Annotated in this window: 58 protein-coding genes (1 of these 58 running past the window's edge); 37 read left to right on the plus strand and 21 right to left on the minus strand. The window is 45.1% G+C overall.

Annotated features, from left to right (window positions below):
- Positions 1–172: 172 nt before the first annotated feature.
- The 6 genes from NIES593_RS25275 to NIES593_RS16320 all read right to left on the minus strand — a co-directional run bounded on the left by NIES593_RS25275 (position 173) and on the right by NIES593_RS16320 (position 5,462).
- Positions 173–304, minus strand: coding sequence for a hypothetical protein (locus NIES593_RS25275; protein WP_281250756.1), 132 nt, complete (start codon positions 302–304; stop codon positions 173–175).
- Positions 305–495: 191 nt separating this feature from the next.
- A complete protein-coding gene (locus tag NIES593_RS16300) occupies positions 496–2,118 on the minus strand; it encodes a CocE/NonD family hydrolase (protein ID WP_073600588.1) in 1,623 nt (540 codons plus the stop codon).
- 223 nt (positions 2,119–2,341) lie between these two features.
- Positions 2,342–2,794, minus strand: a complete 453-nt coding sequence (locus NIES593_RS16305; RefSeq protein WP_073600589.1) for a cupin domain-containing protein — start codon at positions 2,792–2,794, stop codon at positions 2,342–2,344.
- A gap of 98 nt (positions 2,795–2,892) precedes the next feature.
- Positions 2,893–3,735, minus strand: a complete 843-nt coding sequence (folP, locus tag NIES593_RS16310) for a dihydropteroate synthase (RefSeq protein ID WP_073600590.1) — start codon at positions 3,733–3,735, stop codon at positions 2,893–2,895.
- 81 nt (positions 3,736–3,816) lie between these two features.
- A complete protein-coding gene (tpiA, locus tag NIES593_RS16315; RefSeq protein WP_073600591.1) occupies positions 3,817–4,542 on the minus strand; it encodes a triose-phosphate isomerase in 726 nt (241 codons plus the stop codon).
- 101 nt (positions 4,543–4,643) lie between these two features.
- Complete coding sequence (locus tag NIES593_RS16320) at positions 4,644–5,462, minus strand: DUF3598 family protein (RefSeq protein WP_073600592.1); 819 nt, start codon at positions 5,460–5,462, stop codon at positions 4,644–4,646.
- 104 nt (positions 5,463–5,566) lie between these two features.
- Here NIES593_RS16320 and panD point away from each other — a divergent pair, with 104 nt between their 5' ends.
- The 3 genes from panD to NIES593_RS25640 all read left to right on the plus strand — a co-directional run bounded on the left by panD (position 5,567) and on the right by NIES593_RS25640 (position 7,751).
- Positions 5,567–6,031: an aspartate 1-decarboxylase gene (panD, locus tag NIES593_RS16325; RefSeq protein WP_073600593.1), complete on the plus strand. Its 465-nt coding sequence runs from the start codon at positions 5,567–5,569 to the stop codon at positions 6,029–6,031.
- A gap of 88 nt (positions 6,032–6,119) precedes the next feature.
- A complete protein-coding gene (locus tag NIES593_RS16330) occupies positions 6,120–6,992 on the plus strand; it encodes a class I SAM-dependent methyltransferase (RefSeq protein ID WP_073600594.1) in 873 nt (290 codons plus the stop codon).
- A 45-nt stretch (positions 6,993–7,037) separates the two neighbouring features.
- On the plus strand, positions 7,038–7,751 hold the full coding sequence (locus tag NIES593_RS25640) for a rubrerythrin family protein (RefSeq protein ID WP_073600595.1): 714 nt from the start codon (positions 7,038–7,040) through the stop codon (positions 7,749–7,751).
- 107 nt (positions 7,752–7,858) lie between these two features.
- Here the strand turns inward: NIES593_RS25640 and map are convergent, their stop codons facing one another.
- The 3 genes from map to NIES593_RS16350 all read right to left on the minus strand — a co-directional run bounded on the left by map (position 7,859) and on the right by NIES593_RS16350 (position 11,900).
- Positions 7,859–8,719 carry a type I methionyl aminopeptidase gene (gene map, locus NIES593_RS16340; protein WP_073600596.1) on the minus strand — a complete coding sequence of 287 codons (861 nt, stop codon included), beginning with the start codon at positions 8,717–8,719 and terminating at the stop codon, positions 7,859–7,861.
- 275 nt (positions 8,720–8,994) lie between these two features.
- The gene (locus NIES593_RS16345; protein WP_073600597.1) at positions 8,995–9,552 is read right to left on the minus strand and encodes a cupredoxin domain-containing protein; all 558 of its coding nucleotides are present in this window, start codon (positions 9,550–9,552) and stop codon (positions 8,995–8,997) included.
- 89 nt (positions 9,553–9,641) lie between these two features.
- On the minus strand, positions 9,642–11,900 hold the full coding sequence (locus NIES593_RS16350; protein WP_073600598.1) for a heavy metal translocating P-type ATPase: 2,259 nt from the start codon (positions 11,898–11,900) through the stop codon (positions 9,642–9,644).
- A 349-nt stretch (positions 11,901–12,249) separates the two neighbouring features.
- On the opposite strand from NIES593_RS16350, the gene NIES593_RS16355 reads away from it, so the two are divergent.
- Entirely contained in the window at positions 12,250–12,939 is a 690-nt protein-coding gene (locus NIES593_RS16355; protein ID WP_073600599.1) for a DUF305 domain-containing protein, read from the plus strand.
- Positions 12,940–13,409: 470 nt separating this feature from the next.
- Here NIES593_RS16355 and NIES593_RS16360 read toward each other — a convergent pair whose 3' ends face one another.
- Positions 13,410–13,628 carry a hypothetical protein gene (locus NIES593_RS16360; RefSeq protein WP_073600600.1) on the minus strand — a complete coding sequence of 73 codons (219 nt, stop codon included), beginning with the start codon at positions 13,626–13,628 and terminating at the stop codon, positions 13,410–13,412.
- A gap of 439 nt (positions 13,629–14,067) precedes the next feature.
- Here NIES593_RS16360 and NIES593_RS16365 point away from each other — a divergent pair, with 439 nt between their 5' ends.
- The 3 genes from NIES593_RS16365 (at position 14,068) to NIES593_RS16370 (ending at position 18,193) form a co-directional block, all read left to right on the plus strand.
- Positions 14,068–15,543, plus strand: coding sequence for a multicopper oxidase family protein (locus tag NIES593_RS16365; RefSeq protein ID WP_073600601.1), 1,476 nt, complete (start codon positions 14,068–14,070; stop codon positions 15,541–15,543).
- A gap of 252 nt (positions 15,544–15,795) precedes the next feature.
- On the plus strand, positions 15,796–16,056 hold the full coding sequence (locus NIES593_RS24940; protein ID WP_245817565.1) for a hypothetical protein: 261 nt from the start codon (positions 15,796–15,798) through the stop codon (positions 16,054–16,056).
- A 22-nt stretch (positions 16,057–16,078) separates the two neighbouring features.
- On the plus strand, positions 16,079–18,193 hold the full coding sequence (locus NIES593_RS16370; protein WP_245817566.1) for an NACHT domain-containing protein: 2,115 nt from the start codon (positions 16,079–16,081) through the stop codon (positions 18,191–18,193).
- Between the two features lie 165 nt (positions 18,194–18,358).
- On the opposite strand, the gene NIES593_RS16375 is transcribed toward NIES593_RS16370, so the two are convergent.
- The 3 genes from NIES593_RS16375 to NIES593_RS16385 form a co-directional block, all read right to left on the minus strand.
- Complete coding sequence (locus tag NIES593_RS16375; RefSeq protein ID WP_073600603.1) at positions 18,359–19,033, minus strand: ATP-dependent Zn protease; 675 nt, start codon at positions 19,031–19,033, stop codon at positions 18,359–18,361.
- 124 nt (positions 19,034–19,157) lie between these two features.
- Positions 19,158–20,786: a glutamine-hydrolyzing GMP synthase gene (gene guaA / locus NIES593_RS16380; protein WP_073600604.1), complete on the minus strand. Its 1,629-nt coding sequence runs from the start codon at positions 20,784–20,786 to the stop codon at positions 19,158–19,160.
- Positions 20,787–21,209: 423 nt separating this feature from the next.
- The gene (locus tag NIES593_RS16385) at positions 21,210–21,623 is read right to left on the minus strand and encodes a universal stress protein (RefSeq protein ID WP_073600605.1); all 414 of its coding nucleotides are present in this window, start codon (positions 21,621–21,623) and stop codon (positions 21,210–21,212) included.
- 165 nt (positions 21,624–21,788) lie between these two features.
- Between NIES593_RS16385 and NIES593_RS16390 the strand changes: the two genes are divergently transcribed.
- Positions 21,789–22,994, plus strand: coding sequence for a phosphoglycerate kinase (locus tag NIES593_RS16390; protein ID WP_073600606.1), 1,206 nt, complete (start codon positions 21,789–21,791; stop codon positions 22,992–22,994).
- A gap of 74 nt (positions 22,995–23,068) precedes the next feature.
- Here the strand turns inward: NIES593_RS16390 and NIES593_RS16395 are convergent, their stop codons facing one another.
- The gene (locus tag NIES593_RS16395; RefSeq protein ID WP_245817568.1) at positions 23,069–24,883 is read right to left on the minus strand and encodes an alkaline phosphatase D family protein; all 1,815 of its coding nucleotides are present in this window, start codon (positions 24,881–24,883) and stop codon (positions 23,069–23,071) included.
- Positions 24,884–25,432: 549 nt separating this feature from the next.
- Here NIES593_RS16395 and NIES593_RS16400 point away from each other — a divergent pair.
- The 3 genes from NIES593_RS16400 (at position 25,433) to NIES593_RS16410 (ending at position 27,010) form a co-directional block, all read left to right on the plus strand.
- Positions 25,433–26,020 carry a sigma-70 family RNA polymerase sigma factor gene (locus tag NIES593_RS16400; protein WP_073600608.1) on the plus strand — a complete coding sequence of 196 codons (588 nt, stop codon included), beginning with the start codon at positions 25,433–25,435 and terminating at the stop codon, positions 26,018–26,020.
- Positions 26,017–26,415, plus strand: coding sequence for a hypothetical protein (locus NIES593_RS16405; protein ID WP_139253726.1), 399 nt, complete (start codon positions 26,017–26,019; stop codon positions 26,413–26,415). The genes NIES593_RS16400 and NIES593_RS16405 overlap by 4 nt, the downstream gene beginning before the upstream one ends.
- A 67-nt stretch (positions 26,416–26,482) precedes the next feature.
- Positions 26,483–27,010, plus strand: a complete 528-nt coding sequence (locus NIES593_RS16410) for a Spy/CpxP family protein refolding chaperone (RefSeq protein WP_073600610.1) — start codon at positions 26,483–26,485, stop codon at positions 27,008–27,010.
- 13 nt (positions 27,011–27,023) lie between these two features.
- Here NIES593_RS16410 and ccmS read toward each other — a convergent pair whose 3' ends face one another.
- From ccmS to NIES593_RS24650, 3 genes are all read right to left on the minus strand, one after another.
- The gene (gene ccmS / locus NIES593_RS16415) at positions 27,024–27,449 is read right to left on the minus strand and encodes a beta-carboxysome assembly chaperone CcmS (protein WP_073600611.1); all 426 of its coding nucleotides are present in this window, start codon (positions 27,447–27,449) and stop codon (positions 27,024–27,026) included.
- Positions 27,450–27,483: 34 nt separating this feature from the next.
- Positions 27,484–28,503, minus strand: a complete 1,020-nt coding sequence (locus NIES593_RS16420; RefSeq protein ID WP_073600612.1) for an aldo/keto reductase — start codon at positions 28,501–28,503, stop codon at positions 27,484–27,486.
- A gap of 233 nt (positions 28,504–28,736) precedes the next feature.
- Positions 28,737–28,916 carry a hypothetical protein gene (locus tag NIES593_RS24650; protein WP_139253727.1) on the minus strand — a complete coding sequence of 60 codons (180 nt, stop codon included), beginning with the start codon at positions 28,914–28,916 and terminating at the stop codon, positions 28,737–28,739.
- A 467-nt stretch (positions 28,917–29,383) separates the two neighbouring features.
- Here NIES593_RS24650 and NIES593_RS16425 point away from each other — a divergent pair, with 467 nt between their 5' ends.
- The 4 genes from NIES593_RS16425 (at position 29,384) to NIES593_RS16440 (ending at position 31,635) form a co-directional block, all read left to right on the plus strand.
- Positions 29,384–30,052, plus strand: a complete 669-nt coding sequence (locus NIES593_RS16425; RefSeq protein ID WP_073600613.1) for a YdcF family protein — start codon at positions 29,384–29,386, stop codon at positions 30,050–30,052.
- Positions 30,053–30,127: 75 nt separating this feature from the next.
- Positions 30,128–30,487 carry a DUF2605 domain-containing protein gene (locus NIES593_RS16430; protein WP_073600614.1) on the plus strand — a complete coding sequence of 120 codons (360 nt, stop codon included), beginning with the start codon at positions 30,128–30,130 and terminating at the stop codon, positions 30,485–30,487.
- Positions 30,488–30,610: 123 nt separating this feature from the next.
- Positions 30,611–30,934 carry a DUF2973 domain-containing protein gene (locus NIES593_RS16435; protein ID WP_073600615.1) on the plus strand — a complete coding sequence of 108 codons (324 nt, stop codon included), beginning with the start codon at positions 30,611–30,613 and terminating at the stop codon, positions 30,932–30,934.
- Between the two features lie 59 nt (positions 30,935–30,993).
- Positions 30,994–31,635 (plus strand): YqiA/YcfP family alpha/beta fold hydrolase, encoded by a 642-nt coding sequence (locus NIES593_RS16440; protein WP_175561162.1) that lies wholly within the window; start codon positions 30,994–30,996, stop codon positions 31,633–31,635.
- 488 nt (positions 31,636–32,123) lie between these two features.
- Here NIES593_RS16440 and NIES593_RS16445 read toward each other — a convergent pair whose 3' ends face one another.
- A complete protein-coding gene (locus tag NIES593_RS16445; protein ID WP_073600616.1) occupies positions 32,124–33,518 on the minus strand; it encodes a helix-turn-helix domain-containing protein in 1,395 nt (464 codons plus the stop codon).
- 1,066 nt (positions 33,519–34,584) lie between these two features.
- Here NIES593_RS16445 and NIES593_RS16450 point away from each other — a divergent pair.
- The 13 genes from NIES593_RS16450 to NIES593_RS16510 all read left to right on the plus strand — a co-directional run bounded on the left by NIES593_RS16450 (position 34,585) and on the right by NIES593_RS16510 (position 45,290).
- Positions 34,585–35,487 carry a pentapeptide repeat-containing protein gene (locus NIES593_RS16450; RefSeq protein ID WP_175561163.1) on the plus strand — a complete coding sequence of 301 codons (903 nt, stop codon included), beginning with the start codon at positions 34,585–34,587 and terminating at the stop codon, positions 35,485–35,487.
- A 338-nt stretch (positions 35,488–35,825) separates the two neighbouring features.
- A complete protein-coding gene (locus NIES593_RS16455) occupies positions 35,826–36,095 on the plus strand; it encodes a CTB family bacteriocin (RefSeq protein ID WP_073600618.1) in 270 nt (89 codons plus the stop codon).
- A 194-nt stretch (positions 36,096–36,289) separates the two neighbouring features.
- Positions 36,290–36,559: a CTB family bacteriocin gene (locus NIES593_RS16460; protein ID WP_073600619.1), complete on the plus strand. Its 270-nt coding sequence runs from the start codon at positions 36,290–36,292 to the stop codon at positions 36,557–36,559.
- Between the two features lie 325 nt (positions 36,560–36,884).
- Positions 36,885–37,160: a CTB family bacteriocin gene (locus NIES593_RS16465; RefSeq protein ID WP_073600620.1), complete on the plus strand. Its 276-nt coding sequence runs from the start codon at positions 36,885–36,887 to the stop codon at positions 37,158–37,160.
- A gap of 112 nt (positions 37,161–37,272) precedes the next feature.
- Positions 37,273–37,473 carry a CTB family bacteriocin gene (locus NIES593_RS16470; protein WP_073600621.1) on the plus strand — a complete coding sequence of 67 codons (201 nt, stop codon included), beginning with the start codon at positions 37,273–37,275 and terminating at the stop codon, positions 37,471–37,473.
- Between the two features lie 45 nt (positions 37,474–37,518).
- The gene (locus tag NIES593_RS16475) at positions 37,519–37,785 is read left to right on the plus strand and encodes a hypothetical protein (RefSeq protein WP_073600622.1); all 267 of its coding nucleotides are present in this window, start codon (positions 37,519–37,521) and stop codon (positions 37,783–37,785) included.
- Positions 37,786–38,016: 231 nt separating this feature from the next.
- Positions 38,017–38,802, plus strand: a complete 786-nt coding sequence (locus NIES593_RS16480; RefSeq protein WP_073600623.1) for a peptidylprolyl isomerase — start codon at positions 38,017–38,019, stop codon at positions 38,800–38,802.
- 48 nt (positions 38,803–38,850) lie between these two features.
- Positions 38,851–40,182, plus strand: a complete 1,332-nt coding sequence (locus NIES593_RS16485) for an HlyD family secretion protein (RefSeq protein ID WP_217651938.1) — start codon at positions 38,851–38,853, stop codon at positions 40,180–40,182.
- A 24-nt stretch (positions 40,183–40,206) separates the two neighbouring features.
- Entirely contained in the window at positions 40,207–42,384 is a 2,178-nt protein-coding gene (locus tag NIES593_RS16490; RefSeq protein WP_083602472.1) for a peptidase domain-containing ABC transporter, read from the plus strand.
- A 21-nt stretch (positions 42,385–42,405) separates the two neighbouring features.
- Entirely contained in the window at positions 42,406–42,723 is a 318-nt protein-coding gene (locus NIES593_RS16495) for a hypothetical protein (protein ID WP_073600624.1), read from the plus strand.
- Positions 42,724–42,964: 241 nt separating this feature from the next.
- Positions 42,965–43,675: a bifunctional demethylmenaquinone methyltransferase/2-methoxy-6-polyprenyl-1,4-benzoquinol methylase UbiE gene (gene ubiE, locus NIES593_RS16500; protein WP_073600625.1), complete on the plus strand. Its 711-nt coding sequence runs from the start codon at positions 42,965–42,967 to the stop codon at positions 43,673–43,675.
- A gap of 30 nt (positions 43,676–43,705) precedes the next feature.
- A complete protein-coding gene (locus NIES593_RS16505; RefSeq protein ID WP_073600626.1) occupies positions 43,706–44,935 on the plus strand; it encodes a DUF445 domain-containing protein in 1,230 nt (409 codons plus the stop codon).
- Between the two features lie 109 nt (positions 44,936–45,044).
- On the plus strand, positions 45,045–45,290 hold the full coding sequence (locus tag NIES593_RS16510; protein ID WP_015145159.1) for a hypothetical protein: 246 nt from the start codon (positions 45,045–45,047) through the stop codon (positions 45,288–45,290).
- Between the two features lie 271 nt (positions 45,291–45,561).
- Here NIES593_RS16510 and menD read toward each other — a convergent pair whose 3' ends face one another.
- Together menD and NIES593_RS16520 are read right to left on the minus strand one after the other, a co-directional pair.
- Positions 45,562–47,307, minus strand: coding sequence for a 2-succinyl-5-enolpyruvyl-6-hydroxy-3-cyclohexene-1-carboxylic-acid synthase (menD, locus tag NIES593_RS16515; RefSeq protein ID WP_073600627.1), 1,746 nt, complete (start codon positions 47,305–47,307; stop codon positions 45,562–45,564).
- Between the two features lie 43 nt (positions 47,308–47,350).
- On the minus strand, positions 47,351–47,680 hold the full coding sequence (locus NIES593_RS16520) for a hypothetical protein (RefSeq protein ID WP_073600628.1): 330 nt from the start codon (positions 47,678–47,680) through the stop codon (positions 47,351–47,353).
- Positions 47,681–48,132: 452 nt separating this feature from the next.
- On the opposite strand from NIES593_RS16520, the gene NIES593_RS16530 reads away from it, so the two are divergent.
- The 7 genes from NIES593_RS16530 (at position 48,133) to NIES593_RS16560 (ending at position 54,171) form a co-directional block, all read left to right on the plus strand.
- A complete protein-coding gene (locus NIES593_RS16530) occupies positions 48,133–48,699 on the plus strand; it encodes a glutathione S-transferase family protein (RefSeq protein WP_073600629.1) in 567 nt (188 codons plus the stop codon).
- 188 nt (positions 48,700–48,887) lie between these two features.
- Entirely contained in the window at positions 48,888–49,967 is a 1,080-nt protein-coding gene (bchI, locus tag NIES593_RS16535; protein ID WP_073600630.1) for a magnesium chelatase ATPase subunit I, read from the plus strand.
- Between the two features lie 68 nt (positions 49,968–50,035).
- Positions 50,036–50,821 carry an ABC transporter ATP-binding protein gene (locus tag NIES593_RS16540; protein WP_073600631.1) on the plus strand — a complete coding sequence of 262 codons (786 nt, stop codon included), beginning with the start codon at positions 50,036–50,038 and terminating at the stop codon, positions 50,819–50,821.
- Between the two features lie 50 nt (positions 50,822–50,871).
- Positions 50,872–52,278: an MlaD family protein gene (locus tag NIES593_RS16545; RefSeq protein WP_073600632.1), complete on the plus strand. Its 1,407-nt coding sequence runs from the start codon at positions 50,872–50,874 to the stop codon at positions 52,276–52,278.
- A 145-nt stretch (positions 52,279–52,423) separates the two neighbouring features.
- Positions 52,424–52,786 (plus strand): photosynthetic/respiratory NAD(P)H-quinone oxidoreductase subunit C, encoded by a 363-nt coding sequence (ndhC, locus tag NIES593_RS16550; protein WP_015142886.1) that lies wholly within the window; start codon positions 52,424–52,426, stop codon positions 52,784–52,786.
- A 97-nt stretch (positions 52,787–52,883) separates the two neighbouring features.
- Complete coding sequence (gene ndhK / locus NIES593_RS16555; protein WP_073600633.1) at positions 52,884–53,639, plus strand: photosynthetic/respiratory NAD(P)H-quinone oxidoreductase subunit K; 756 nt, start codon at positions 52,884–52,886, stop codon at positions 53,637–53,639.
- Positions 53,632–54,171 carry an NAD(P)H-quinone oxidoreductase subunit J gene (locus tag NIES593_RS16560; RefSeq protein WP_073600634.1) on the plus strand — a complete coding sequence of 180 codons (540 nt, stop codon included), beginning with the start codon at positions 53,632–53,634 and terminating at the stop codon, positions 54,169–54,171. The genes ndhK and NIES593_RS16560 overlap by 8 nt, the downstream gene beginning before the upstream one ends.
- 103 nt (positions 54,172–54,274) lie before the next feature.
- On the opposite strand, the gene NIES593_RS16565 is transcribed toward NIES593_RS16560, so the two are convergent.
- A complete protein-coding gene (locus tag NIES593_RS16565) occupies positions 54,275–56,572 on the minus strand; it encodes a RelA/SpoT family protein (protein WP_073600635.1) in 2,298 nt (765 codons plus the stop codon).
- A 285-nt stretch (positions 56,573–56,857) separates the two neighbouring features.
- Here NIES593_RS16565 and patD point away from each other — a divergent pair, with 285 nt between their 5' ends.
- On the plus strand, positions 56,858–57,226 hold the full coding sequence (patD, locus tag NIES593_RS16570) for a heterocyst frequency control protein PatD (RefSeq protein WP_073600636.1): 369 nt from the start codon (positions 56,858–56,860) through the stop codon (positions 57,224–57,226).
- Positions 57,227–57,448: 222 nt separating this feature from the next.
- Positions 57,449–57,671, plus strand: partial view of a dipeptide ABC transporter ATP-binding protein gene (locus NIES593_RS16575; RefSeq protein ID WP_073600637.1) — the 5' portion only. Its footprint extends 1,463 nt past the window's final position; 223 of the gene's 1,686 nt are visible here — the first part of the coding sequence; its start codon is at positions 57,449–57,451; its stop codon lies off the right edge, out of view.

The raw sequence follows: 57,671 nt of genomic DNA on the forward strand, positions 1-57,671 counted from the left end.
GTTTCATATTCTTATATTAACATAGAAGATTATGTCTGACTATATATGACTATACTTTAATAGTTTGGATTATATACCTTAAGTCCGTTTAAACGGACTTAAATTTTGAGCCAAGAAATTCATTTTTTGGTTAACTGCAATCATATTAAATCCGGTTAAACAACCGCAATACCTAGTAGTGCGTTCGCGTAGCGGGTGCGGAGCACCTTATACCAATTTTCAGGTTTTCGCGATCGACATCCTTCTCCCCTCTCCCAATTTGGGAGAGGGGTTGGGGGTGAGGGCAATCGACTATCTCTGTCATTAATGAATGAAAAATGGTATTATACCCTGCTTGCGAGCGGGACGTATGCGCTTACGCGCACGCTACGATGAGCGCACTATATATTATGGCTAATTAAACGTATTTGATATCAGAATGAAATAACCCTGTCTTGGACTTTCTAAACATCCTCTAAGAATCTCTGACTATCTTTTTCATCTCATCTAGCACAATTAGACCACAGACAACAAAATTCGAGAAGGGTTATTTTCTCCACAATTTACTTTTAAAGTAATAATTCTAGCCTCGATCGCCCTCTCTTCATGAGGGAATTTACCCGTCCCAGAATTAACAGGATAAGCAGGAAAACAAGCACCACTTAAACTAAGTCGCCAGCAATTCCCTTTCGCAATTTTCATGCAAATTGCTTGCAAAGGAATTCTGACGGGCAATTGCTTGGAATTAACTCTAATATATCCCTGAGTAAAGTTATAAACTCTACCATCGGAATAGACTTCTGATAACACCGCACAGAGATCGAAACTAGGTGCATCTGCTTGGCAATAAATTTCTACTACAATATCTCCTGCTATGCTCAAATCTTCTTCTAAAGGAGCAGATGTATAAGTTAAAATATCGCTACGAATATCGAGACTAGAGCGCTCAAAAGACCCTCCAGGAATTGAAGCATGACCTCCTAATGCGGGGACGGGTCGCCAAGGGTCGTGAACTAATGTATCTTCTGAAGATTGGGGATGCGCTTCTACTAATTTCCCATCATCATCTCGAATACTCGCTAAACCATTACTTGTTAAATAATAGGATTTTTGATGATAACTTGGAAAGGCATCGAAATAACGCCATTTATTGCTTCCCATTTCAAATAAGCACACAGGAGGCGCATTCAAAATTTCTGAATCGATTCCTTTAAGAAATTTATCAAACCATGCAATTTGTAATTTATCTATCGAACTGATTGCTGCTTGACCATAATCTAATGCACCAACTTTACGCCCCCAAGGTAAATGCACCCAAGGACCAATAACTAAGTATTGAATAAATTGGGAACGGCTTGCCATTTCTTTATAAAAATTCAATGTTCCTCGCAAATAAGGATCGAACCATCCCCCAATATGCAACATTGGTAAATCTACATCCTGCATCATGTTTTTTGGAGAGAGGTTTTCCCAATATTCATCGGGATAGGGATGATTTAACCAAGTATGATAAAAAGAGTCGGGTGCTAATTCTTTTAAAAGGGAAGGATTGGCAGGAATAAGATCGTATAAAGGTAAATTTCGAGAAGCTGTATAGAGTTTTTGAAAAGAGATTTCATCGCTTTGCAATCGTGCAGTTTCTGCAGCAATTTGAATTGCCCAACCAAGATTTGCTTGTAAACAAAATGCCCCATTTTCATATGCCCAATCGCTATATAAATCGTAGGCAACCATCGACGGACAAATAGTTTTTAAGGCACTGTGAGAATTGATTGCGGCATATAATTGGGTCATTCCCTGATAAGAAAAGCCATACATTCCGACTTTTCCCGTACTGCCTGGGAGTTGAGATGTCCAATTAATAGTATCAAATCCATCGTCTATTTCATGAGCAAAAAGATCGAAGTTTCCTTCAGACGATCCTCTGCCTCGAACGTCTTGAATGACAACGATATATCCTTGGGCAGCATACCAACTTGGATGGGCATAAACAACCGTAGAAGCAATTGCTCTCCCATAGGGTTGTCGCATTAATAAAACGGGAAATTTTTCGGAACTATCGGGACGATAAACGTCAGCATCTAGTCTTACTCCATCGCGAGTATACATAGATGCTGTTTCTTTTTTAACTTTGAGCATGAGCTAATTGTATTTTTCTAGCTTTTTAGAAGTATCAAAAGCCTTTCTCCTTTTCCCTTTCCCTCTTCCCCCAATCGATCGATTTAGTCTCTCATCTAACTGAAAACTGCTATAAGATGTTTCGTTTCGCTTCGCGATCGCTACGCTCAACATGACATTCTAATACTTTTGAGACAACCTGTAAGTCAGACATTTAAAATTTTAGTCAGTTTTAAGTTAGCTTTTAACAAGATACTAGAGCATCAAGTCGTTGAAGTACGCTCAAATCTTCCTCGTCTAATTTTTCTGGAATGCCGCTGCGAATCAGTTCTGAAAAATCCTCATTAGGCACCATAAAACATAGAGCATACAATCGTTCTGAACTCGGATTTCTAATTTCATGAATTCCCGTTGGTCGAACTAATAAACTATCGCCGGGACGAAGAGGAATTTGTTTGCCATCGCAGATTGCCATGCCTTCGCCTTTGAGAATAAAAAACATTTCTACGGCAAAGTGATGACGATGGGTAGGAGTTCTACCGCCCGGATCGAAAATTTCTACGCAAACCGTTAGAGAATCATCAGCAATGGTTGAATCAAAAACGATCGCTAGACGATTACTATCCTGCGGACTAATGCGAAAGACTAGATAGTCTTTGGGGGACTTGACCACAGGAATCATGCAACGCTCTTTCATAGCCAGTTACCCATTATTCCTATTCCCGATCGCTGACTACTACGATAAAACCTGTTTCCTCAAATCTGACTAGATAAAGTGTAAAAAATTATGAAATTTTATGAGCGCCAGATGGCATCAGCAACTCGGCAAACGTCGCACATCTCGGCAACGTCGTGAACGCGCAATAGATCGGCAGAACCCGCGATCGCAGCGCAACAAGCGGCAGCAGTTCCCCAAACGCGCAATTTAGGGTCGTTGCGATCGAGAATGCGACCGATAAAACTTTTGCGCGAGGGTCCGACTAAGATGGGTACTTCTAGAGAACGGAATTCGCTCAAGCGTCTCAGCAATTCTAAACTCTGTTCGTAAGTCTTGGCAAAACCGATACCGGGGTCGATAATGAGGCGAGAGCGATCGATTCCTACTTGAATAGCTCGATCGATCCGATCTTCAAAAAACTGGTAGACTTCACCCACCAAATCCTCATAATCCGTTAACTGTTGCATGGTTTTAGGAGTGCCGCGAATGTGCATTAATACAATGGGGACTCCTAACTCGACAACGACAGGCAGCATATCAGCATCATACGTTCCCCCAGAAATGTCATTAACCAGATCTGCCCCTGCTTCTACCGCTGCTTGAGCGACAGATGCCCTCGTCGTATCGATAGAAATCGGCACGGAAACCTCTTCCCGCAGTGCCTTGATGGCGGGAATGACGCGATTTAATTCTTCTTCTAGGGAGATTTGTTCTGCACCCGGTCGCGTGGACTGACCGCCAATATCGATAATATCTGCCCCATCTGCGACCAGTTTCTTTGCCTGTGCCAAAGCAGCATCGATAGTATCGAACTCGCCCCCATCGCTAAAACTATCGGGAGTGACATTCAAAATTCCCATCAGGTAAGTGCGTTCTCCCCAATGAAAAGTATGTTCTCGGATAGTTAAAGGGGTAGTCATTGTTTGTTTGTCCCTTGTCATTGGTCATTTGTCCTTTGTGGTTTAACGGACGACCAATAACCAATGACTAATAACTACTCACTACTGATAATTGACAATCCGAGCAAAACTAGTCGGATCTAAACTCGCACCTCCGACTAAAGCGCCATCAATTTCTGGTTGCGCCATAATTTCGTCGATGTTATCGGGTTTAACCGAACCGCCATATTGAATAGTGACATTGGGATTGGTCAATTGAGCGCGAATCAAACCAATGACGCGATTGGCTTCTAGGGCTTCGCAGGTATCCCCCGTGCCGATTGCCCAGATAGGTTCGTAAGCGATGACCAAATTATTTTGGTCTACATCTACTAAGTCTTTTTTCAACTGATTGATGATGATATTTTCGGTTTCGCCTGCATCCCGTTGTGCCTTCGATTCGCCCACGCAGAGAATCGGGGTCAGACCATGACGTTGAGCTGCTTTTAGGCGTAGATTTACTGTTTCGTCCGTTTCTCCAAAATATTGTCGGCGTTCGCTGTGACCGATAATGACGTAACTCACGCCTATTTCTGCGAGCATCGGTGCTGCAATTTCGCCCGTGTAAGCACCTTCATCCGCCCAATGGACATTTTGCGCTCCCAGCTCGATCCGACTGCCGTGTAGACCTTTGGACAGCACTCCCAAAGCTGTAAAGGGAGCGCACAGAATAACTTTTCTCGCTTCGTCTGTATCTTCTATCTTCGATTTAAAGGCTTGTACGAACTCCAAGGTTTCTTCTTGGGTTTTGTACATTTTCCAGTTACCAGCAATGATAATTTTTCGCACAGCTTTAACTTAGGTCAACTTCTACACATATTGCTCCATTAAGTTTAAAGCCTTAAGGGACTCTATTAAAATTATTTGGCAGGAAATTTTGATACTCAGTCTTAGCGTTTTTCTTCTCTAACCAAAGTCAGACTCACCCATTCTCCTTTATCGCCATAGCTGCGAATAATTCGCTGCCGTTGGGTAGGAGAGACTAACCAACCCACTTCTAGAACGAAACGCTGACGCGGTTTGATTTCCACGGGACAGTTACACGATGCGCCATCCGGTAAGAGTAGAATTTGTACGGGTGGATCGCTGCGATCGAAATGCAGAATTGAGCCTGTTATGGTTGCCGTCGATGCGATCGCGCGATCGCCGAACGTCAGTCTTTGCTCCAATCGGTTACGATCGAGAAGGGAGACTTGAAGGCGGGTAGAATAAGTATCGGAGGGTCGAAAGTCGGGATAGATCGTGACTGCTTCTCCCTGCCATTCTCCCAAGAGCTGGTCTACAGTTAGAAGCGGTCGTTCTGGTGCATTCGATCCAGCTAATTTTTCGCGAATTAGGGTGAGTTTGTCGAATTGGCTGTCAGCATTAAATACCATTACCAGACGCAGACGGCGATCGCCCTCGATAAGTCCAAACTCTGCCCCAAATTCAGAAAAAGGTCCCCATTGCATTGACCCTTGAGAAAAAGCCCCATTCTCAAAGAATAAAATGCTTCGACTCAAGGAACTGTAATCTAGAACTAAATCCTGGGGCGGTTGACCGGGAGGAAGACGACGAACGACTTGATGAATTTTTGTATTATTATCTTGTCCTTCCAAAGAAACTATCGTGGGCGTGTCTTCTATAAATTTTCCTTTGGGCGAGAGGCGAGTAAACGATCCGTGCCATTCGCCGAGATTCTTGAGTAAATATTCCCATTGAGAGGGCATAGTTGTGCCTATTGCATCAGTTCGATCGGAAATTTTGAGGTTATTCTGTTCGCAGAACCCAATAACAAAATCTTAAGATATAAAAAGTACCGCAGGGAGAAATAATGGGAACAATCAGACTAATGCATGCCAAGTTACATCGGGTGCGAGTCACGGAAGCCAATGTTAATTATGTCGGGAGCATCACCATCGATGAGGAGTTATTAGATCGGGTTGGTATTCTTCCCCTTGAAGAAGTCGATGTCATCAACCTCAATAACGGCAAACGATGGTCAACCTATGCGCTTCCAGGAGAGGCAGGCAGTGGTGAGATTTGTCCCAATGGCGGTGCGGCATTGCTTTGCCAGCCTGGAGATATTCTAATTATTTATGCTTATGAAGAACGCGATCGCGCAGAAGTTTTACGTAACGGACATGAAGCGCGTGTTATCGTGGCAGACGAGCAAAATCGCACTCAGCAATTTTTTTACCAAACTTTAAACCCGTCTGAGAGTGGAGATAAAGTTAAATTTCAGTCTTGGGATCTGACTGAGAGTAACGGTCACGAACTGATTCCTTCCCAAATCTAGGTGTAGCGTCAACAGAAGCGGGCATCTTGCCCGCACTATAATTAAACTTGCTTTTAGAATCGAGCATTTAAAATTTAGGATCTAAATTATGGCTGTTCGTCGAGATACGATCTGGGAAAGATTTTTAAAACCGATTTTTCAACTTTTTCTAATCGATGAAGATAAGCTATTACAGTTATATAAATCGATCGATTGGGAAAAAGAAAGCGATCGCTTTCGCCAACCGAACTTAACTTATCCCGAATATTACAGTTCTCAAAATTTTCACGGCATCCAAGGCGGTTACTTAAATGGAGATGCCCCAGTAACCTACGATCCCATTACCCAGTACGTACTGCCTCCCAACGAAACTTGGGTGCGTCAAGGAGTCATTGAAGCGATCGAAGGACAGCCGCGCAGAATTCTGGACTTGGGTTGCGGTACGGGTTCGACAACGCTGATGCTCAAACAAGCTTTTCCCGAAGCAGAAGTTATCGGAATCGATTTGTCACCTTATATGCTAATTATGGCAGATCGTAAAGCTAGGCAAGCCGGACTGGAAATTCAATGGCAGCACGGCAAGGCTGAGGATACAAAATTTCTAAATGCTTCGTTTGATGTCGTGAGTGCTTCTTTGCTATTCCATGAAACGCCGCCAAAGGTTGCGCGAGCGATTTTGCGAGAAGCGTTTCGTCTCCTAGTACCTGGAGGACAGGTTATTATCCTCGATGGCAATCAAAAAACCCTTTTACATACAGATTGGCTGACCGATATTTTTGAAGAACCTTATATCAAAGACTATGCAGCGGGAAGCGTTGATGCTTGGATGGGTGCGGCAGGATTTGAAGCCGTGCGAACCCAAGAAATTTGGTGGGTGCATCAGGTAACGCGAGGAATAAAACCCACGCCAGTTGAAGATTCTTCGATCGCAACGCCTCAGATAGAAGAAACTAGCGATACTATTTTGGTTCCTGTGGGATAGAATTCATTGGCAAGAAATCACAGTTGCATATTCTCTAATTTAACTATGGATCTTTCAAACTCAAACACTGCCAAGAATTTGTCTGAAGCTTTTGCTGGAGAGTCGATGGCTAACCGCAAGTATCTGTTTTTTGCAGAAGTGACTCGTCAGCTTGGCATGACAGAACTCTCCAAACTGTTTCGAGAGACGGCAAATCAGGAAACCGAACACGCCTTTGCTCATTTTCGATTGATGCATCCCGAACTAGCAGTAGAAAATGCCGCTTCCTTGAGGGAAGAACAAAAAAAAGCGATCGCGGCTCGCTGTTTGGAACTGGCAATTGAGGGAGAAACCTACGAATACACCACTATGTATCCTAACTTTGCGGCAGAGGCTCGCGGCGATCGCGATCGCTCGGCGGTAGCAGAATTTGAACAACAAGAGACGGAGTCTCGCGAACATGCCCGTATTTTTCGCAAAGCTGCCCACAACTTCGGGTTGTTGACTCATATCGAAGATCATCACGCACGTCAGTATAGCGAAGCACTCCAAGCGCTCGCTGGCTCGGCTCCTTTGGCCAAAGCCGCTAGCGGCGATCCCGCCACTCAAAAATGGATTTGTCGGCAGTGTTCGATGATTTACGATCCGGTTGCAGGCGATCCTGATTCTGGAATTGCTCCGGGAACGCCTTTTGAAGCAATTCCCAACGATTGGCATTGTCCCATCTGCAAAGCTGCTAAAAACTTGTTTGTCCCTTACGAAGAGGTGGCTGCCGCATAAATTCTAAGGGTTTTTTATAGGGTTGAATTGAGTTGGAACGCGCTCTCTCGTGCGATCGCGCAAGCCAACTCAGTTTCATAATGTTTCTTAGAAAAAAATATTATTATTTAAATATTAGTGCGATCGGTTAGGATTTCATATCCGGTTTCTGTCACTAAAACTGTATGCTCAAATTGAGCGGATAGGGAATTATCAACAGTTACAACCGTCCAGCGATCGCGCAAGGTTCGAGTATGTTTTGACCCGGCATTAACAATTGGTTCGATCGCCAATGTCATGCCCGCTCGCAATTTTATATTTGGTAATTGATTTGTCCGAAAATTGAAAACTGAAGGTTCTTCATGAAGATTTCTTCCCACGCCATGACCGACGTAATCTTCTACAACACTAAATTTATTAGCTTTGATATGGTCTTCGATCGCACCTGCAATATCTAATAAATAATTTCCCGCCTTGACTTGTTCGATTCCTTTATATAAAGCTTCCTCAGCAACGCGAATCAATTTGGCAACTTTGGGGGAAACTTTGCCAACGGCAATAGTAATGCAAGAATCGCCATGATAGCCCTGGTAATAAGCTCCTGTATCAACCTTTAAAACGTCGCCAGCACGAATCACTTTTTTGGGATTGGGAATCCCGTGAACGACTTCATGATTGATGCACGAACAAATCGAAGCTGGAAAGCCGTAATATCCTTTAAAACTTGGAGTAGCGCCCATTTCTCGAATGCGCTGTTCGGCATAAGCATCTAAGTCAGCCGTTGTCATGCCAGGTTGCACCATTTGCGAGATTTCTTTGAGAACCGTTGCGACAATCCTAGCTGAGGCGCGCATGATTTCTATTTCTTGCGGCGACTTGATTTCTATACCGCGACGACTTCTTTTGGCGCGAGGCTGTCCGCTTTGCTGTTGTTTTGGCTGACTCTTAGAGGAGGGTTTGGGCGAAAAGATATTGGTGAGGATATTCATTGAATCTATACAAATAAATGCGATCGCTATCGAATCTATATCTTAGATTAATTTAAGCGGCGATCGGATTTATTCATATCTCCATTGGGAAGTATCGTTCTTCGTGCTAGATACTGGAGGTGCGATCGCGTCCTGGTTGAGTGACCCAACTCAAATAGCCCTCACCCCAATCCCTCTCCCAGAGCGGGAGAGTGGCTCTCAACTTAAAACTTCTGCCTGAAGTTCCTTCGCCCTTTGTGGGAGAAGAGATTTAGGGATGAGGGGACAAAGATTTGTCAGTCAACCAGAATCGCGGCTGTATCCGCCGACTGGACTTCAACGACTCCTCGGAACATATTCATCCCACAGGTAAATTCGTATCTGCCGGGTTTTTCTGGGGTAAATTCAATCGCTGTAACTCGATTAAGCGGTAGTGCTTGAGCTATCCCAAAGTCGGGAAAACGGACTTCTTCTAGACAACTGCTAGTATCTTTGCGAACGAAGTTTAGCCGCACTTTTTGACCCGCTTGTACTAAGATTAGGCTGGGTTCGTAACCACCATCTACCGTAACGGTTACTTCTTGGATTCCCAATCGCGCGATCGCTTTTGTAGACTTAGGCTTACTGAGTAAGAACCACCATAGTTCTAAACCAATCAGTCCCAATCCGCCTAACGTCACGGCAATTTTATTGACTATCGGTTGTTCGATCCTCTGCAACTGTTCGGTTGGCTGGTTTTGAGATGGTTGAATTCGATCCTGGTGAGGCATTTGGGCGACAACTTTACTCGAAGCTATTCCTAACACCAGTCCTAAACTCGCGATCGTACTTACAAGCGCGGTTTTGTTAACCATTGTCCAACCTCCTATACAATTGCCTCCAGCAGAAATCCCAATCCTGCTAATATTCCAAAAAAGATTATTTGTTTCATCTTCGCGTTCCTCTAACCAAGTGTTTTCGGTTGAAAGTTCCGCAACCGCAGCGCATTGGTTACTACCGACACCGAACTAAACGCCATCGCCGCACCTGCAATAATGGGACTGAGCAGCCAACCAAAGAAGGGAAATAGAACTCCAGCGGCAATGGGAATGCCTGCCACGTTGTAGATGAAGGCAAAGAAGAGATTCTGACGAATATTGCGAATTGTGGCACGACTTAGTTGAATGGCAGTAACAATTCCTTGCAAGTCGCCAGAAATGAGCGTGATATTGCTAGCTGCGATCGCGACATCCGTTCCCGTACCAATCGCTATTCCTACGTCTGCTTGCGCTAAAGCAGGTGCGTCGTTGATCCCATCTCCTACCATTGCTACAATCTTATCTTCCGATTGAATTTGCTCTACAACAGTAGCTTTTTGGTCGGGGCGAACTTCAGCCTCTACTCGCTTAATCCCTACTTCGCGGGCGATGACTTCAGCAGTGCGACGATTATCTCCCGTCAACATTACCACTTCTAGCCCCATTTTCTGCAAGGAGCGAATGGCTTGGGCTGACGAGGGTTTTACTGCATCAGAAATGCCCATAATCCCTTCAATTTTGCCATCTACAGCCATCCAAATGACGGTTTTACCGAGATACTCCAGTCTCTCCCAATCCTTGTGTAGGGCGCTAGTATCGATGCCTAACTCGTTCATCCAACGGTGCGTTCCGATTTGCACCCATCGATCCGAGACATAACCTTGTACGCCGCTACCCGCAAGCGCTTCAAATTCTTTAGAATCTGCTAGTTCTACCCCTTGAGATTGGGCATATTGCACCACGGCTTCCGCTAGAGGATGTTCGGAATTTCGTTCGACGGATGCCGCCAGACGCAGTAAATTTAACTCGTTACCGTTAGCTATTCCCTTGACGCTTACAAAATCAGTTACAGTAGGTTTACCTTGGGTTATTGTACCCGTTTTATCCAGGACGATCGCGCTCAGTTTATGCGCCATTTCCAGACTTTCTGCATCTTTGATGAGGATACCGTTTTCTGCCCCTTTTCCCGTTGCGACCATAATTGAAGTTGGGGTGGCTAAACCCAAGGCACAAGGACAGGCGATAATCAACACGCTGACTGTGGGAATCAACGCTATTGTCACATTGCCCATGGCATTATACCAGATGATAAACGTCGCGATCGCAATGGCAATGACCGCAGGCACAAACCATCCCGTCACGCGATCTGCCAATCGCTGAATCGGTGCTTTGGAACCTTGCGCTTGCTGCACCAGCTTGACAATTTGCGCTAAAAATGTATCTTTCCCAACTCGCGTGGCGCGAAATTTAAAGCTGCCCGTTTTGTTAATCGTCGCGCCAATCACTTCATCGCCGGGATGTTTCTTTACGGGGACGCTTTCACCCGTCACCATCCCTTCATCAATGGTCGAGAAACCTTCTACTATCTCGCCATCGACAGGAATTTTTTCTCCTGGGCGTACTAAAATGATATCTCCCAAAACTACTTCGGCGATTGGCACATCTACTTCTGTACCGTTGCGAATTACCCGTGCCGTTTTCGCTTGTAAACCTATTAACTTGCGAATTGCTTCTGAAGTTTGTCCCTTGGCACGGTTTTCTAATAGCCGTCCGAGCAAAATTAAGGCAATAATTACCGATGCCACTTCAAAGTATACATCGGGTCTAAGTCCCCGATCGAGAAACCACTGGGGGAAAAGGGGAGGAAATAGGGAATAGAGGTAAGCTGCACCCGTACCAATCACCACTAGCGTATCCATCGTCGCTGTATGGCGTTTAAAAGCTTTCCGTGCGTTGATAAAGAAAGACGAACCACACCAAAACAGTACGGGCGCACTCAGCACTAATTGTACCCAGGAGTTATGCAGCCACAGGGGAATGAAGGGAATGTTTAATCCCGTCATGGCAGGCAGCGAACCAATGACTAAAATAGCACTGATAACACCACTAACCCAGACCTTGCGAGTCAGTTTTCGATTTTCGGCAAGTCGTTCTCGTTGTTCCGTATCGTCTTCTGGGGCAAGTATGTCATCTTGCATGGGTACAGCAGAATATCCCGCCGCATCCACGGCATTCTGAATGGCTGCTATATTAGTTTTATTGGGGTTATAAGTAACGGTGGCAAGTTCTGCGCCAAAATTGACGCTGCTCGTCTCAACGCCTTCTACTGAGAGGATTGCATCTTCGATGTTTTTAGCACAAGAGGCACAACTCATCCCTGTGAGTTTTAAACTGGTATTTTCCATCGACCACCTCCAAACATAAATATTTAGGCAATCGGATAACCTGCTGCTGCGATCGCTCGTGCAACTTGCTTTCTGAGATTTGCGTTCTCTGTGCTGGCGACTACCTTTATTGTGAAATCTCCAGCACACTGGAGAGTCAAGAGGCAAAAGAAAATTGTCTTAACATTTAGGCGATCGCTTGTAAGTGGGCAGGCAAAATTATATACACGCAGTGCGATAGCGAGCTAGAAGCTGGCATTACTTCGATACTGGAAATTAATTCTGTTTATCAACTCAATTAGGGTTGACTCTCCAGTTAACTAGAGATTTCAGAATAGAAACAGGAAATTTTTAGAGAGACTGAACGTTTATGCAACTCCTGTACATGAAAAAAGACTTTTTAGCATTGACTCTGGTAGCAAGCGCTGCTCTTAGCGGAATGCTAACAGCCTGTTCGAGTTCTAACCAAAATGCCAGCACGGCTCAAAATTTACCTGCTACTGAAGCTGACAATAAACAAATGGAACATAATGGTTCCATGAATCATAGTATGGAAATGGATTTGGGACCTGCTGATGCCGACTACGATTTACGATTTATTGATGCGATGCTCCTGCACCATCAAGGCGCAGTAGTGATGGCAAAAGAAATACAGCAGAAATCAAAGCGCCCCGAATTGAAACAGCTAGCAGACGAGATTATCGAAGCCCAAGAAAAAGAAATCGCTCAGATGCAACAGTGGCGAAATACTTGGTATCCAAAAGCTGGAGAGCAACCAATGGCTTGGTACTCCCAGATGGGTCACATGATGGCAATGTCTCCCGAACAGATGAAAGTCATGCGCATGGATAGGGATTTAGGAAAAGCCGATGATGAGTTGGATTTGCGCTTTCTCAATGCGATGATTCCTCATCATGAAGGTGCATTGACTATGGCACGGGATGCTTTAAGTAAGTCTCAACGTCTTGAAATGAAGCAGCTTACTGAAAATATCATCACTTCACAGCAACAAGAGATCGACCAAATGAAACAGTGGCGACAAGCTTGGTATGGGCAATAAGATCGAGTTCGGATAATTAGTTGTCATTCCCAACGAAGTGAAGAATCTACCAGATACTTCGCTTCACTGCGTTACGTTTGGTATGAGACAACGATTTTTTGATAAGTATTCAACCCAACCTGCATATAATACCAATCTCCTAAATCCTTGCTACAGATAGGGGAAAGATAGGTGTGTGGGAAGTGTGAGAGGAGATCTAGAGCGATTTTTCGCAAGATTTTAGGGAATTCATATTACGAATAATCGAGCTATTATCATTCATCAATCAATAATATTTTTTATTAGCCTTACCCTAGAGAGTAAACTCTTGAGATCTTCCACTGTTGTATCGCAGTCACACTTAGTATAAATTGTTAAAATTTTTTCTATGCCTGGAATCTCTCCCATAAAGACGACACCATTGAAAGCCGGACTGTTGGTTGTGAAGGCTATATAGCCAGAAAAATCGCCCTGTTCGTAATCTAATACATTTACATTGTCTGAACTGGGGTTGGATTCCCCTGTGGGTCATAGTAATACCTTATCGTCTGTATAGCTTGTTCTCTTAAACTCATCGAGTTGTCCCTATCGACTAATTCAATCACTTCAGAATAGTAGCCACCTCCTCCGGTACCCCCTCTAGCAACGCACTGAAAAAGCTCAAAGTCATCGGGATGAAGAATTTCTACAGACCCATCATTTCGTTTCATAGTTCTGTAGTTGTTGGGAGTATCGACTTCTATACCGAATTCAGGTAACTTTATGGTTTTGTAAGTAGAAGAAGCGAGTTCGTAGTTTTCATCACCAGAACACGGTCCTAGTTGAGCTTAGATTTTTTCTGGATAGATAGAATTAACTAACAACAAAAGCGAACTTGTTGCGAGTATTGCCAAGGAAAACTGCCTTATTTCCATAAATTATCCTAAATAAACGATTAATTAGGTTTTTAAGCTATCTTATCGCAATGAGAAAAAAATTTAGGATGCGATCGCCTGACTTTTCCTTTACATCTAGCTCACTCCTTCAAATCATTATCTTTAATACACTCAACAGCTTAAGCAGCCATCCTCTTGACTCTCCACTTAAGAGGAGAGTCTACTCTGAAATAACAGACCTATCTTTTAGGTTGTAGTTGCCAAAGGAGTAACTATGCCAAAAATTAACCGCAGACAGTTTCTTGTCCTCAGTGTTGCTAGTGCGGTGACGGCATCAGTCACTAACTGGACAATCGCACAGGGCAATAAAACACCTGCTGCTTCCTCTAAACTCTACAAAAGCGCTAATGGCTTACTAGAACTGAATCTCGAAGCAGGAATTCGCCCTGTAACTTTAGCAGGCAGACAAGCTTATTTAATGAGTTATAACGGACAAATCCCTGCACCGCGTCTAGAAGCAAAAGCAGGCGATACCGCCCGCATCCACTTCACAAATAACCTCTCTCAATCAACTAACTTGCATTATCATGGACTGCATGTTCCTCCCACTGGCAATGCAGATAATCCCTTCCTGAGCATTGAGCCAGGAGAAAGTTTAACTTATGAATTTATTATTCCTAAAAACCATCCCTCCGGCACCTTCTGGTATCATCCTCACCATCACGGTTATGTTGCCGAACAGTTATTTGCTGGATTAGCAGGTCTATTTATCGTTCGGGGTGAATTGGATGAAATTCCTGAAATCCAAGCGGCAAAAGAAGAGTTTCTGGTGTTAAAAGATTTTGATTTAGATGAAAGCGGACGCATCATATCGCCAAACCACATGGCTATGATGTTGGGACGCGAGGGGCAATTGCTGACGGTTAACGGGCAAGTCAATTCCAATTTATCTATCGCCAAGGGCGGCTTGCTACGCTTGCGAATTCTCAATGCTTCTCCCTCTCGATTTTACCGTCTCTCTCTGGAAAATCATCCCCTTTATTTAATCGCTACGGATGGAGGAGGCATAAACGCACCTGTAGAATTAGAAGAATTGTTACTTGCACCTGGAGAACGGGCAGAAGTGTTGGTGCGCGGAGAAAAAGAACCAGGACAGTATCGTCTATTAACTTTACCCTACGATCGCGGCGGAATGGGAATGATGGGCGGTCATATGATGGGAAATAGTACTCAATCCCGACCTCAAGTTTTGGCAACCCTGACTTACCAAGGTTCTGTTGCTACCCTGCCTTTACCCAAACAACTGATTTCTGTAGAAACGTTACCAGAACCAGAAACCGTAAGGCGTTTTGAATTGTCGATGGCAATGGGTTCCGGCATGGGAATGGGTATGATGGGTTCTGGTAGGGGAATGAGTTTTACCTTCAACGGACAAACATTTGATATGGATCGAATTGATACCCAGGTTAAACTGAATACGATTGAAGATTGGGAGTTAATTAACGTCGATCCAGACCGCATGGCTCATCCTTTCCATCTGCATATCAATCGCTTTCAAATCGTATCGCGCAATGGGCAGCCAGAACCTTATCGCGTTTGGAAAGATACGGTTTTGGTACGTGGCGGCGAAAGCGTCCGCATTCGCATTCCTTTTCGGGATTTCGCCGGGAAAACAGTTTATCACTGCCACATTCTCGACCATGAGGATTTGGGCATGATGGGAATTGTTGAGATTAAATCTGCTGCATAAATCTAATTTTTCTAAACCTATCCCTCAACATTAGTGACAAGTTAAGGTGAAAAGCAAGATTTCAAGAAGCTTTTGGGCAGAGGGAAAAGGTAGTCACTTCATGGCAAAATAAGCAATAAAGAGTAACTAAACAGCCAAGTGTCTCAAAAAAAAACAACCGCGACCATGCAAAAAAGACCCAACGCTCAATGGTACAGGATGCAGCGATCGCTTCTCAATTAGAACATAGCTTATATCATTTTTCATTCATTAATGACAGAGATGGTCGATCGCCTTCACCCCCAACCCCTCTCCCAATTTGGGAGAGGGGAGAAGAATGTCTATCGTGAAAACATGAAAATTAGTATTATCTCTAAATTGACAAACAATGCTCAAGCGATCGCTCAAAGCCTCACCTGTTGGAATCATCAAAGCCAAACAAGCATTTGCGCGCAAGCAATGGTCGCAGGAGTACCTAGCGGCCCAGGTAGGTTTATCCACTCGCAACTCGGTTTGGAAATTTTTTGCAGGTAGACCAATCGAACGCCATATTTTTTTGGAAATCTGCTTTCAGTTAGACCTCGATTGGCAAGAGATCGCTGACTTGCCTGATGAAAATCCTCAGCCTTTAAGCCAATCTCCCAGTGCCCAGGAAAGCTTGACTTCCCAAGACTGGATGCAACAACTAAAAGGACAAATCCAAGCCCAGTGTGGTATTGTCCAGTCTTTTTTTGATGTCAACCTGCCTCTCCAACTCGATCGCGTTTATACCGATGTTAACGTCCTGACCTCTTTAAGCAATCAGCGATGGTTAGAAGTATCCGATTTACAAACCTCCTCATCAGTATCTAGACGTTTCGATCTATTTGAGCCAAATCGCACTATTTCGGCACTGGATGCGATTACCAGCAATTCCAGGCTAGTCATTTTAGGAAAACCAGGTTCTGGTAAGACGACTTTTTTACAGCACCTAGCTTTACTGTGCATTGAAGACAAATTTAAAGCCGATTGCCTTCCTATCTTTATTTCTCTGAGAATTTTTGCCACCCAGGTAAAAGAGACGCGCGATTTTAGTCTAGCGAACTACATCAGTCGAACTTGGGGTAGCTATGGAATCTCTAGCGAACAAGTTGAAACCTTAATCCGTCAAGGAAAGGTACTGATTTTATTAGATGGACTGGAGGAAATTTCCCCAGAAGATAGCGAACCAATCCTCGCGCAGATACAACAATTTGCTGAAGTTTACTACCAAAACGCGATCGCGATTACCTGTCGTATTGGTATTCAAGCTTATCCTCTGCGCGGGTTTACTTATGTTGAGTTAGCAGACTGGAATCTCAGCCAAGTCGAAGCTTTTGTGCAAAAGTGGTTTGTGGCGACTAATCAAGAGTCTGAAACGGAAGGACTCGCTAAAGCTTCCCAATTTTTAGAATTATTGAAGCGTCCAGAAAATTTGCCAATTTTAGAATTAACCGTCACCCCAATCTTGTTGAGTTTATTGTGTTCGGTTTTTCAAGCGCGATCGAGCTTTCCTGCTAAACGTTCCAAACTCTACCAAGAAGCTTTAGAAATTTTACTCGGTCGTTGGGATCGCTCTAGAGGTATTCAAAAGGAGCAAATCTACTACAATTTATCCTTACCCGACAAAATTAAACTCTTGAGCCAGATTGCGGCAACAACATTCGAGCAGGGAAATTATTTTTTTGAAGGAAGTGACGTTCAACATATTATCGCTGACTATTTGCTCGCCTTACCTCAAGTCAATACCGATCCAGAAATATTATGGTCTCATTGTGAAGAACTTCTCCACACCATTGAGAAACAACATGGGTTGCTAGTAGAGAGGGCTAAGGGAATTTATTCTTTTTCCCATCTAACCTTTCAAGAATACCTGACCGCCCGGAAAATCGTCGCTAGTCCCAATTCTCAAACCCTACAAGAATCCTTGCAGCGTTTAGCTATTCATGTCGCTGAACCGCAATGGCGAGAAGTTATTTTCTTGACAGTAGGAATGCTACCGAGTGCCGATTTTTTACTCGAACAGATGAAAGTGCAAGTCGATTCTTTACTAGCGGCAGAACCTCGATTAGAACAGTTTATTCGTTCTATTGATGAAAAAGCGCGCTCTCTAAACGTACCTTATCAAAACGCCGCTGTCAGAGCTTTTTATTTCGGTTTGTTACAAAGTCGAGATTTAAATTTAGCGGCATCCCTTGATGTAAAATTGGCAAGCGATCTCGCTCCCGAACTAGCTTTGGATGTCGCTCTGATGCGTGCTTTTACCCTGAGTTTAACTTTGTTAGATCGTCCCGAATTGGAGCAGATTTTAGAATTGAGCTTTGCGCTAGATTTAGAGCGACGTTTCCCGATGGACAAAGGACTTAAGCAAGCACTACAAGAGCTCAAGGAGAGACTGCCAAATTCAGCACAAGGATTAGATCGTTTACAAACTTGGTGGAAAACTAACGGTCAAAGTTGGTGCGATCGCTTTAGGAATTTAATCGTCGAACATCGCCATATCGGTCAAGATTGGCACTTTAACTTACAACAGCAGAACTTATTGCAGCAATATTACGCAGCAAATCAGTTTTTGGTAGATTGTCTCAACAGTCAATGCCAGGTTAATTCCGTTCGGCGATCGGCTATTTTAGAGACGTTGTTACTACTCTGAGCGATCTCAGCCGTCAAAAAAATTTGCGAGCGATTGGAAACTATCTCTAAGCTTTTCTTCATTAAGAAGCTTCATTTTTTCCGTCAGTTTTGCCAATATCATAGAACTACGCCTCAAGCTTGGCGCAACAGCCAGCGAGCTTACCTATGAACTATGATGGCATACTCAGCCCTGAGCATTCTGTCCTATCGCCTGCAAACATTCTTCGACTGAAGCTCGTTTTTCCATTGCCCGAACTAAAGCTTCATAGGATTTCTGATGCTTTTCTAGGAGACTTTTAGCCTGGAGATATGCCCAACGTTCTTTTTGGGGATAAACGCTTTCGGGAAGACCGACGAATCTCAAAACTTCTCGGAGATTCTCGCGATCGCTCTCTCCCCCTTCAACATTGCCGTATACAAGGGTTTCTGCGGCAATTCCTGCCATCCAAACCGTACAAAACCGTTCTAGGATTACGGGGGCTTCCTTAAAATTCATCCTTTTTTCTAATAAATTTGTGTCAAAAACGACTCCTCCCAATCCTGGCTGTCCTTCCTTGAAAGCTTCCCAAGCACTAAGTGTATAACCTACAACGGGAATGCCTAAAAAGTAAGCAACGAGAAAATGACCTGCTTCGTGATGAACGACGCGCTGACGCTGTTGGGGCGAGGAAAAAAGATCTAGGAACAGAGTAGTTGCTTTGCCGTTCCAAGTGAGGTTATCTAGAGTGGCAAGTCCCATAATCCCTAAAGTCGTCACCGCTGGAATTACAGGTGAAATGTTCAAAATGGGACCCAATAACGAAGAAAGGGTTATGATAAAAACGCCGATCGCAATTAGATTGAGAGCAGTTTGCTGCATCTGGAAACATCTCGATAGCCTTCTAACTTCATATTACTTTACATTTCAATGACCATAAAACGTATAAGGGAAGGTTTGAAAACCTTCCCTTACGAATATTACTGACGTTCGACCAGATTTAATCTTACTCCCACTCGATAGTGCCGGGAGGTTTAGAAGTAATATCGTACACGACGCGATTGACTCCCTTGACCTCGTTGACTATTCGATTGGAGATGGTTTCTAGTAAATCGTAAGGGACTCGTGCCCAATCAGCCGTCATGCCATCCTCGCTGGTAATTAGGCGCAGGACAACAGGATGAGCATAAGTCCGTTTATCTCCCATTACGCCAACGCTACGAATGGGAAGCAGAACGGCAAATGCTTGCCAAAAATCATGATACATGTCGTGCTTGCTAATTTCGTCGCGGACGATATAATCGGCATCGCGGAGAATGTTTAAGCGTTCGGCGGTGACTTCTCCAATAATCCGAATAGCTAAACCGGGTCCCGGGAAGGGATGGCGGCGGACGATTTCTTCGGGCAAGCCAATAGCACGGGCAACGTTGCGGACCTCATCTTTGAAGAGTTTGCGCAACGGTTCGATTAGTTTAAAGCGAAGGTTTTTCGGCAGTCCGCCGACGTTATGATGGCTTTTGATTTTGACGGCTATTCGTTCTCCGGTTTTGGGATCGACGTTGCTGTCGGCAGACTCGATTACGTCAGGATAAAGTGTGCCTTGAGCTAAATAATCAAAGGGACCTAGACGCTGAGATTCTTCTTCAAAGACTTTGATAAATTCGTGACCGATGCGGCGGCGCTTTTCTTCGGGATCGGTTATGCCTTGAAGTTGGGCAAGGAAGCGATCGCGAGCGTTAACGTATTCGACGGGAATATGGAACTGTTCGTTGAAAATCTGCATCAATCGTTCTGGCTCGCCTTTACGCATGAAACCCTGATCGATAAACATGCAAGTAAGGCGATCGCCGATGGCGCGATGAAGCAAAAAGGCTAGGGTAGATGAATCTACGCCGCCAGATAGCGCAAGCAATACCCGCTTGTCTCCAACTTTGGCTCGGATCTCCCGAATTGATTCTTCGACAAAGACTTCTGTCGTCCAAGTCGGTTCGCATTCGCAGATGTGATAAACAAAATTGCGGATCAAGGCAATACCGCCGACGGAATGCACCACTTCCGGGTGGAATTGCACGCCGAAGAGTTTCTTTTCGTGGTGAGCGATCGCGGCGCGGGGGGTATTCTCAGTATGCGCCAGAATTTCAAATCCTTCTGGCAACATCGTGCAGGAATCTCCGTGGCTCATCCACATCGTCGAACCATCTTCGACATTGGTCAGCAAGTCGGTCGGATCGTCGATATACAGAGAAGCCTTTCCGTATTCTCCTCGCTTGGCTCGTTCTACCTTCCCGCCTAACTGTTGCACCATTAGTTGCATTCCGTAGCAAACGCCCAAAATAGGAATGCCTAGATGCCAGATTTGCGGATCGCACTGAGGTGCGCCCTCATCATATACCGAATTAGGACCCCCAGAGAGAATGATTCCTTTAGGACTCAAGTTTCTCAGTTGTTCGGCACTGGTACGATAGGATAGAACTTCCGAATAGACGTTGGTTTCGCGAATCCGACGGGCTATTAACTCAGAATATTGAGAGCCAAAGTCGAGAATCGCTATCATTTGGCGATTGATAGCGGGATCGAGAGGCTTTGTCGGCAAAGACTCTAGGGTTTGGGGGGTCAAGGATGTTTGTGCAGTCACTATTGTTGCGGTTCGATCGATAAGAGTTAAGGGTTAAATCTTCATTAGGAAAGCTGGCTTTTAGGACAAATTCCATTTCTTCTGGAATAGAGTTAAAAAGCCATCTTTGAGGTATTAGTTAGTAAGAAAATATTCATACAAATATAACATAAGTCAAACAATAAATCGGTTACAAATAAACGTCGAGCCAATCTAGCAGTTCTAATCGATCTCAGACGCGAGCATCTAGCTCTCGTGTAACTTTGAATCGCAGGTATAAGCTCGAATGACATAACGATGCTTATAAGTCAATTAAGATTGCCCCAGCGATCGAGATAGCCAGGAAAAGCGCTTCCTTCTAACTCTTGCATAGACAAGATCTGCCTTTTGAAGGGGAATGTAGAGGGATGGAAGCGTCTCTACCTGACTCCTAGTCAATGATATTTATGGAACGATCAAAACCGGACAGGGAGATAAATTAATGACCCGATTGGTAACGCTTTCTGCCATCCCTTCTGCCGTTAATCCCAGTCCCCGACATCCCATCACGATTAAATCTGCGTTAATCTCATCGGCAACGTCGCAAATCGTAAAAGATGGCATGCCTTCCCGTTCGATGACTTCTGCTTCAATGCCTTGGTCGGCAAAAAGTTTCTGTGCCGCTTGTAGCAATTTGGCAACTTCTTCAGGCGAAGCCATCGTGCCGCCATGGGGTGGGGCTTCTCCTGCCGGGGTTGTTTCTACGACAGAGAGTAACACCAAGCGGCTGTTGTAAGTTTTGACGATATTGGCAACGGTTTCGGCTGCCTCGCGAGCTTCTCGACTTCGATCGACGGGAAACAAAACAGTTTTAAACATAGATATCTATCCCCTGTACGCGCACTCCTGTAAAATCGGCATGTAAACTACCGCGCTGATTATTGAACCTATTTCAATTTTCATGGCGGCAGACAATTGTCGTAAGTAACGAAACGCTGATTTAATCATTTGTAAAATAAAAAAGCGATTAAGGAGGAACTGGCTGTGCCCAAAAAAACTGTAGCAAATTTATCAGAAGCTGAATTAGCTGGAAAAAGAGTTTTAGTCCGCGTCGATTTTAACGTTCCTCTCGATGAAGCAGGCAATATTACTGACGATACTCGGATTCGGGCGGCACTGCCAACCATTCGGGAATTGATAAACAAAGGCGCTAAAGTTATCCTGGCGAGCCATTTTGGTCGTCCCAAAGGGAAAGTGGTTGACAGCATGCGTTTGACTCCGACGGCGAAGCGCCTGGGCGAATTGCTGGGGCAGGAAGTCGTGATGTGCGACGACTGTATTGGGGATTCCGTAGCAGCCGCGATCGCAAACCTGCAAAATGGTCAAGTAGCCTTGCTGGAAAATGTCCGTTTCCATGCCGAAGAAGAAAAAAATGACCCAGAATTTGCTAAACAGCTAGCTGCTAATGCAGATTTGTACGTCAATGACGCTTTTGGAACGGCACACCGCGCCCACGCTTCTACTGAAGGGGTAACTCACTATCTAAGTCCCTGCGTAGCTGGCTATTTAATCGAAAAAGAACTCAATTACCTACAAGCAGCAATTGAAAATCCTCAGCGTCCTCTAGCTGCTATTATTGGCGGTTCTAAGGTTTCTAGCAAAATTGGGGTCATTGAAACCCTGCTCGAGAAGTGCGATAAGCTACTCATCGGCGGCGGGATGATTTTTACTTTCTACAAAGCTCGCGGTTTGAGCGTTGGTAAGTCTTTGGTGGAAGAGGATAAGCTAGAGCTAGCCAAGTCTCTAGAAGCTAAAGCGAAAGAAAAAGGCGTTCAATTCCTCCTGCCAACCGATGTTGTCGTTGCAGATAATTTTGCAGCGGATGCGAATTCTCAAACCGTCAGCATTGAAAACATCCCCGATGGCTGGATGGGATTGGATATCGGTCCCGATTCGGTCAAATTGTTCCAAGAAGCTTTATCTGATTGTAAAACGGTTATCTGGAACGGTCCGATGGGCGTGTTTGAATTTGATAAATTTGCTGTTGGAACGGAAGCGATCGCGCGTACTCTAGCCGATTTGACCAAAAAAGGCGCGACTACCATTATCGGCGGCGGCGACTCGGTAGCGGCAGTCGAAAAAGTCGGCGTAGCCGAACAAATGAGCCACATTTCTACAGGTGGCGGCGCTAGTTTGGAGTTGCTAGAAGGTAAAGTTTTACCCGGAATTGCTGCGCTAGACGACGCTTAAACCCGCAATTAATTGGCGCAGATATTTTGTTTGATGTTTTTGGTAGAGGGCGCAGAAACTCGCCCTCTATTAATTTAGAAACTCGTGCCTAAGAGGGATTCGGGAGTAAGCGCGATCGCTGCCTTGAATGTGTCATCGTTGGGGATTCCGAAGATAGTTTGTGGTTCGGGTGCGGATGCTCCTAAATCGGTGACGGGATTGACAACGAATTCGCTGACAATGGTTGGGGTTCGACTTGTAATTTCAGAAGGATTGGCGAGTAATTCTGCCTCTGAGTAGGGTTCGATGCCGTAGGTCGTGACTTTTAGTTGTTGGGTTTGGGGATCGACATCGAACTCCGTCCAGCCAAAGGTGTGGGCAGCAACATAATCTCCTTGCAACAGCGTCGCATTGATTAAACCATCGGCGTTGGGGAGATTATCATTCAACCCAATCGGATCGTAACCGAGGGGCTGTAGTTGTTCGTTGATTATCTGCTTGATGAAATCGTCTTTGTCATTAACGATGCTGTCTGGGTCGTTGGCAACGGGTAGGGAGTCGTAAAGCGCCCTGGCTTCGGGGTCGATGGCAGTCGTTATGTCTGCTAAAACGAAACCCAGAGGCTGATTAAAGGCAACCGACCCCGTGGAAATTTCAAAAGCACCAGTAGCAATTTGTTCTTCACCAGGAGCTTCTTGATAGGTAAGATTGTTGACAACGGTGCCGTGAATGTCAGCCGCCACAAAAACGACGTTATCGATGTTGTTTTCTTGAATGAAGCGGAGAATTTCCGATCGCTCTTTAGCGTATCCCTCGAAGCGATCTGCCGCCAAGGCAGGACCAAAGTTTTGGATCGGTTCCGGCACCATAACGAATTTCCAGGTGATGCCGTTGTTTTCGGCTGCTAATAAATCCCGCTTCAAGTCGGCAAGCTGCGGTGCCCCCAACATGGTGCGATCGCGAGTCAGAGATTCGCTCAGGAATCGCGTCACATCTTCTGAATCTAACAGGTTAGCCTCTTCTAGAGGCGCATCGCGGAAAGAACGGTTATCCAGAACGATAACGGCGGCATCGCTGCCATAGGTGTTATAGCGATAGAGTTTGCGTTCTTCTGAGGTGCGTTCCTCTCCCGTTTGCCCATAAAATTCATCGCGGATGGGGTTGTATTCTTGGAATGCCTGCAAGCCGTTTTCAAACAGTTGAGTATCGTTGATTAAACCCGTCGTTTCTCCAAAACGCGGATCGGTATTGGCAGGCGCACCGCCAGAAAAGTCGTTGATAACCTCGTGGTCGTCGATGGTGGCGAGAATAGAGGTAGAAGAACGCAGATCGCCCCATGTATTAAACCCTAAACGATCGCCATAGACTTCAGCATGTTTTGCCCGATATTCATCTAGAGTTTCTGCTTGTTCCTTGCGGGTGCCGTCGGGATTTTTGACAGCATCGGAAGGGATGTCGGCATAGATAGTATCGCCGTGTTCGACAAACAGGTCGAGATCCCGTTGCGGGGCATTGCTAATCGAGGGATAGGGAGAGAGTTCGCCTCTCCAGTCTCCTGCTGCCCCAAAACGAAAGCCTGCTTGGGTACCTAGTTCGGCTGCGGTTTTAAACTGTCCTGTTGCCGTTGTCCCAGCCGCATCAGTGACGCGATAGTAATATTTAGTTCCCGGTTGCAGTCCGTTAATTTGTACCTTCGCGGGAAGGTTAGTATCGGTGACGGTTGCTGTTGTTGTCCCCGCAACAGTGCTGAAGTTGGGGTCTGTAGAATATTCAAATGTTACGTCTCCATCAGCAGTACTGCGCGCCCAGAGAACGGTGGAAGTCTGAGTCGTATCGCCGCTAGCAACGTCGTTAATAAGAGTATTAGAATCCGTATTGCGCTGAGCGGAAGTAGATTGGGATCCGAACATAGAAATTGCCTCAGTTAACTTATTCAAACCGACATATTTGGAGTTGGTGTTATAGTTCCGAATTTCGCTCGCCATACCGAAGATGGTCTCTCAGAGAGCGAAGGAATTAATATTCCTAAGCTGGCGAGTCGCCGGGTGTCATTTGATTAAAATTAAGTAAAAAAATGAGTGCTAAAATGCAGCTGACAGGCTTTGATTTTATCTCAAATAATTGCAATTACTATCAATAATTTTTCAGGTTTAGTTTAAGGAAGCATTATTGAATATTTAAGAAAATAAATTAAGAAATTTCAACTTTTTGAAAGAGCTAACTTTTATTAAAATTTAATTATCAAAATGCGATCGCGCCGAATATTCATCGTTCGTCCATAATTTTTTGGCGCTTGACAGCTTGTCCGGAGATTAAATGATGTTCCGTCAAGCTTTCTATTTCGCGATCGCACAATTAACACTTTATCGAGAGCTGCGATCGATAATTGAATTCTGGTTGAACCTTGGTCCTCCTGATGGGGTCTAAAATAAAAACACTGGTGAGGTCAAGTGATAAAGGTGTTAGCTGATAACCAAGCTGGTACGACAGACACAGAACTGGTTATACAGTGCCAGCGAGGCGATCGCGCGGCTTTTCGTCAATTGTACCGACGTTATCAGCAGCGAGTCAGATCGACGCTATATCAACTGTGTGGAAGCGAGATGCTAGACGATCTAGTTCAAGAAGTCTTCCTCAGAGTCTGGAAAGGACTACCTAACTTGCAAAAGCCATCCTATTTCTCCACTTGGCTTTACCGAATTAGCTGGAATGTAGCAACCGATCGACGACGACAACTAGCAAGAGGCAAACCAGAACGAGAACGCTATGAAGATAACTCCGAAGACGATTCGCTACTCGGTAAAATGCCCTCGCGCCCCCAAGATACGCCCGATTTAATGAAATTGCACTATCAAGATTTAGTTCAGCGAGGCTTGCAGGTTCTCAGCTTAGAGCATCGAGTTGTATTAGTCTTACACGATCTAGAAGATATTGCGCAAAAAGAAGTGGCAAAAATCTTAAATTTGCCACTAGGAACGGTAAAATCTCGACTATTTTATGCTCGTAACGAAATGCGAAAATTTCTTCAGCAACAAGGAGTTATATGATGAATCAATTTCCCGACGATGACGAACAATTAGTGTCTTTTCTGAAGCAATATCGTCCCGTCCCTCCACAAGCAAGGGCAGATATGGAAGCTCAGTTGATGGAACTCGTCACCAGAGAACCCCCGCCACCTCCCAGACACCCCCATCAATTTTTCTGGCTCGTTTCCAGCGCCATGGCAGGAAGCCTTCTTTTAGCAGTAGGGAGTTATCGTTGGCTCAATCCTTCTCCACAGGTAGCTACTAATCAACAAGAGCTAGAAGCTTTCTTGGTCGATAGCTGGAATAGTGCGATAGAAGAGACATCCGTCACTTCCCCGACAACAACCCATACTAGCGAAGCCGACTGGCTTCTGATGACCGAACCGAAGGCGAGATATGCAGTTTCTTATCCTTAACAGAGGAGGAAAAGACAGTGAGACTTACCAATGACCAATTCCTAATCACCCAAAGGAGGTAAGAACGATGTTACTGCGTCGAAAGTCGATTACTGTTGCGATCGCGATTTTTTTATTGGCAGCCCTCGCTGCGATCGCCAATCCCAATCTACATTCAAAACCGCTTGCTAGCAGTTCTTGGCAGCTACCCATAGCGCAAATGTCGAGGCAAGTGCCAGTCAAAGACGAGAATAAAGGCAGATTGTTAGAGCAATTGAACCTCACTAACGACCAAAAGCAGCAGATTGCCTCAATTCGTCAAAAATATCGCGGGCAAATCGAACCCCTCCAGGACAATGCGCAGGCAGCCCAAGAAGAGTTATTTAACATGATGGTAGGTACCGAGTCAGAAAAGGCTATCCGTACCAAGCGACAAGAAGTTGTCCAGCTGCGGCAAAAACTGGGGGACTTGCGCTTTGAGAGCATGATGGAGATGCGAGAGGTTTTGACCCCCGAACAACGAACTCAGTTACTGCAAATGCTGCAAGCACGTCGAGACGATTGGCGCAATCGTTTTGGCGATGACGATCGCCTTAACAAAAATAATTGGTTTTAGTTAATAAAAAATCTCAGAATTTATCTCGCATGCGCTCTTCAAGCTGCTGGATTAAGGTATCTAAATCCCCTTCAATTTGTTCGAAACAGACCGGAGGTGACGGTTCTGGTTGAAAATAGATTAATTTTAGCTGTCCTTCGCCAATCGCGATCGCTACGACTTCTGCTTCGGGATCGTAGCCGTCCAAAACGCCTAAAATTTCTTGAATTTTGCGATTGACTTGGCGATTCAATCGTTCGATCGCCACCCTGGAACAACGGACAAAATGAGGGGTGGGTTTGAGATCGATTCCCAGCGCATCTTGGCTATCTCCCCACTCCTGCAATAATCCCCAAGCCAAAGCTGCCAAAGCTTGCTCGTTTTCTGCGACGAATTCATCTAACGCAGAGCGCCATCGATTCGCTTCATCAATTGGCGGATTATTTCCAAAATTAATCATTATCCATCTCTTTAACAAAATTATTATAAACGATTTATCGCCGATATTCATCTCCGCAATCGCCGATTAATCGATATAAATCTCGCGACTGGCTAAAAACGGTTTCTAATTGTCGATAATCTTCTTCATATAAACTAAAATTGAATACCTTGGCATTATCCTCTAGATGTTCCGAGACGCTCAATCTTGCTCCGACAATCGCCCCCGCTACTGCCGGTTGTTCTAAAACATAGCGCACAGCAACATTAGCAATACTAACTCGATGTTTGTCGGCAATTTGCTTGAGAACGGTCAATAATTCTTGTAACAAATGCCATCCTCCCCAAGCATCAACCATATTTTTATATTTTCTCAAGCTAGCCGTAGTAAGACTCATCAATTCCGGTTCGGATTGTCCCAGATATTTTTCGCTCAACAAACCGCCAGCCAGGGTTCCATAAGCTAACAGTTGAATATTATTGCGCTGACAAAACTCGACCATTTTAACTAAAGGACGGCGATCGATGAGCGAAAATTGTACTTGATTTGAGACAATTTTAATGCCTGCATCCACAATAATTTTTAAGCGTTCCGTATCAAAGTTTGTTAAAGCTAAATGTTTGATTTTTCCCTCTTTGTGAAGTTCTGCCATGTAGTAAAGAGCATCGAGATAATTGGTATTCCGATAATCCCACCAATGAAACTGCATTAAATCGAGGACTTCAACTCCCATTCTTTGCAAAGAAATATCGATATTTTTTTCCACTAATTGCCTCGTCATTTTGGCAGGTCGCGGAACCCATTTCGTAAATGCTTGCAAATTAGCTAATGCTTCTTGACCTCGACTGGCTGCTAATTGACGGCGAAATGCGCCAATCAAGTCTTCTGCAGGACCGTAATGGTCGGCAAGATCCCAGGTTGTAAAGCCTGCATCCATGTATTGAAACATCTCCTGGATGGCTTGGTTGGGGTTGATGCGTCCGTGGGCACCAGAGACTTGCCACATCCCATTTAAGACGCGACAGATGTTTAAATCGGGCGTAAACTGAAGTCGGCTCGTCATTGGTAAGGGCATCTTTGGCAATCTCGCAAACAGGTATTCAGTTATTGATATTACTCAGTTTGGAGCCAAAGATGGTTGTAAATATCTATAATCTATAGAGCGGGATCCTGGTTGAGTGACAAATCTTTGTCCCCTCATCTCTAAATCCCTTCTCCCACAAGGTGCGAAGGGACTCCAGTCCAAAGTCTGAAGTGGAAAGCCCCTCTCCCAGAGCGGGAGAGAGGTTGGGGTGAGTTTGAGTTCTGTCACTCAACCAGGGGTGGAATCTGAGATTGTTCGAGCGATCGCACAATTTTAGGGAAAAATAGCTTAAGATTGGGAAGAAAACTAAATATGGGGCTGTAGCTCAGCAGGATAGAGCAAGCGCCTCCTGAATCATCGGGCACCATAAAGGAAACTTTATGAGTGAATGTGGTCAAATTCAAGGGAGCCTAAGTCTGGTAACGGATAAGGTAATCTTGAGCCAAGCTCTACTTCCCCAGTAGAGAAGGTGCAGAGACTGGTTGTAGGAAACGATGGGGGAAAAACAAGCTTATAAGTAAACTTCCTACAACATAACGGCCACCACCTACGGGCAAGATGCCTACGGTGAAGGAATAGTCCGGAGAGTGAGGAAACTCACACCAATCTGAAGCGCTAGGTCGCCGGTTCGATTCCGGCCAGTCCCGTTTTTCAACGGCACGATTTTATCAGTTATTATCAAAATTTTTATCTTTTTCCGGTAAATTTCAGCAGGAAGGTCTAATCTAGCGCGATCGCGATTGTCAGACAAAAAGCGCCAGGTAAATTCCCTCGAAAAAAACGGGAGCATAACTGCCCCCGTCTCGTCGTCGTTAAAAGAGATAAGTGCTCTAAGAAAACAGCTCGTTGCCTGTGTGATGTGAGTGTGTCGATGCCTGGAAAAATTCCTTCTATCAGACAAGAAGTGTTTGTCAGTCAACCTCGCAAGACAAAAAAAAGATTTTCTCTTTTGCTCTTACCAGTCATAGGAGTTGCACTTTGGTTAGGCTACAAGCAAGGGCAAAGTTACCTAGTTAAACCAGAGGCAGCGATCGTTCTCGGAGGACACGAAGATAGAGAACGCTTTGCTGCTAAATTAGCCGCTCAAGACCCCAATATATCGATTTGGGTATCCTCTGGCAGTCCGCAAAAATATGTAGAAAAAATTTTTGCTGAAGCAGGAATCGATCGCGATCGCTTGCATTTAGATTATCATGCCGTCGATACGGTAACTAACTTCACCACGCTAGTCGATGACCTAAAAGCACATGGCATCGACAGTGTTTATCTCATCACTTCTGAAAACCATATGCGTCGCGCTCTCATTATCGGTGAAATCGTCTTCGGGAGTCGCGGAATTGTTATTAAACCCGTCTCGGTTCCTTCTGATGCGCCGTCAGAACCAATTGAAAAAACTCTGCGAGATGGTGCCAGAGCGCTGCTGTGGTTAGCAACGGGAGGCACTGGGGAAACTTTAATCGAGCGCGAATCTCGTAACTTACAATCGATAAAGCATTCAGGGCGATCTCCTGAGGATTTTGTCGATCGGGACAAATCTTAGCAATTTTTCGCCCCAAAGTTAAGAAATGTAAAGAGCGTTAAGATATTTCTTAGGATAGTAAGTCACTATAGGATAATGTCAAACTCACATCCGACCGAGCATGAATTACTCAAAACCATTCTCGAACCTCTACTGGAAGATTTTCAGTATTGGTTTTCCCGCGCCCGCGCATTATTAGAATCCGAACAAATTTCTTTTCTTTCACCAGAAGAACAAGCTCATTTGCTAAAAAGAATTAAGACAGCCCAACAGGAAGTAAATGCGGCTAAGATGCTATTTAAAGCGACCGGAGAACAAGCCGGCATAGACACGGCTACGCTAGTGCCCTGGCATCAATTAGTTGCCCAGTGTTGGCAAGTCGCCATGCGATGGCGTTCTCTTAAAGGCAAGCTTTCGCAAGACTCCGATTCGAGCGATCCAAACCTCGCTCCCTAGAGATGAAAAACCTAGCTATATCCTTGATAAGCTAGTTAAATAACTCTTAGTTAAGATTGCTTTTTCCAACCCCTTATAAAAATAAAAACTGCTTGGACTGATTTCTCTCAGGAGGACACTCAGATGTTACATTTAATGTACATACTTGCTTTTACAGTTATTGCTTTTCTGGCTATCAGCAATCTCATTCGCAGTTTGGTTACTGTGAGCATGGATTCGCAACGTCGCTATTCGGCGGCAGGTAAATCTTCTTCTGGCACAAAAGAAGCTAATTGGAATCGGACTGGTACCACCGTTCATCCAGAGTTACTGGACGAGAGCGGTCAGCCAATTGACGAGCCCCTTTTGGTGATGCGTTCCGTTACGGTTGAAGATGCGCGCCAACAACTCGATGCTCTCTATAAGGCTTCTCCGGGTCAAACCCAAGAAACGGAAGAAGACGCTTAAGGAATTCTAATGCAGAATGACGTAGTTGCTGATTTTTGCATAGACGATCGAGACTGCTTGTGAGCGTATCGAGTTATATCTATCTGCACGGCTTTGCTTCTAGCCCTTACTCTACTAAAGCTCAATATCTGCGCGATCGCTTCTGGGAGCATCAGATTTTCCTGAAAATTCCTGACCTCAATCAAGGGGATTTTTCCCATCTCACCCTGACTCGACAACTGGAGCAAGTAGCGTCAGAATTCCCCGATTCCGAAACCCCCGTCACTTTAATTGGCTCTAGTCTTGGGGGATTAACGGCTTCTCATCTTGCCGAAAAATATTCTCAGGTTCGGTGTCTGGTTCTTCTAGCACCTGCTTTTGGCTTTATCGATCGGTGGCTGTCCCAGTTGGAAGAAGCTCAAATCCGGCAATGGCAAGAGTCTGGCTATTTATCGATTTATCATTACGGCGAGCAGCGATCGCTCCCACTTCACTATCAATTCCTTATCGATGCCAGTCAATATTCCGAACGTCAGTTACAAAGACCCGTTCCTACCTTAATTTTACACGGACGTAACGATGAAGTCATTCCCATTCAATCCAGTCGCGACTATGCCAGTCAGCGCCCTTGGGTAGAATTAGTCGAACTAGATAGCGATCATGCCTTAACTGACGTCATGCCGAAAATTTGGCAAGCCATTCAGAAATTCTGTCAACTCTAATAAAGCCCCTGAAAACAATTTACCCGCCTTCAAGGGCGGGTTATAAACTGTACAAACGATATGGACTCCTAGATGTTAAGTAGTTAATCAATTAGTTACTAGCTAAGGTGGACACAACTCCCATACAACTCTTTCTAAACTTATCAGACCTCTATTTGCCGACTCAGGCGTTGATTGTGGATTGTCCTTTTTCGTTTAGTTGAGGCAGAGCCTCTGCAATTCATCGGATCGAAACCACCTTTACAAGTCCGTGTCTTAATGGCAATAGAAAGATGTTGGGTTGATTAGAACGGGAGGCACTGGCTCTAATCTTTAACTTTCCTAGGAAGCTTGTTTCGATTCACTTCCTTGTGCCTTATTTATAAATTATCATAGGCTTGTTTGGGGGGGAACTGTTAGCTAATAAACGTTACAGTTGTTTATTCTTTGCAAACTAATGCGAAAAAACGCAATATTAACCTGAAAAATAGTTGCCATAACACGTGCTCTTATGTTTTCCCGTTTGAGTGCTGAAATCTGAGATTAAGTCGGTTGGTCACATACTCTCTAATCATTGGCATTAGCAGAAAACCTGCTGCTGTCTTCTCAATGAGCGATCTCTGCATCAAAGATCTCAAAACTTCTGGCAATTTTGGTCGCGAGTCCGGTAACAAAAAAGTTAATTGCAGTTCTGCTATGTCAACGGGTTGACGCTTCATCGCCAGCAAATACATTACCTCTTTTTCTAAATCTGATAGCCGATTAAATTGTTGCTCTAACAGGTCATATAGTTCGTCAACGACTAATCTCCTTTGCTCTAGAAATTCTAAAAAGCTGGCGATATTTCCATCAAATAACTCTTGAATTTCCGCCGCCACCAACTTGAGAGCGAGGGGATTGCCTCCGTAGTATTCAATCAGGGTTCTCCATTGGCTCTCAGTCCCAGTAAAGGTGCTTTTAGCTCTCAAGATTTCCCGCGCTTGCGCCAAGCCGATTCCCTTCAATTGCAAGCATCGCACGGGTAGGGTTTTGCCCTCTTCGGCACTCAAGCCTTGCGGTTTTTCTCGCGAGGTCAGCAGCAAGCAGCTTTGGTGGACGGTTTTGCCGACACATTTGAACAGTTGTCCATATCCTCGATACCCTTCTCGATAGCGCCCCGCGCGATCGCCACTTTGCAAAATTGCTTCTACACTATCGAGAACTACCAGACAGTGAGAAGCTCGCAAGCATTCGACCAAAAGCATAATGCTGCCGTCTAGAGAGCTTGGTAAATCGCTGCGCTCCCTGGTGCCTAAAAATCGAATCAGATCTGAGAGTACCTCTTCTACAGTGGGAGCGTTGCGCAGATTGCGCCAAATGACCAACTCAAATTCGTCATGAACTTGCTCGATTAGCTTGGCCGCCAGAGCGGTTTTACCAATTCCACCCATGCCCAACAGCAGCACCAGTCGGCATTGCTCGTCCACAATCCATTGCTCTAGAGTCGTCAGTTCTTCTGTGCGCCCTAAAAATCTCGATACATCGGGGGCTAAGTCGCAATCTCGGCGTTTTCGAGACATGAACCTCTCATCCCCTAGACTCCCTTCGAGCTGCAAAATTTCTGATTCTTGCACATGTCGCTCTAGAATCGCCTTCAAGTTTTTCTTGCCGACTCTCTCGCCTAATCCATCTGACAGTTGCTTCCATAAATCGGCTGCCACGTCTTTGATGTGCCCTTCAGAACAGTGGGTCATCTCGGCAATATCTTCATAGGTCTGGTCTTGCCAAACTCCTTTTAAGATAGCTCTTTGCAGACTGTTGAGCGGCTTGCCTCTTTTAGCTGAGATAACTTTCTCAGCCAAGTCGAAAGCTTCCTCATGTTTTTCTGCAAGATTGACATCAATTTTTCTTAACTCGATCATCATAATCTAATCGTTTCTTAAAGTGTAAATTGACGAAGTGCTTTTCAGGCTCCGCCGTCTCACGGCGGAGTACCTTGCACTTTTAGCATTAACTGCTATATGGTAAAGTCAGTCATTTGATAGAGATATAAACCTCTAGAATTGACTCATTCGCTACAAAGATATAAACAGGTTTAAAAAAATGGTTACAAAACCAAATAATGCAATTGAAAGTCGCTAAAAAATTGATTCTCTGTCTAAGAGGCTAAATTCCGTCAGCGATAGAATATCGCTGCCTCATACTTAAAGTCATCTAAAGACGACTGCATAAGTGTTTTAGTCCATTGAAATGGACTTGAGCTATAAGCCGGGAAATTCATTTCCTGGCGGCTGATATTACTTGATATTTAGGTTCCAAGAAATAAATTTCTTGATGGGATTGAGTCACAATCAAATACCCCCGTGATTATGTAACTAAATAATTACAATGAATCCGGCTTCTGTTAGTCGGATAAGTTCGGAAGTAAGGTCTGAAAAAGTCGGAAAAGTAGGGTGTATTTTTTATGTTAAAGCAGTTTTAAAAACGGTTAGAAATGCGATTAGGGAATACTGCTTGAGTTAAATCTAATACTAGATTGACTTAGGCGCGATCGCGCCAAAAGTCAATCCTAGCATTAAAGCTTTTTCATTAATACTAACCCGTTCTCAAGCAAAGCTTATCTTGTCCCCAAAATCTTTCACCGATCGTTTATCTCAATAAAATATGAAGCTAACATAGAATTAGCTTGATAGGATCTAAAGATTACTAGATGTTAAGTAATTAAAAGAATTTTAAACCCCTGTTGAGGATGTAGCGATAGGTACTTTTAATTGCTCCCAACTCAATGGACAGATTCCGCAGACAAAAAATTTCATAATAGCTGAAATAATTACAGCGTTACTCTAAATGATGCACACAAGTGTTCTCAATGCTGTGGTTCTCTTTCTTATTAACGCTAATTTAACCAAATCAAATAAACGTTGAATTATTACAGTCTTGACTTTTGTCTGGGAAATGTCAGACCCTACTGAGTACCAATACTCTAATTTCATGTTCCTATCACTTGAAAAACTCAAGCAAAAGAAATTTAATCTCTGTGCAATTGATATTACAGAGATAGATTGGAAAGAAATTGACCTAGAAGATGCTGACTTGCAAGAGGCTAATCTGAGTGGTATCAACCTGAGCGGCACTAACCTAAGTCGTGCTAACTTGTTTAAGGTCAAGCTGTTTGGAACTAACCTGAGTGGCGCCAACCTGAGTGGTGCCAATCTTAATAGTACCAACTTTAGCCGCGCCAATCTCAGTGGTGCCAACTTGAGTAGTGCTAACTTGATTGTTGCCAATTTAAGTCGTGCTAATCTTAGTGGCGTCAACCTCAGTGGCGCTAACTTAATCGTTGCTCACCTAATCCATGTCAATTTAAGTAGTGCCAATCTCAACGAGGCAGATTTAGAGGATGCCAATCTCAGTGGTAGCGACCTCAGTGGCGTCAACCTAAGAAATGCCAACCTGCGGGGTGCCACTCTCAATGGCACTATCCTTAGGGATGCCGACCTGCGGGGGATAAGATTGGAAAATGCCAACCTGTGCGGTGCCAACCTGAATCGTGTTGACCTGAGTAGCACCAACCTCAGTGGCATTAACTTGAGTGGTATCGACCTAAGAGGTGCCAATCTGAGCGACACTAATCTAAATAGCACAAATCTAAGAGATGCCGATCTCCGCGAGGCAAAACTGATTCGTGTTAATCTGTGGCGAGCTAAACTGAATCGTGCCGACCTAGAAGGGGCTGACTTGAGATATGCTAACCTAAGCGGTGCCAATTTGGAAGATGCAAACTTGAGCGGTGCCGACCTAGACAGTGCAAACTTGGAAGGGGTTAAAAATTTAGCTCCCGAACAAGTAAAGAGAGCACACAATTGGAAAAATGCTAAAGGAAAATTTTTCTAATTTGAGTTGCGATCGCATATAGCTTCGTTAATTTTTCCTAGAGCAACAGAAGAGAAGCCAGCTATCGCGTATCTAAGTTGCAATATTAACATCACTTTTGTTTTCTTAATTTGGGCTTTTCCTGAATAGAGTTTTTCATTTTAATTAATCGAAAAATTACGCCTGACTTTTCAGACTTAACTCCCGACTGGATGCCCGAAATTATCCGACTGACAAACCCTAGGCTTCTTGCCATTATTAATTTTGTGAGGAGTCATTAGCTATTAAATTACAACAGGCATTTGCATTTGACTTCTCAACTCAAGACTGTCAACTCATATTTTGTGAGGGTCGAGATAATGTTAAATCGAATTCTAGAAACCAATTTATTAAGCGAGTTGTCTGACAAGCAGCAAGAAATCGTCGCCGGTGGCGGTCAGCTATCCGAGATTGCTAAAGAGGTCAGGACTGCTTTTGAAGCTTCTAACACGGTGTTCAAAAACTCAGCCGCATCGACTGAGAAAGGCAGCATGGTAGATACAACCATCGATAACATGTTTGTTAACACCAGTGCCTTTGAAGATCTTACTGCACTGTTTAACGGTGCAGGAAACGGCGTGGATCCATAAGAGATCCTGCCATCCTCGAGAAGGTTCCATAAATTAGGACTCGAATCTTCTGGGGAATTTCTAAGCCAGTTGTATGAACTGTCAACAACAGATAGATTCTAGCGCTTTTGTTTCAGCTGCTGGCGGGAATAACTGCCGACTAAGTTCTCTTCTTACCCACCTATCAATCGATCTTTTCAGTGAGGTCTAAAATCATGTTATATAGAATTCCAGATACCAATTTATTGAGTGAATTGTCTGACGAGCAGCAAGAAATCGTCGCTGGTGGCGGTCAGCTATCCGATATTACCAAAGAGATTGAAACTGCCTTCGAGGCATCGAACACGGTGTTCAAAAACTCAGCCGCATCGACTGCTAAAGGTAGCATGGTAGATACAACCATCGATAACATGGCTATTAACACTACCGCCTACGAAAAACTTACCGCACTGTTTAACGGTGCAGGAAACGGCGCAGATCCATAAGAGATCCTGCTATCCTCCAGAAGGTTCCATTAATTAAGACTGGAATCTTCTGGAATCTCCGTGAGACCCCTCTAATAGAGTGTGGGGAGTGTGGAGAAGAGGGAGGAGGGATTTGTAGCAAGGATTTAGATAATTAATACTTTAGACGGATTCTAGCATTTGTTCTCAGTCGGCTCGGCTGTATTCAACATTAGCTTTTGCCAGGAAAAGCTACCAAACCCAGCATTATCTACTGCCGGAATGCACGTTAACTCGCGTTTGAGAATGCCTGCCGACTGAGTTTTCTTCTCGCCTGCCTATCATCTTTTGAGTGAGGTTCAACATCATGCTACATCAAATTCTAGAAACCGATTGGTTGAGCGAGTTGTCTGACGAGCAACAGGAGATTGTCGCTGGCGGTGGTCAGCTAGCCGAGATTAACAAGGAAATTCAGACTGCCTTTGAGGCTTCTAATACATTATTTAGAAATCAGGTCAAATCTGGTCCTGAAGGCAGCTTTGTAACCACACAAATCGCGAATGTATCTCTTGATACTGTCGCCGAAGAAGCTCTCAAAGCTGCTTTGCCTAGCGATTCTATCTTAGCTGGCACTGAGCTATAGGAGGACTCTGGCATCCTCCAGAAGATTCCCCTAATGAAGCTGGAATCTTCTGGAATCTCCTTGCTTGGGAATCTCTAATTTAGAGGTTCAACACCTATCGCACCAAAAAATCATGAAAACCGAATTTTTCATCGAGTTGTCTGACGAGCAACAAGAAATGATAGCAGGCGGCGGCTCATTCTCCGATCTTGCTAAGGAGGCTACTAACGAGTGCGAAGACGCTCAAAAACTAATAGCCGATGCGATCTTTGGGGAGTTGCCATCTGAGATTGCCACTGCCTACGGTATTGCTAATGATGTATTCGATGCCTAACGATCGCAAGCCTGTCAATCGATCTTTTGAGTGAGGTTTAAAACCATGTCAAATTCACCCATCGAAATTAGCTTGCTTACGGAGTTATCTGACGAGCAACAGGAAATTATAGCTGGCGGTCAATTTGGAGATTCCCTAAGAGTTCTTTCTGGATTATCTCGCTTGAAAATATTCGCTCCCTTAAGCGTCTTTGGAGATTCAGAAGAACCCGGTACTCAAAGCGATAGCGGCGATTGCCAAAGAACCGAAGAAGAAGAAGGCAACACCAGTGTGGTACGCATAACTTGCCTAAAAACAGAAAGATATCCTTAGAGTACTCCTTTACTAAAAGTGTTTGGCTAGCGTAGGGTGCAAGCAGGCGACTCTGGGACTCTTGCTCAGAGTTCGCCGCCGATATTCCGACGACATTTTTAAGCTCATTTTAGATTCTGGATTGTAAAAAACTTTTTTTAGATCCTCCAGTAAAGCTCAAAATCACCTGAGCGCATCGAGGAATTCGCTCGGTTTACGAGGTTATTCGCTCGTCACCAGGAGAGCAAAACAATGATTACTTTTTCAAACCTATCCATTGAACCGGAAGAGATTGTGGACTTCTTGAAACGAGAAGTGCTTTATAAAGAAGTTTGTCAAAAGATTATTTATCAAAAAATTATTGCTCAAGCTGCGATCGAAAGAGGCATAACCGTCACGGCAGAAGAAATTCAAGCCGAGGCAGACAATATGCGTTGGGCAAATCGTTTAAAGAAACCCTCGGACACAATAATTTGGTTGACAGAGCAGATGATAACTGTCGATGACTGGGAGGCGGGAATTCACGATCGCCTGCTCGCTCAAAAGTTAGCCGAGTTTTTATTTGCCAAAAAAGTAGACAAGTTTTTTGCTCAAAATCGGTCTATTTTTGACCAGTTCGTTCTTTATCAAATTGTTGTTCCTTACGAGCAAGTGGCGCGGGAAATCCTCTACCACATCGACGAGGAAGAAATCAGTTTTTATGAAGCGGCTCATCTTTATGATATTGACGAACGACGCAGGTATCTGTGTGGTTATGAAGGCAAGCATTCCCTGGGAAGTTTACCGCTAGAAATCGCCACAGTTGTATTTAGGGCACCCGTCGGAGAAGTCCTCGGTCCGATCCAAACAGAGCAAGGATATCACCTCTTGATGGTTGAAGGGTATGTCCCAGATGAATTCACGCCCGAAAGGCGACAGGACATTCTGGAGCTTCTCTTTAAGGATTGGCTGGCAAGCGAGTTAAACTACAGGATTCGCAGCCATTTAATGCTCGGCAAACACGAGTTTGCTACCGATGACAATAGGCTGGCAAGCTAATCGGTTACGCTCGGATATGCAAGCCTATCGTCCCAAGCAACATCGAAGATGGTTGACATTATCATGACGAATACCTACGAACCCAACCAACTGCCTCTCGTTCGTGAGGATGAGTTTCTCCCCTCGATTGGTTCCTGGATAACCACGGGGGGGATATTTCTGGTTTTGATAGCAGGAGGAGCGATCGCGCTTTCCTCCATCCTCGAATTTAACGTTACGGTCAAAGCTCCTGCTACTATTCGACCCGCCGGAGAACTGAGGCTCGTTCAGAGCGCGATCGAAGGTACCGTCCTCCAAATTGAAGTGAGTGAAAATCAGACGGTCAAAAAGGGACAGATCGTGGCACGCTTGGATGACGCTCAACTTCAGATTAAAAGAAGCCAACTGCTAGGAGACCTTAAGCAGTGGGAGTTACAGCTCGTCCAGCTCGGCACTCAGCTCGGCACCCTAGATACTCAGATTGGGGCTGAGTCGAAGTTCGCGATGCGGTCGATCGCGGCAGCTCAGGCAGCGCTTAGAGAAAGCGAACGCAACTATAAACAATTGCAAATTACGACCTACTCAGAGCTGCAAGAAGCAATAGCGTCAATGAATCTAGCGGCTGATGAATTAGCTCGATATAAGAAGCTAGAAGACACGGGAGCGATTTCTAAAATGCAAGTCATAGAAAAAGAAGCCGCTCTCAAAGTCGCTACTTCCAGAGTTCAACGGCTCAAAGCTGCTATCAATCCGACGGATGCATCCGTTGCTAGAGCGAGAGAGCAAGTCGCTCAAGAAAAAGCCAGAGGGGAGCAGACTTTGGCTAGCCTGCACCAACAAAAAGAACAGCTCTTGCAAAATCGCATTGAAATTCAGACTCAAATCCATCGCACGCAAAAAGAACTCCAGCAAGTCGAGAAAGAACTCGACGGAACCCTCATTCGCGCTCCTATTGACGGCACCGTACTCCAACTCCAGCTTCGCAATCCAGGACAGGTAGTACAGCCAGGAGGAGCGATCGCTCAGATTGCCCCCCACAACGCTCTTATGATAGTCAAAGCCAGAGTAGACGAGCGCGATATTGGTAAAGTACAAACAGGTCAAACCGTCCAGATGAGGGTTTCTGCCTGTCCCTATACCGACTACGGCACGCTCGACGGGATCGTCAAAGCCATCGCCCCAGACACTCACCCAACAGAAAGCAGCGAGGCAGGTGCTGCCGTTGCTCCACCCTCTTCCTATGAGGTGACTATCCAGCCCCGTACTTCCGCTGTAGGCGATAAAAAGGAGCGATCGTGTTCCTTGCAATTTGGTATGGAAGGGCGAGCGGATATTATTTCCCGTAGGGAGACAGTAATGCAATTCGTTCTGAGAAAAGCAAGATTACTAACAGATCTATAATCGCTCGCGCGATGTCTACTGGCTATGATTCATCTGCTGATTAATCTCTTTCCTCATAAAAGTTATCCATGTGTCAGGCAGTGGAGCGAAGAAGACTGCGGGGCGGCTTGTCTGGCTTCAATTTGCAAGTATTACGGGCAAGTGTTAACCATTACTCGCAGCCGAGAAGCCGTAGGAACGGGTCAGTTAGGAACGACCTTGCTCGGTCTCAAGCGCGGCGCTGAGGCATTGGGGTTTAATGCGCGATCGGTGAAAGCCTCAGAGGCGATCGCCGACAGGATTCAAGAAATTCCTCTGCCAGCTATTATTCATTGGAAAGGCAACCACTGGGTCGTTCTCTACGGCAAGCAAGACAAACATTACGTCATTGCCGATCCTGCCGTGGGCATTCGCCAGATCGAAAAATCGGAGTTAATGACATCTTGGAATGGGATCTTGCTTCTATTGGAACCCGATCCCGATCGCTTTTTCGAGGAGTTCCGAGACGAGAAAGCTAGCGGTTTTGGACGCTTTTTGAGACGCATTTTACCCTATCGCAAGCTGCTGGCACAAGCTTTTGTCAGCAACATCGTCTTGGGTTTGCTGTCTTTGGCTAGTCCTTTCTTGCTGCAAATTCTGACCGATGATGTCCTCGTGCGTCAGGATACCAACTTACTTACGATCGCGATCGTTGGCGTTGTCATCATGCAGTTATTTAGCGGCAGCCTGCTATTGTTGCAATCCAATCTGATCGCTCACTTCAGTCAGCGGTTGCAGTTGGGATTAGTCCTAGAATTTGGACGACAAATCCTTCGCTTGCCTTTAAATTATTACGAATCCCGGCGCAGTGGCGAGATCGTCAGCCGACTGCGAGACATTAACGATATCAATCAGCTTATCTCTCAGGTAGTTGTCAGCCTGCCCAGCCAGTTTTTTGTGGCGGCGATTTCCTTTTGCTTGATGTTGTTTTACAACGGGAAACTCACCCTAGCCGCGATCGCGATCGGGACGATTATGACGCTATCGAGTCTACCTTTTCTGCCCGCTCTGCGGCGAAAGACTAAAAACCTGATGGTTTTGTCAGCAGAAAATCAAGGCGTTCTCGTCGAAACATTTAGAGGTGCATTGGTACTCAAAACCACGAATGCCGCCTCGCAATTTTGGGATGAATTTCAGATGCGCTTTGGTCGCCTCGCCAATCTGACTTTCGGCACCATTCAAATCGACATCATCAATATGACTTTCTCGCAACTGGTGTCTGGCATCGGTGGCGTTGCTTTGCTGGGGTTGGGTAGCATGCTGGTCATCAACAAAGAATTGACCATCGGTCAGCTGCTGGCTTTTAACGCCATGCAGGCTAGAGTTCTGGCTTTTATTGGCGCGTTGATTAGCTTAACCGATGAATATTTTCGCTCCCAAATCGCAGTCGCTCGCCTGCTGGAGACGATCGATGCTACGCCAGAAGACCTTGGAGATCCAAAAAAGCCCTTGGTTCTTATCTCTGGCGATGATAGCATCTCGTGCCAAAATCTCTGCTTTCACCATGTCGGCAGGGTTGCCTTGCTTGAAAATTTTTCGCTGTCGCTACCCGGTGGGGTTGCGATCGCTATCATTGGTAAGTCGGGCTGCGGTAAAAGTACGCTGGCAAAACTGCTTGCCGGACTTTATCAACCGCAGTCGGGAACTATCCGCATCGGTCCCTATAATTTGAACGATCTCTCTCTGGAATGCCTGAGAGAGCAAGTTGTCTATCTTCCCCAAGAACCTCATTTCTGGAGTCGCTCGATTCTGGAAAACTTCCGCTTGGGCAATCCCAACATCTCGTTCGATCGCATCGTCAAAGCTTGTCAAATCGCCGATGCGGATAGCTTTATCAGTCAACTCCCCAATGCCTATCAAACAGTTTTGGGGGAATTTGGGGTCAATCTTTCTGGCGGACAGCGGCAGCGACTTGCGATCGCAAGAGCGATCGTCAACGATCCGCCTATCCTGATCTTGGATGAATCCACCGCCGGACTCGACCCCATCAGCGAATCGGAAGTGCTCGATCGCCTCTTAAAACATCGCCAAGGCAAGACAACTATTCTGATTTCTCATCGCCCTACGACGATTAATCGAGCCGAATGGCTAGTGCTACTCGACAAGGGACGGTTAATTATAGCAGGCGCTCTAGCGTCTTTGCGTACCGTTCCTGGCGAACATTTAAAGTTTCTATCGCTATAGCCACTAAAGGGGATAATAATCATGTCTAAGCCCATCAAACTAGAAAATTCCGAACTTTTGGTCGAATTGTCCGAGCAAGAGCAAGAGACTGTCGTCGGCGGATTCGATCTAGGCAATCTATTTGGTTTCTTTTTCTTCGACCAAACCGAAATAGATACATCCGCATCCCATGCAGTCAGTTTTCCGCTTAAAACTAGCCATGTTTCCTCTTTGTCAAACACGAATTACAGCTTGAGAAGAACCTCTCTCGTGTTTGGCATACCGATGTCGAGATCTAACCGCAGAAGTTTTTCGTCCTTTAATCGGCTATTGCGGCGGATATTCTCTCGATTTTGGTGATTTTTGACGATTGAATCATTGCTAAAAAAGAGCGCTACAGATGCTCCTTGAGGGAGTCTTATTTATACAGAGGCTGTTGACGAATTGCGAATTGGTATAACGCCGCTGTTGTTCCTCGTTGTCGCCGCCATTGTTCTGGAAACTGTATCCAGAACAATGGCGGCTTGCTTTGTCTGTCCAATTTTCTTCTTTTCTTCTGTTCTATGGCAAAATCTGTAGCTAGTTTATAGTAGAGATAGATATGACCAACAATATGTCGCCTGCTGCATCAGAAATTCAGGCAATATTCGATCGCATTGCCCCTGTATACGACCAATTAAATAATTGGTTGAGTTTGGGACAGCATCGCATTTGGAAACTGATGGCGGTAAAGTGGAGCGAACCTAGTCCCGGCGATGTTGCATTAGACTTATGTTGCGGTAGCGGCGATTTAGCAAAACTATTAGCCCGACAAGTCGGTTCGACTGGTCGAGTTATCGGCGTTGACTTCTCAAAAGAACAGTTGGCGATCGCGCGTCAACGAAATTCTAGCCAATTTTCTCCCTTTCCCATCGAGTGGGTCGAAGGAGATGCTCTCAGCTTATCTTTTGATGACAATACCTTCGACTGTGCTACCATGGGCTATGGTCTGAGAAACGTGACCGATATTCCCCGTTGCTTGCAAGAATTGTACCGCGTCCTCAAACCCAGTGCCAAGGCAGCGATTCTCGACTTTCATCGCCCTGAGCAATCGCTGATGCTCGCCTTTCAGCAGTGGTATCTGCAAACAATTGTCGTTCCGACAGCTCGACGTTTCGGACTGACTGAAGAGTATGCCTATATCAGTCCCAGCTTAGAGCGATTTCCCACGGGAATAGAACAAATTAAACTTGCCTATGAAGCAGGATTTGCTCGGGCTATTCACTACCCTATTGCAGGTGGCATGATGGGAGTATTAGTCATTACTAAATAGACATAAAAATCTACAAACGCGATCGCAGCTTTGGACTCAGCTACCCTCTGGACATTAATCGTGCCGCCTCTAGGCGGAGCTATTATTGGCTATTTCACCAACGATATAGCTATCAAAATGCTATTTCGCCCCTATAGAGCCATTTATATAGGCAAGCAACGGCTCCCTTTTACCCCAGGTTTGATTCCTGCCAACCAAGAACGCCTTGCCAAACGCATTTCCGATACGATTATGGGTTCTCTGCTAACCCCAGACGAACTACAAAAGCTGGCAAAGCGTTTGTTAGCAACCGAGCGAGTCGAGGGGGCAATTCGCTGGTTATTAAATTTGGGACTCAAGCAAATTCGAGAAGATAGGCAACAGAAAACTGCCAAAATCTTAGCAGAAATTTTGCGAGATTTGTTTGGAGAATCCCTACCTCGATTACTAAAAGCCCTCTCCCGACGGGAAGATTTTCTCGAAGAACAAATCAATCAAATTTTTGATAAAGTTTTATTAGAATTTAGCCTCAGTGACTTGCAAGCGCGACAGTTAGCCGACTGGTTGCTAGAAACAGTAGTTCCTCCAGATATTATCCGACAAGCACTGATCGACTTTTTAACCGATCGCAACATTCAGGTTATCGATGAAAGTTTTCGAGAAAAAACAAGCGGAACTTATTGGGTAGTCGCCAATCTATTCGGACTGCGTAACGCTCTCGCCCGTTTGCGAACATTTTGTCTCGACGAGAAAGAAATGGCAAATACTCGTCTAAAAGAGCTATTGCTATCCCTAGAAGCTCGAAATCGCCTGAGAACCTGGTTGCAAAGCCTTTCTTTACAACATTTGCCGATTTCCACAGTGCGACAATTGCGCAAAACCATTCGCGATATAGTTCGTACCTATATTCAAGAAAGTGGCGCCGAATTCTTGCAAGAGTTTGGGAAGTCGGTTGACTGGGAGCAAATAGCTTCGTTAATCGTCAACCGACTTCAATCTTCCCAAGCCGTTGCCAGTTCCTTAGAAACTATCGGTCGAGAACTTGCCTTAATTTTAGAGCGCTATTTGGAAGAAGATTTAGAAAAGCTAGTAGAACAAATCATTCCGATTTTATCGATCGACCAAGTGATTATTGCTAGAGTTCGAGCGACTTCTCCTCAAGAGTTAGAGTTAGCAATTCAAGGCATTGTCAAAAATGAATTGCAAGCTATTGTAAATTTGGGCGGTATATTGGGGTTTATTGTTGGTTTGACGCAAACGATTTTGCTGCTGTTGCGATGAAGATAAGAAATGTTAGTTTTTGTTCTAATTAATATTTATTGATGGCTAGTCTAGATAGGATTATGTTAGAGCAATAAATGTCGCGATCGCTCGAACGAGTCAAAGAGTCATGAATATCAAACTGGTTATCTTTTCAGGAATAATCACTGCTCTCCTTGGTTCGGTTCTCGGACTAGCCGCAGCTCACATCGGTCAAAAAGATTTCAATCAACCTCGATACGAAAGCCAATTCTATTCAGACCTGCATTACAAATATTATGGAATCATCGGCGCAGGTCTGGGATTTGCAATTGGTGTTAGCCAAGAATGCGTTAGGGAACTCAAGGCTAAAAGAGATAAAGAATTAGAGCAGTAATACCATTTCTAAAAAAGAACGCTACAGATGCTCCAGGAAAAAGCCTTACACAGAGGGCTGTTGAATAATTGTGAACTGATAGCGAATTGGTATAAAAAGTGTGAGCATCCTGCTCGCTTCTCAAGTACGATCGCACTCCGATTGACGCTCGATTAGACGGATGCAATATTCTACCAATTTGAAATAAGAAGGCGACAGATGAATTTACACAATTCAATCGTAGAAAGGGTTTCCCAATCCAAAATTCTTTCATCCAAAATCCAAAATGGTATTACCTATCTGCTGCAAATTTTTTCAAATTATCTTGCAACCAACGAGCATCGGCTTTGCGATCGGTTTGTACTTCCAGCACGCGAACCCCTGTTTCTGGGAGTGGATTTAATAACTGCTCTAACTGTTTCCAAGTAGTAATAAGCTGATATTCAACCTCATAAGTCGCACATAATTTTGCAAAATCAATATTTTGGGGCGTAGCAAAAAACTCTTCAAATGGCGGCTCGAATTGAGAAATTGGTAACATTTCAAAAATTCCTCCCCCATTATTGTTAATTAAAATAATCGTGAGATGACCGATAAATTTTTGTTTAATTAAAAAACCATTAGTATCATGTAGCAGTGCTAAATCTCCCGTCAGCAAAACGCTACTTTGATAGCGATGGGCAATTCCTAAAGCAGTTGATAAAGTACCGTCAATTCCATTAGCTCCGCGATTAAAATAAGGTGTAATTCCACTATTTCTCGGCATCCAAAAGAATTCTACATCTCGCACGGACATACTATTGGCAATAAAAATTGGCGTATCTGGCGGTAACGTTTGCGAAAGTAACCAAGCTGCTTTCCCTTCTAAAAAATGGTCGATCGCTCGCATGGTTCGGTCGATAGTTTGCCTCACTTTTGTTTCCGCCTCGCACCAAGATTTGAGATAGTGGGTTGGATTAGCGATCGCTGGTTCTGGAAGATGATGCGTTAATTGTTCGATCGATGTCCGCAAATGAATTGTTTTGCCATGAAGCGGATCGAAATTTTCCCAACTCACATCGACGATCCAGCGGTGGGGTTGCGTTGTTTCTAACCAAGTGCGGAGTTCTTTACTGGTAGGCAATTCACCTAATTGAATGACGATTTCTGGGGCTAATTTTTCAGCGAGTTGGCGATCGCGTAAAATCGGATCGTAGGTCGCAATTAAATAAGGATTGAGATCGGCATAATTTCTCAAGGGAGAGAGTGCTTCCGCAAAAACGGGATAATTAAGAAAGCAAGACAGACGCGCGATCGCTTGACAATATTCTTTATTGTGGCGAGCATGAGTAACGCCAGCAATAATAATGCCCCGTTCGCAGGATTGCCAGGTTTCTAAAGGAAGAGGGATACGAGATGAAGGATGAATGTAATTTTTGCTGCTAACGATTCGAGCAAAAAATTCTTCTGAGTCAAACTCGGATGCGAGTGCTTCCGTATCGGGGTTAGGAATAGGGGCTAGAGGTTCGCGGAAAGGAAAATTGAGATGGACGACTCCTGGGGTAGGAAAGCGCGATCGCTCCCAAGCATGAATGAGGGTTTGCCGCAAATAGCACAGCATTCCCAGATCCGAACTAGGGACGGCTAATTCAGTTTGCCAGTTGGGATAATTGCCATATAATTTCACTTGATCGATCGTTTGTCCGGCGTGGCAATGGCGCAATTCTGGCGGGCGATCGGCAGTCATTATGATGAGAGGGACGCGACTTTCTTTTGCTTCGATGACTGCGGGGTAAAAATTCGCTCCTGCCGTTCCAGAGGTACAGATTAGGGCAACAGGCAATCCCTTTCTTTTGGCGATTCCCAAGGCAAAAAAGGCAGCAGAACGCTCGTCTAAAATCGAAATAGCTTCTATGGTGGGATGTCGGGCAAAAGCAACCGTTAAAGGCGATGAGCGAGAACCCGGACAGATTACGGCAACTGTTAATCCCAGACGAGATAAGGTTTCTACCACAATAGACGACCAAAGCGCATTGACGTTGCGAAAATCGAGAGGCATGAATAACCCATAGTGTCTGCTACCTGCGAACTTTGATTATGCATCACAACAGTCGTCTTCTTCTAGAGGTTAGAAACAAGTATTTTCTGTGCATCGAGTTCGCGCTTACTCCTAAGATTGTCTCCAATCTAAAATCGAGTTTAAACCCTTTGTCTAACGGCTCGAATTCATTTTCGTTACTGGATTCGGAGTAGTTAGTAACCGTTCCTTGCGGGTTTGTAGGAAAGCAACTTTCCCTGTTGCGATCGCCAACTTCTATGGTATCGAGAGAGCTGCTAGGTGACGCATCTACTTGTGGTAAAGGTTTTGGCTCGTTAAGGGGATCCGCACTTGCGCTAAAACTACCAACAACTAAGGCTATACCATTTTTCATTTATTAATGACACAGATAGTCGATCGCGAAAACATGAAAATTGGTATTACATCGAAGCCATTGGCGATCGCGTTACGGATCGTCATGCCGATCGGCGCATTATCCTGACTTTAGATTCGCCTGCGTCTAACGGCATCGGCAAAGGTACTTATCAATCTCATTACCTCGTTGCTGCCGATAAAACTATCTCTACTCCTGACGAAATTTCTGATGAGATCCTGAGCGCTATTTGGTATCCTTATCTAACCGCTTGGGGTTGCTTAATTTGGAGGCAGCAACTACAACCCGGACAAACCGTTCTCATTCCAGCAGCCAGTAGTAGCGTGGCGATCGCCGCTTCTCAAGTAGTCAAGCACTATGGTGGCATCGCGATCGGGATTAAAAATATGGATATTTTCTCTTAATGACTAACGACTAACTATTAACCATCAACTAACAAGGAAAAATTATTGATGCTGAAATTTTATTACAATCCTATTTCCCCGATCGCTCGTCGCGTCTGGATAGCGCTACTAGAAAAAAACATTCCCTTTGAATCGGTGCTAGTCAACTTAAACGGCGACCAATTCCAACCAGAGTTTTTAGCTATTAATCCCTTCCATCACATTCCAGCGATCGTCGATGAGGGTTTTCGAGTCATAGAATCCTTGGCAATTCTCGATTACCTAGAAAGTCAATATCCTACCCCCAAACTGCTGCCTGCCGCCCCAAAAACTTTAGCAACGGTGCGGATGATACAAATGGTATCTATCAATGAATTAGCTCCGCAGGTTATTGCTCTGATTACTGAAAACGAGAATTCGCCAAAATTGGCTAAAGCCAAGCAACAAATCGCGCGAGTCCTCGGCTTTTTCTCATCAGTGCTAGGAGAGAGTTCTTACTTTGGCGGCGACCAGTTTACCTTAGCAGATATAGTGGCTGGGAATTCTGTAATTTTATTATCGAAACTAGGAATCGATCTGAGTAATTCCCCCAATATTAGAGATTGGTGCCAACGTTTGAATCTCAAGTTGGACTGAACAATAATTCCTGGATTTCACAGAGCAAGCGGATTTATCCATGGGGTCAATCCTTTCATCCAAAATCCTTTCATCCAAAATCGAATGACCTGATGAGTCCTATGGCACAATGAGAGACACTGACTAAAATAAATTGCTCTCATCGAACAGATTTTTCGTATAAATTTCAACTGACAACTAAACCAGATATGACTGCAACCCTCCAAGCACCTCCAAAGACTCGTCGCCTAATTTTCCCCTTCACCGCGATCGTCGGTCAAGAAGAAATGAAACTCGCTCTCATTCTCAATGTAATCGATCCGAAAATTGGCGGGGTAATGATTATGGGCGATCGCGGCACTGGCAAATCGACAACAATTCGGGCCTTAGCCGATTTATTGCCGGAAATTGAAGTCGTCGCCGACGATCCCTTCAATTCCGATCCCTACGATCCCGATCTGATGAGCGATCGCGTTCGGGAACAACTAGAGAAACAAATTCCCCTACAAATTGTCAAAAAGAAAGTTCCCATGGTTGACTTGCCTCTGGGAGCCACTGAAGATAGAGTTTGCGGCACGATCGACATTGAAAAAGCCCTCTCCGAAGGGGTAAAAGCCTTTGAACCCGGACTGCTGGCAAAAGCCAATCGGGGCATTCTCTACGTCGATGAAGTCAACTTGCTCGACGATCACCTCGTAGACGTTTTGTTGGATTCTGCCGCTAGCGGTTGGAATACCGTCGAACGAGAGGGAATTTCCATTCGCCACCCCGCCCGCTTCGTGCTGGTAGGTTCTGGCAACCCAGAAGAAGGAGAACTGCGACCCCAGTTGCTCGATCGCTTCGGCCTGCACGCCGAAATTCACACCGTCAAAGAACCCGCCCTGAGAGTGCAAATCGTCGAGCAGCGCTCCGAATTTGACAGCAATCCCCAAAAATTCTGCGAAAAATATCAACCCGAACAAGAAGCGCTACAAGAGAAGATTATTAACGCTCAAAAACTTTTGCCCCAAGTCGAAATCGATTATGATTTGCGCATTAAAATTTCCGAAGTTTGTTCCGCTCTCGATGTCGATGGCTTGAGAGGAGATATCGTCACCAATCGCGCCGCTAAAGCGCTAGCAGCCTTTGAAGGGCGCACGACCGTGACGGTAGACGATATCCGTCGGGTAATTACCCTAGCTCTGCGGCACCGACTGCGCAAAGACCCCCTCGAGTCGATCGAATCTGGCTATAAAGTCGAAAAAGCCTTCAGTCGGGTATTCGGTTTAGAAGTGTTACAAGAAAATTAGCCATCGGTTATAGTTATTAGTCTCGAGTCATTCGCTATGCTTGACTAAGGACTGCTAACTCAAGACACATGACACGAGAGCCTTTGATCGAACTGAGAGGGGTTTGTAAGTCGTTTGGCGACAAGGTGATTCTTGACCACATAGACTTGAGTATCTATCGCGGGGAAGCACTGGTTATTATTGGTCCCTCTGGAACGGGCAAATCGACAGTCCTACGGGCGATCGCTGGCTTGATTCCCATCGATTCGGGCGAAATCTATATCAAGGGCAAACGGCGGCTGGGATTAATCGAAGATGAAGAGGATAGCCTCCGCATCTCTTTGGTGTTTCAGCAGGCAGCCTTATTTGATTCCCTAACCGTCGAAGAGAACGTTGGTTTTTTTCTCTATCAACACTCCAAGCTCCCTTGCGAGAAAATTCGGGAACTGGTCGAGGAAAAACTTGAAGTGGTGGGGTTACGAGGCATTGGCGATCGCTACCCTGCCGAACTGTCTGGCGGGATGCGCAAACGAGTAAGCTTTGCTAGGGCAATTATGTCCAATCCCGAAAACCCTCAGGATAACCCCGAAGTCCTCCTCTACGACGAACCTACCGCAGGTCTCGACCCCATTGCTTCAACTGTTATCGAAGATTTAGTCCGTCACCTGCAACGCACTCCGGGAGGATGCGATACCTATGTGATGGTGACACATCAGCAGAGTACGATTCGCCGCACCGCCGATCGCATTGTGTTTCTCTATGACGGGAAAATTCAATGGCAAGGAAGCTATGCGGAAATCGATACCACCGATCACCCCATGGTACGGCAATTTTTTAGCGCTAGCGTTCGCGGTCCGATCAAAGTCATCGATTGAGCTAGTGTAGTCATAAAACCTTTGATGTTGAGACAAAGTGAGGAATACAGATGCTGCGATCGCGAACGGTTCGAGAAGGCACGGTTGGATTATTTGCCCTGTTGGGATTAGTATTATTTGGCGGACTGGTTATTTGGCTGCGGGGTGGGGGATTCGGTCAACGGAACTACCAATTCGTCGCTGAATTTAGCGATGTTAGCGGTCTGCAAATTGGCGCCCCCGTCCGCTATCGAGGCGTGACAGTGGGCAAAATTGCTGCTATGAATCCCGGGCCGAAGAACGTTGATGTCGTTCTAGAAATTTCCTCGACTAACGTCATTCTCCCCCGTCAGGTGAGAATCCAAACCAATCGCTACGGATTGATCGGCGAAGCCTCGGTAGACATCACCCCTCTGGGAGCGCTTCCCTCGGATACTCAGGCTTTCAATCCGCTCAGTCCCGATTGTAATTCCCAAGCGATTATTTGTGAAGGCGATCGCCTCAAGGGCGATCCCGGCGTTCAGCTTTTTGAAAATCTTGCGCGTCTGAGCGAACTTTATACCGATCCCAAGTTCTTTAACAGTATTACTGGTGCTGCCCAAAGCGCTTCTGTGGCTGCCGAACGTATTGCCAAACTGAGCGATATCTTAGCCCGTTTGTCTGTGACGGTTAACAGAGAAATTCAAGGCGTTTCCGATACAACTGAGGCGCTGACGAAAACAGCCAATGAAACAACTCAGTTTATCGACAACGCCAATAGTTTACTCGCAGAAAATCGCAGCACTTTACAGAGGACGCTCAATAACACTTCCGAACTGGCAAACAGTTTAAACGGTTTGATTAGAGAGAATCGAACCAATCTAAGCGCAACCCTCAATAACATCGATCGCACCAGTCAAGAGTTACAAAAGTTGGTAGAACAGGTAAATACGGGACTGGCTACCTCTGACACTCAAAAAATCGCGCAGAACTTGGAAACGTTAGTAGCTAATGCAGCCGCAACATCAACCAATCTGCGAGAACTTTCTGGGACGCTCAACGATCCTGCTAATGCCTTAACATTGCAGCGCATCTTGGACTCGGCTAGAGCTACCTTTGAAAATGCCCAGAAAATTACTTCAGACCTAGACGATCTCACTGGCGATCCGGCATTCCGAGATAATCTGCGCAACTTGGTTAACGGACTGGGCAATCTAGTCTCTTCAACCCAGAATTTAGAACGGCAGATTCAAACGGCACAAGCGCTAGGAATCGTCAAACAAGAACTGGAAAGCTTAACCCAACCGCCCCAACGCTTCAAACCTCACAGTACCACAGTCAGCAGTAATGATGCCAAAGCGCCACTGCCCTATTTAGAACTCATGTCTAAAAATATTTTTCAATCCCCTGCCTCTTTTAAGCTTTTTTTCGAGCCATCGTCGAAAGCTTTTCCAACTCCTTCAAGCTTCCAATTGCAAGGATCGTTACCAGAAGATTAGACAGTTTTATATTGCCAATAACTTCTTCGATCGACCCTCTGAGAGAAGAAACTTTAACGAAACCTTTATAATAGGTAACTGTAACAAAAATAACGCAGGTCTTCTCGGCTGAGGGTTATTTGTTAAGAGGAGTATCAAGGTCGCAGTGTTTGTCCTTTCTGGGTATGAATATTTACTGGGTTTTCTACTAGCTTGCAGCCTAGTTCCTATCCTGGCTCTAACAGCGTCAAAACTGTTACGACCTAGCGGTGGCGGTCCGGAACGACGTACTACCTACGAATCTGGAATGGAACCCATCGGAGGAGCTTGGATTCAGTTCAATATTCGCTATTACATGTTTGCTCTGGTTTTCGTCGTCTTTGACGTAGAAACCGTGTTTTTATATCCTTGGGCAGTTGCCTTTAACCGTCTCGGACTGCTCGCTTTCGTCGAAGCGCTCATTTTTATTGCCATTCTGGTCGTTGCTCTTGTCTATGCTTGGAGAAAAGGCGCTCTAGAATGGTCTTAGCCGGAGTTCGGCGTTCGGTAATCGGTTAACTCCCCGTTTCCGTTAACTGAATCCTGAAATCGTTACCAGCACTCATTAGATACAGCGATCGAAAACTATGAGTCCTAATTTAACTACCAACGAAGCTGCCCTAGAGCAGCAGCAAAAAGAAAAAATCCTCAATCCAATTAATCGCACTCAGGTCACGCAAGATCTGTCGGAAAACGTCATTTTAACCACGGTAGACGACCTTTACAACTGGGCGCGACTGTCCAGCCTCTGGCCCTTACTGTACGGAACCGCCTGTTGTTTTATTGAATTTGCTGCCTTGATTGGCGCACGGTTTGATTTTGACCGCTTTGGTTTAGTTCCCCGTTCTAGTCCCAGGCAAGCAGATTTAATTATCACCGCAGGCACGATTACCATGAAAATGGCACCAGCGCTGGTTCGCCTTTACGAAGAGATGCCAGAACCGAAATATGTCATCGCCATGGGAGCTTGCACCATCACGGGTGGAATGTTTAGCGTTGACTCGACGACGGCAGTCAGAGGAGTCGATAAACTGATTCCGGTTGATGTTTATATTCCTGGCTGTCCGCCTCGTCCGGAGGCAATTATCGATGCGATTATCAAGCTGCGCAAAAAAATTGCTAATGATTCGATTCAAGATAGAGCAGCGCTAACGCAGCAAACCCATCGCTACTACAGCACTACTCACAGTATGAAGGTAGTAGAGCCAATTCTGACAGGTAAATATCTCCGGAGTGAAACTCGCGAAGTGCCGCCGCTGGAGTTGACCGAAGCGATGGGAATGCCAGTTCCACCTGCTCTAGCAGCGTCACAGAAACAAAAGGAGGAAGTTAACCGTGGCTGAAGAAACTCACTCAGATAAGCCGGCAGGAGAAGCGCCAGAAGCTTCTGCAATCGTCCAAGCGGGTAAGATCTCTAGCTGGCTGACGGAAAATGGCTTCGAGAATACAGCGCTTGAGGCAGACCATTTAGGAGTCGAGCTAATCAAGGTAGAGCCAGAGTTTCTCATTCCTATTGCTACTGCGCTCTATGCCTACGGATTTAACTATCTCCAGTGCCAAGGCGCTTACGATCTCGGTCCCGGAAAAGAGTTAGTTAGTTTTTATCATCTTATCAAAGTCAGCGACGATGCCGATCGCCCTGAAGAAGTTCGACTAAAAGTTTTTCTGCCGCGAGATAATCCTAGGGTGCCTTCGGTATACTGGATTTGGAAAGGGGCCGACTGGCAAGAACGCGAAAGCTACGATATGTATGGCATTGTCTATGAGGGACACCCGAATCTCAAGCGAATTTTGATGCCAGAAGATTGGGTGGGCTGGCCTCTGCGCAAGGATTATGTCTCGCCAGATTTCTATGAATTACAAGATGCCTATTAAACGAGAATTGGGACAGGTATTGCGACAATCGCCAATTCTCCCTAGGTTCTAAAGGCATAGCACTCGCTTTTAAAGAACGGGCGAGTGTTTATTTTTGATTGCTTTATTTGACTAGATCGGGAGCTACTTGACCGACTCGACGGATATCGATAACGTCGCTCATATTTTTAATGCGATCGAAGGTGCGATCGAGCTGTTGGCGATCCTGAATGTCAATACTTAAAGAAATCAACGCTGGTTTGCCACTACTGGTTTTTACGCCAGCATTGCGAACGTTGATATTTTGATCGCTCAAGCGAGACAGGATATCTTTTAAGACTCCCACTCGGTCGATCGCTTCAATTTGAATATCAACCGGATAAGTTTGAGGTCGTCCGTTGCTGTCGATTGGATTCCACTTGACGGGAATTAACCTCTCTACTGGCGCGTTCTCTGCATTGACGCAACCCTGACGATGAATGGCAATGCCTCTGGAACCGCGGCCGACAACGCCGACAATCGCTTCGCCGGGAACGGGATGGCAACATTTAGCGAGATGATACAGTAGTCCTTCAACGCCAGCGATCGGAGATTTACTGCTCGTGGTGCTGGTCACATGACGAGCTGGCGTTGGTGGGGGTAGCTCGGTTAGTACGTCTGCTTCATCCGTCTCCATCTCAGCTTGTTGCGCTTTGATGGTAATTTCTCGCAATCGGTTGACTACTTGATTCGAGGTGAGTTCCCCGTAACCGAGCGCTGCCAACAAGTCTTCGACGGTTTGATAGTTACATCGTTCGGCGACTATTTGCATCGGTTCCGATTTGAGCAAGGCTTCTAAACCGCTTTTGCCCAGTTCTTTTTCTAATAATTCTCGCCCGCGTGCGACGTTTTCTTCTCGGCGCGATCGCTTGTACCATTGGCGAATGCGATTGCGGGCGCTTGGCGTAACGACGAAGTTAAGCCAGTCTAAACTGGGATGAGCGTTTTTCTGAGTAATAATTTCTACTATGTCGCCATTTTGCAGGGGCGTATCCAATACCGACCATCGCCCGTTAATCCGCGCCCCTTTCATGTGATGTCCGATTTCAGTGTGAATATGATAGGCAAAATCGACTGGCGTTGCTCCTTGCGCTAGGGCAACCACATCTCCTTTGGGAGTAAAAACGTAGACGTCATCTTCAAATAAATTATCTTTGAGATTGTCCACGTATTCCTGAGCGTCTTTGAGGTCGTTTTGCCACTCCAGTAGCTGGCGCAACCAAGTAAATTTCTCGTCTTCCTGCGATAGCTGGGCATGGCTGGAACCTCCAGTTTCCTTATATTTCCAGTGGGCTGCAATCCCATATTCGGCAATGTGGTGCATTTCCAGCGTCCGAATCTGCACTTCCATGGGACGACCGTTTAACCCGACAACTGTCGTATGCAGCGATTGATAGCGGTTGGGTTTTGGCAGTCCGATGTAATCTTTGAAGCGACCCGGTATTGGTCTAAACGCATCGTGAACGACTGCAAGAGCGCGATAGCATTCGTCTTTGGTATCTACGATAATTCTCAGCGCGGCGATATCATAAATTTCGTGGAATTCTTTCTGCTGGCGTTGCATCTTCTGGTAAATTCCATAGAGATGTTTGGGTCGCCCTTTGATTTCCCGAACGTTAATTCCCAAACTGGTCAAGCGCTCTCGTAGCATTGTGGAAACTTTCTCTAGTCTCGCCTCGCGATCGGTTCGTTTTTCTGCCACTAGAGATTGAACTGCCCGATAGGCTTCTGGTTCTAAATACTTAAAGGCTAAATCTTCTAATTCCCACTTTAAACGCCCGATCCCCAAACGGTTGGCTAACGGCGCAAAGATTTCTCGCGTCTCTAAAGCAATGCTGCGCTGTTTTTCGGGTTTGAGATGCTCTAGGGTACGCATGTTGTGCAGGCGATCCGCTAGTTTGACGATGATGACACGAATATCTTTTGCCATCGCCAGGAACATGCGGCGAAAGTTTTCCGCTTGACGTTCGGTTTTGCTAGAAAAATTAAATTTCGATAATTTAGTGACCCCTTCTACTAGCTGGCGTACCTCCGCCCCAAACCTTTCCTCGATCTCTTCTAGCGTCACGTCCGTGTCTTCGACGACATCGTGAAGAAATCCTGCTGCAATCATCGCTTTATCTCCCCCCAAGTCCCGCAGCAAACTCGCTACAGCGATGGGATGGGCGATGTAAGGTTCTCCCGATTTGCGGTATTGCCCTTCGTGAAGCTCATAGGCAAAGTTAAAGGCGCGACAAATAAGGCTCAGTTCTTCAGCGCGATCGCCTTTGGGATCGGATTTATAGGCAATCAAACATTCTTGCAGCCAATCGGGAAGCTCTAAGGATTGAGAAGCTTCAGCGGCATTGACAGTATTGGGGAGAGTAATGGTAGTTGCGTTCATAGAAGGCGTGCTCGGACGAGTAAAAAGTAGAAGAGAAGGAGGTCTTGAGAAAGATAATCATAAGGCAGAGAGTTAACAAACTGCTTTTGATAAAACCTACTACTATAGTTAGTTGAATCCCAACGCTGCTGGCGCGCATTCCTATTCTTTAGCACCAGAACCAGTATTAGGTATGAAAATTAAAACCTTCTTTTAACGATTCCACTGGGTAAAAACTTGACTTGATGCCAGTCTCCCCCAAAAAATTAATATTATTTAACAGATTCTAGCGCAATCTGGTGCCGTATGTTACCAACATTACACCAAAATGCCTATCAAAAATTGTTAACTCTCTTAAGAGGGTTGCGCGAGCAGATCGATTCCCCTAATTCCAGGGTAACTGTTATACAGGAAAAGTTTCAGCAAATTCAACAAGTCTTCCAAGAAGACGTTATGCCCTTGGAAAGCGACGAACTGGAGGGAGCGATCGCATCGCGCTTTCAGTCGGTGCAAACGGAGATGCATCGGGCATTGCGGCTGTTGGGAACGGATATTCTCTTTTTGAGGTCATCCAAACAAGCAGCCACCTCAGAGCAACGATTAGCGGCGATCCGCGATCGCGTCGATAATTCGATCGGTTTTTGTCAAGCTATCCTGACATTTGAGAGCGAATGAGTAAAAATTTTTACAAAGAGTTTTAAGAGAAGCTACAAGGGAACTTTGTTAACAAACAATCCGATTGAACAATCAATCGAGAGATTTTTTCTGTTGAAAAGCCATTGACGTAAGATTACAGCCTTGAGCGTTTGAGCCTCGGTTGGCAAAGGGAACTCCTTTTATTCTCGCAAAAGTCCTAAGATAATACATCATGAAGATCGGGCGAATCACTGAGAAATGATGACCGAACCCTTATTTTGCATAGAAAATTTGCGGGTTGCCTATCCCAGCCATCGCGCTACAGAAAAAATTGATTGGGCAGTTGATGATGTCTCATTTACTCTCAACAAAGGCGAAAAACTCGGATTAATCGGAGAATCGGGATGCGGAAAATCGACGATAGGACGCGCGGTAATGCGCTTGTTGCCTCCTTCATCTCGCATCGAAGGACAGATTAAGTATA

The organism is Hydrococcus rivularis NIES-593 (assembly GCF_001904635.1).
Lineage (GTDB): Bacteria > Cyanobacteriota > Cyanobacteriia > Cyanobacteriales > Microcystaceae > Hydrococcus > Hydrococcus rivularis.

Bases quoted from the DNA above. Each gene is read 5' to 3' on its own strand.
- NIES593_RS25275 (WP_281250756.1), bottom strand. From the start codon at position 304: ATGACAGAGATAGTCGATTGCCCTCACCCCCAACCCCTCTCCCAAATT.
- NIES593_RS16300 (WP_073600588.1), bottom strand. From the start codon at position 2,118: ATGCTCAAAGTTAAAAAAGAAACAGCATCTATGTATACTCGCGATGGA.
- NIES593_RS16305 (WP_073600589.1), bottom strand. From the start codon at position 2,794: ATGAAAGAGCGTTGCATGATTCCTGTGGTCAAGTCCCCCAAAGACTAT.
- folP (WP_073600590.1), bottom strand. From the start codon at position 3,735: ATGACTACCCCTTTAACTATCCGAGAACATACTTTTCATTGGGGAGAA.
- NIES593_RS16320 (WP_073600592.1), bottom strand. From the start codon at position 5,462: ATGCCCTCTCAATGGGAATATTTACTCAAGAATCTCGGCGAATGGCAC.
- panD (WP_073600593.1), top strand. From the start codon at position 5,567: ATGGGAACAATCAGACTAATGCATGCCAAGTTACATCGGGTGCGAGTC.
- NIES593_RS16330 (WP_073600594.1), top strand. From the start codon at position 6,120: ATGGCTGTTCGTCGAGATACGATCTGGGAAAGATTTTTAAAACCGATT.
- NIES593_RS25640 (WP_073600595.1), top strand. From the start codon at position 7,038: ATGGATCTTTCAAACTCAAACACTGCCAAGAATTTGTCTGAAGCTTTT.
- map (WP_073600596.1), bottom strand. From the start codon at position 8,719: ATGAATATCCTCACCAATATCTTTTCGCCCAAACCCTCCTCTAAGAGT.
- NIES593_RS16345 (WP_073600597.1), bottom strand. From the start codon at position 9,552: ATGGTTAACAAAACCGCGCTTGTAAGTACGATCGCGAGTTTAGGACTG.
- NIES593_RS16350 (WP_073600598.1), bottom strand. From the start codon at position 11,900: ATGGAAAATACCAGTTTAAAACTCACAGGGATGAGTTGTGCCTCTTGT.
- NIES593_RS16355 (WP_073600599.1), top strand. From the start codon at position 12,250: ATGCAACTCCTGTACATGAAAAAAGACTTTTTAGCATTGACTCTGGTA.
- NIES593_RS16360 (WP_073600600.1), bottom strand. From the start codon at position 13,628: ATGAAACGAAATGATGGGTCTGTAGAAATTCTTCATCCCGATGACTTT.
- NIES593_RS16365 (WP_073600601.1), top strand. From the start codon at position 14,068: ATGCCAAAAATTAACCGCAGACAGTTTCTTGTCCTCAGTGTTGCTAGT.
- NIES593_RS24940 (WP_245817565.1), top strand. From the start codon at position 15,796: ATGACAGAGATGGTCGATCGCCTTCACCCCCAACCCCTCTCCCAATTT.
- NIES593_RS16375 (WP_073600603.1), bottom strand. From the start codon at position 19,033: ATGCAGCAAACTGCTCTCAATCTAATTGCGATCGGCGTTTTTATCATA.
- NIES593_RS16385 (WP_073600605.1), bottom strand. From the start codon at position 21,623: ATGTTTAAAACTGTTTTGTTTCCCGTCGATCGAAGTCGAGAAGCTCGC.
- NIES593_RS16395 (WP_245817568.1), bottom strand. From the start codon at position 24,883: ATGTTCGGATCCCAATCTACTTCCGCTCAGCGCAATACGGATTCTAAT.
- NIES593_RS16405 (WP_139253726.1), top strand. From the start codon at position 26,017: ATGATGAATCAATTTCCCGACGATGACGAACAATTAGTGTCTTTTCTG.
- NIES593_RS16410 (WP_073600610.1), top strand. From the start codon at position 26,483: ATGTTACTGCGTCGAAAGTCGATTACTGTTGCGATCGCGATTTTTTTA.
- ccmS (WP_073600611.1), bottom strand. From the start codon at position 27,449: ATGATTAATTTTGGAAATAATCCGCCAATTGATGAAGCGAATCGATGG.
- NIES593_RS16420 (WP_073600612.1), bottom strand. From the start codon at position 28,503: ATGCCCTTACCAATGACGAGCCGACTTCAGTTTACGCCCGATTTAAAC.
- NIES593_RS16425 (WP_073600613.1), top strand. From the start codon at position 29,384: ATGCCTGGAAAAATTCCTTCTATCAGACAAGAAGTGTTTGTCAGTCAA.
- NIES593_RS16430 (WP_073600614.1), top strand. From the start codon at position 30,128: ATGTCAAACTCACATCCGACCGAGCATGAATTACTCAAAACCATTCTC.
- NIES593_RS16435 (WP_073600615.1), top strand. From the start codon at position 30,611: ATGTTACATTTAATGTACATACTTGCTTTTACAGTTATTGCTTTTCTG.
- NIES593_RS16445 (WP_073600616.1), bottom strand. From the start codon at position 33,518: ATGATGATCGAGTTAAGAAAAATTGATGTCAATCTTGCAGAAAAACAT.
- NIES593_RS16450 (WP_175561163.1), top strand. From the start codon at position 34,585: ATGTTCCTATCACTTGAAAAACTCAAGCAAAAGAAATTTAATCTCTGT.
- NIES593_RS16455 (WP_073600618.1), top strand. From the start codon at position 35,826: ATGTTAAATCGAATTCTAGAAACCAATTTATTAAGCGAGTTGTCTGAC.
- NIES593_RS16460 (WP_073600619.1), top strand. From the start codon at position 36,290: ATGTTATATAGAATTCCAGATACCAATTTATTGAGTGAATTGTCTGAC.
- NIES593_RS16465 (WP_073600620.1), top strand. From the start codon at position 36,885: ATGCTACATCAAATTCTAGAAACCGATTGGTTGAGCGAGTTGTCTGAC.
- NIES593_RS16470 (WP_073600621.1), top strand. From the start codon at position 37,273: ATGAAAACCGAATTTTTCATCGAGTTGTCTGACGAGCAACAAGAAATG.
- NIES593_RS16475 (WP_073600622.1), top strand. From the start codon at position 37,519: ATGTCAAATTCACCCATCGAAATTAGCTTGCTTACGGAGTTATCTGAC.
- NIES593_RS16480 (WP_073600623.1), top strand. From the start codon at position 38,017: ATGATTACTTTTTCAAACCTATCCATTGAACCGGAAGAGATTGTGGAC.
- NIES593_RS16485 (WP_217651938.1), top strand. From the start codon at position 38,851: ATGGTTGACATTATCATGACGAATACCTACGAACCCAACCAACTGCCT.
- NIES593_RS16490 (WP_083602472.1), top strand. From the start codon at position 40,207: ATGATTCATCTGCTGATTAATCTCTTTCCTCATAAAAGTTATCCATGT.
- NIES593_RS16495 (WP_073600624.1), top strand. From the start codon at position 42,406: ATGTCTAAGCCCATCAAACTAGAAAATTCCGAACTTTTGGTCGAATTG.
- ubiE (WP_073600625.1), top strand. From the start codon at position 42,965: ATGACCAACAATATGTCGCCTGCTGCATCAGAAATTCAGGCAATATTC.
- NIES593_RS16510 (WP_015145159.1), top strand. From the start codon at position 45,045: ATGAATATCAAACTGGTTATCTTTTCAGGAATAATCACTGCTCTCCTT.
- menD (WP_073600627.1), bottom strand. From the start codon at position 47,307: ATGCCTCTCGATTTTCGCAACGTCAATGCGCTTTGGTCGTCTATTGTG.
- NIES593_RS16520 (WP_073600628.1), bottom strand. From the start codon at position 47,680: ATGAAAAATGGTATAGCCTTAGTTGTTGGTAGTTTTAGCGCAAGTGCG.
- NIES593_RS16530 (WP_073600629.1), top strand. From the start codon at position 48,133: ATGCTGAAATTTTATTACAATCCTATTTCCCCGATCGCTCGTCGCGTC.
- bchI (WP_073600630.1), top strand. From the start codon at position 48,888: ATGACTGCAACCCTCCAAGCACCTCCAAAGACTCGTCGCCTAATTTTC.
- NIES593_RS16540 (WP_073600631.1), top strand. From the start codon at position 50,036: ATGACACGAGAGCCTTTGATCGAACTGAGAGGGGTTTGTAAGTCGTTT.
- NIES593_RS16545 (WP_073600632.1), top strand. From the start codon at position 50,872: ATGCTGCGATCGCGAACGGTTCGAGAAGGCACGGTTGGATTATTTGCC.
- ndhK (WP_073600633.1), top strand. From the start codon at position 52,884: ATGAGTCCTAATTTAACTACCAACGAAGCTGCCCTAGAGCAGCAGCAA.
- NIES593_RS16565 (WP_073600635.1), bottom strand. From the start codon at position 56,572: ATGAACGCAACTACCATTACTCTCCCCAATACTGTCAATGCCGCTGAA.
- patD (WP_073600636.1), top strand. From the start codon at position 56,858: ATGTTACCAACATTACACCAAAATGCCTATCAAAAATTGTTAACTCTC.